This window comes from Arthrobacter sp. 05N428_2 (assembly GCF_056397065.1).
On record NZ_JBFTMR010000019.1, the window covers coordinates 1 to 48,485 of the forward strand.

Sequence of the window (48,485 nt, forward strand, 5' to 3'; positions counted from 1 at the left end):
TCCAGGTTCTTCGCTGCCATGATCGAACGGAGACCGGCAATGCGGCGTTCGAGCTCGGCGTCGGAGAACGTCAGCTGAACCTTCTGGCCGTTGTGGAGAACCTTCAGGCGTTCCAACTCGGAGACGTTTGAGGCAAGGGCGGTGGTGGAAATGGTCACGGTAGTGATGCCTTTCTGTCGTGCTTTCTAAAGGTGAAGAGGCTAGGGCGGCGGGCTATTCGTGGCGCAGTGGTTCCTTGCACGTTTCCCGGGAGAGCGCGACGGCGATCAGCGAGACGAAAGCCGCGGCAACGAGATACCAGGCCGGAGCCAGCTCATTTTTCGTGGCAGCGATCAGGAGCGTTGCCATAAAGGGGGCGGTGCCGCCGAAGAGGGCGTTGGAGAGGTTGAAGCTGACGGCGAACCCGCTGTAGCGGACCCGGGTGGGGAACATTTCCGCCAGGAAACTCGGCAGCGTGCCGTCATTGAGGGTGAGCATGGCACCGAGYAGGACCTGAATAAGGACGATCACCAGAAAGTTTCCCGTCCCTAGCAGGGCAAAGGCCGGAACTGTCAGCACAATGAAGCTCAGAGATGCGGCGATGAGCACCTTCTTGCGGCCGTAGCGGTCCGAGAGCATGCCTGTCAGGAAGATGAACCCGATGTAAGTCACCAGCGCGATGGTGGTGGCTAGGAACGATTCTGTTTTGCCGAGGCCAAGTTCTGAGGATAGGTACGTGGGCATATAGCTGAGAATCACGTAGAAGCCAACGGCATTGAGCAACACGGCTCCCACAGCCCTCAGCAGCAGCCGCCAGTGGTTGCGGAAGAGACCAAAGACGGGCGCCTTGATGGTCTCGTCCTCTGCAGCGAGTTCGCGGAACACCGGGGTGTCTTCCAACTTGGTGCGGATATAGCGTCCGATCAGACCCATGGGAGCCGCGAGCAGGAACGGCAGGCGCCACCCCCAGCCCTGCATGGCGTCGGCGCTGAGAAGAGTGGTTAGCAGTCCCGCGAGGAGTGAACCCAGCAGCAGACCCGCAGCCGTACTTGCCGGCACTACCGCGGCATAGAGACCACGCTTGTTGGCCGGGGCGTACTCCACCAGGAACGCGGAGGCGCCGGCGTACTCGCCGGAGGCGGAGAATCCCTGGGCAACGCGGATGATCAGCAGCAGGATGGGGGCCCAAATGCCGATCGTGTCGTAGCCCGGTATCAGCGCGATGCAGAACGTCGCTCCGGACATGATAAGGATGGAGAGGGACAGTGCCGTCCGGCGGCCAACCCGGTCGCCGATGTGTCCCCAAACAAAGCCGCCCAGGGGCCGCACCAGGAACGAGATGGCAAACAGGGCGAAGGTCAGCAGGAGCCCTGTTTGGGGATTCGATTCCGGGAAAAAGACCGCGGCGATAGTCACTGCCAGGTAGCCGTAGACGGCGTAGTCAAACCACTCGACGAAGTTGCCGATGAAACTCGCGGCGATCACCCGGCGCCTGGTCTCCTTGCTGACTGTGTGCCCGGGCCCGCCGGCGGGCCCCGGAGCCTGCTGCGAGGGGCCCGGCATGGTCGCCGCTTGATTTGGTTCGTTACTCATATGTCCACCAATGAAAATTTGGAGTTGCATCGAACGCAACGCTGTTGCACCAGAATACGAGTGAGCCAGACCACAGTCAATCAATTTTCACCTGTAGGAAGAAGTCTGTTTACATCTCTATCTGGATTAAGATCCATCTCCGCAACAGTCGCAGTCATCCAAACGTGTGCATCCGACGCAACGCAGTTGCATCAAGCAGTACTTTTCGGTGAATGTAAACAGATCGGCATGATGGGCGTTCTGAATAAGTCTCTGGGAGGCGTCGACGCTAACATGCACCTTCGGTCCAAGGGCGGTTCACCTCGTGGGGCGCAAGGCCTTCGACCCAGTGTCTAAGTACCTCGTCCTGAAAGTGTGGCGCTGGCCCTTTCACCGCAGGCCGATGGGCGCGTCCTGGTCATGCACCTTTTTGCTCCTTCGACGATGAGATGTCTGAAGAGAGGTGCCGCGTCATGATTCCTGTTGATCCCGGGCCTGAGCCGTGCGCCGGACTCCGGCGCTCCGTGCACGCCTTGCGCCGGTGCCCGGCCAGGACACGTGCAGATCGGCACCCGTTGAGGAATGCAGGTGCGCAACAGGCAGGAGGACTTCCCGCATCCGACGGGCTGCGGCACTTCTCTGGACGGTACATCAAGCCGCCAAAAAAGGACGGTGTGCACAATGTGCACACCCTGGGCTTCGGATCGGATCGTACTGGTGCCGGACTGGGCCGGATTGCGGAGCTTTTCGGGGGAATGGCGGATTTCCGGGGGCTGGAACCCGGTTCGAGTCCCACCTCGGGCACAAGTTCCCTGTTCAGGGGTTTTTTGGTGTTTCTTCGCGTGGACGGTGTCCACGCCCTTGCCTCTGATCTGATATTCCGAGTGTGTCGGGGTCCCGGAAGCGGTCTATTCGGTTGGCTGGGGGAGCGGCTGACTACGGTGGTAGCGCCCCGTGGTGTCGTTGCTGGGTATTCATCCTCGTTCGTCCTTTCGTGGAGTTTTCTCGTTCACTACTTCATGGTGGCTAGGGTCGCTGACAACGTGACTCCTTGGTTATTGTTTAGATTGATCTTGGGTTGCGGCTTGCAGGTCCTGGAGGGCGAGGCGCAGCGCCAGCTCGGCCTCGAGGTCGTTGCCGAGGGGAGCCGAACTCGAAGGTCGGGTTCCGGCATTGGGTCGTAGGCTCGGTGAAGGAACACGAAGCGCAACGTAGCAGTGCTGGAAGCCGGCATTGTGGGGGCCGCGATGGCCCGCAACCTTCTGCGGGCCGGACACGAGGTCCACGTGTGGAACCGGGACCAGGCCAAGACCGGCCCACTGGCCGACGCCGGAGCGCAGGTGGCCTTGTCCCCGGCCGAAGCCGTCGCTGGCGCCGACGTGATACTGACGATGCTCTACGATGCCGCCGCCGTGACCGAAGTAATCCGGCAAGCCGCCCCGGGAACCCGGCAGGGCGCAGCTTGGGTGCAGTCCACGACTGTCGGCGTGAACGATGTCGCGGCCCTGTGCAGGCGTTTCGGCGCACCGTTGGAGACTTCGAGAGGACGGGCGCTGAGCTGCTCGAACTGTTGGTGCAGTGCCATATCGACCCCTGAGGCCCGAACGTTGTTGACCAATGAGCTTATGCATTTTGCCCTTCAGGGACTTGGGGATGACCGCCCTCCAAGTCCCTTAGCGGATTGGGTGGTTCACCTGTCACGGTGATCTACCGTTCAGACGGGTCGACGCACTACCGTGCGGTGACCGGCATCCAGTCGCCGGGTCCAGCCGCGTGAGTCCAGATATTCCAGTAACGGAACCGCGACCCTTCGTGTTGTCCCGAGGGCCTGGCGTGCCTGGCTAGTGGTGAAGGGCTGCTCAAGGCGGGCCAGCTCGCGCATCGCAAAGGCCGGTGCCGTGGGCAGGAGTACCACTCCGTCGCGCAAGCGCAGCAGCCGCCCGGTGCGTTCGGCGGCAGCGAGCTCCCGGGCGCCCAGGCCCAGCGCGGCCAGCTCTTCGGCTTCTGGGGCTTGGAATGCGCGGGCGATCAGCCTGCGCTCCAGTTCATCCAACGCCGGCCCGACGGCGCCAAGGTCGCGTTGGATGCCTGGGAGCCGGACGTGGCCGCTCTCCTGCTCCAGACCTGCTTCGCGAACGACCGGGTCAAGAAGCCGCTCATCGGGCAGGTTCAGCAGATCCCGGGCCGCGCCCCGGGAAAGGCCCGGGGCGAGGGGATCGCGCTCATGCAGTGTCTGGAGGGCCGTGAGCAGCCGATGCTGCCATGCTTCGAAGGCGGGAGCGTGCACCCACCAGTCGCCGAGAACCCGGACGCCGGCGGGCGCCGCGTCGTGGGCAGACAGCAACCCGAGCCGGCGCAGGTATTCTTCCTGCACGGCCCCGCGGGCCGCAACTTCCGCCAGCACGTCTCCGGCGGCGTCCATGCCAGCGAGCCGCTCAGCCCAGTGGATGCCGTCACCGCGCCGCCGCAAGGCCGGCGGATCGGCGTCGAGCACTTGTGCGCCTCCCAGCACCGAGCGGGTCCCGGGGTCCCGCAGCACCAGACGGTCCCCGAGAACCAGCGGCAGGCGCCGGTCCAGGACAAGCCGGGCGTGGTCGGCACCGAAAGGACGCAGCCGGGCCGGCACGGCGGCAGTGCCGGCATGCACCATGAGCTGCTCCGGGACGTCCGTATAGGCTACGCCGGTAGTACGGTGGATGCCCAGGACGCCCGTGACGGGCCACGCGTCGGGGGTCAGCAGAGCGTCTCCGCGGCGGACGTCGGCGGCGGAAACATCGCGCAGGTTCAGTGCCACCCGGTTGACCGGCCCCAACGAGGAATACGACGTGTCGCGGCTTTGCAGTCCGCGGACCACCACTGACCGCGAACCATCGTGGCCGAGCAACTGCAGACGGTCCCCTTGGACGAGCGTTCCCGCTGCCAACGTTCCGGTCACCACGGTTCCGGCGCCCTTGATAGTAAACGAGCGGTCCACCCACAGGCGGACCCGGCCCGTGGTGGCGGGGTCGGGCACCCCGGCCAGAACGCCGTCGAGTGTGGCACGCAGTTCGGCCAGGCCGGTGCCCTCGACGGCAGACACAGCCACTGCGGGCGCATCCGCCAGGCCAGTCCCGGCCAGCTCCCTGCGGGTCCGGGCGAGGACTTCACCAATCTGCCCGGGCGCGCGATCGGTCCGGCTGATGACCACGACGCCGTACTCAATGCCCAGCGCAGCGACGGCGTCCCGGTGGTCGCTTGACTGCGCCTGCCAGCCTTCATCGGCAGCGACGACGAAGCAGACGACGGGAGCCGGTCCGATTCCGGCCAGCATGTTGCCGAGGAATCGTTCGTGGCCCGGTACGTCCACGAAGGCAACATCCCGCCCGGAAGGCAGCGTGGTCCAGGCATAGCCTAGGTCTATGGTCAGCCCGCGGCGCCGCTCTTCCTCCCAGCGGTCCGGCTCCATGCCGGTCAGCGCGCGCACCAGCGTGCTTTTGCCGCAATCGACGTGTCCGGCGGTGGCAACGACATGCACGGTTCAGCCCGCCCCGCCTGCATCCGACCCCGTGAACGTTGCCAGCGCCTGGCGCACCGCGTCGAGTATCCGGTCATCGTCCTCTTCGGGTACGCAGCGCAGATCGAGCAGGCAGGAACCGTCGTGGACGCGGGGGAGCACGGCCGGGTCGCCGGCACGCAAGAGCCCGGCAAGCGTTTCGGGGAGCCGGAGGGCCCACCCCTGCAGGGCGACGCCGGGTGCTCCGCCGCCGCCGACCCGGCCCTCGTGCGCGACGACCGGTACCCCGAGGGCCGCGGCGAGCCGGTCGGTTCGGTTCCGCAACCAGTCCGGGTCCGCGTGCAGGGCCCGGACGACCGGCGGTGCTTCGCCCGCGACCGTAGCTTCCAGCGCCGCGAGGGCAAGTTTGTCGGCCCGCACCGCTCGGGCAAGCGGGTGGCGTGCCAGCCGGGAGATGATCTCCGTCCGGCCGAGCAGTAAACCGGCCTGGGGTCCGCCCAGCAGTTTGTCGCCGCTGGCAATGACGACGTCGGCCCCGCTGGCCAGCGCGGTGGCTGCGTCCGGTTCTTCGGGAAGGTGCGGATCGGGCGCCAGCAGTCCGCTGCCGAGATCGGCCACGAGGGCAACTCCGTGCGCCGCGGCCAGCGGGCTTAGTTCGTCTAGTGGAACAGCGGAGGTGAATCCGTCCACCCGGAAGTTGCTCGGGTGGACCTTAAGTACGCAGCCGGTGGCCGGTCCGAGGGCGTCGGCGTAGTCCCGCAGGTGCGTCCGGTTGGTCGTGCCCACCTCGCGCAGCGTCGCACCCGTTGATTCGATCAGGTCCGGTAACCGGAAGCCGGCACCGATCTCAACCAGTTCGCCGCGGCTCACCACCACCTCCCGGCCGGCGGCGAGGGCCGTGGTGGCCAGCACTAGCGCCGCAGCCCCGTTGTTGACCACCAGCGCGTCCTCGGCAGCGGGACAGGCGGCGAGCAATGCAGCCCGGGCACCGGCGCCGCGGCGGGCGCGGCTGCCGGTTACCAGATCGAGCTCCACGTCGACGTAGCCGCTGGCTGCGACAAGTGCTTCAACCGCGGCCGCAGACAGCGGGGCGCGGCCGAGATTGGTGTGGACGACCACGCCGGTTGCGTTGAGCACCGGGCGCAGGGTGGTCGCCGTGCGTGCAGCGACGGCGGCCAGCAGGGCCGATTCCACCTGGCCGGGATCGAGGTCGCCGCGCCGCGCCTGCTCCTGGGTTTGCCGGACGAGTTCGCGGATGAGCCGTGCACTCAGGCGATTCCGGGCCGCGCGGACGGCCGGCAGCGCCAGCAGATCGTCGGTGCGCGGAATTAGCCGGCGGGGATCGACCTGGTCCACAGTCCCTCTTCCTTCCGCGGCAGTGCATGCCGGTGGTTGGCGGAGGCGGACGGGAATCGAACCCGCCAGGCCGAGATACTCAGCCTCACCGGTTTTGAAGACCGGGGGGCCCACCAGGACCCGGACGCCACCGGGATCAATGTAGCAGATCGCACACGGGGGTAACCTAGGGGAGTGAACGAGACCGAGACGTCTATTCCGCCACTTAACAACGACGGCGTCGGCCCAGTCCGGCTCACCGCCTATGCCCACGGTGGTGGCTGCGCCTGCAAGATTCCGCCCGGCGAGCTCGAAGAAGCGGTGCGCGGCCTCACCGGCCAGCCGGGCGCGGACGTGCTGGTTGGTCTTGACAGCGGCGACGACGCAGCAGCCGTCTTGGTGCGCGGCGATCTGGCGGTGCTGTCCACGGCCGACTTCTTCACTCCCGTGGTTGACGATGCCTTTGCCTGGGGCCGGATCGCTGCCGCGAATGCGCTTTCGGACATTTACGCGATGGGCGGCCGCCCGATCATGGCGATCAACCTCGTCGGCTGGCCCCGCGGCGTGCTGCCACTGGAGTTGATGACTGAAGTCCTACGCGGCGGCCTGAGCGTCGCCGCGGAGGCGGCGTGCCCGGTGATCGGCGGCCATTCGATTGACGATCCGGAGCCGAAGTATGGCATGGCGGTTACCGGCGTCGCCCATCCCGACCGGTTGCTGCGCAACGATGCCGCCCAGTCCGGGCTGCCGCTCACGCTCACCAAGCCGATCGGCGTCGGGCTGCTCAATAACCGGCACAAGCAGACCGGTGAAGTGTTCGCGGAAGCGGTAGCGACGATGACGCGCCTGAACCGCGACGCCGCCGAGTCAGCGGTGGCGGCCGGCGTGCGTGCGGCCACGGACGTGACGGGCTTCGGCCTGCTGGGGCACCTCTACAAAATGTGCCGCGCCTCCGGGGTGGGGGCAGTAATCGACCGGGAAGCGGTGCCAGTCGTCGACGGCGCCCTGGAGGCGCTGCGGGATGGCTTTGTCTCCGGCGGGACGCGTCGGAACCTCGATTGGGTGCGGCCGCACCTACGGGCCGCCGCCGGCGTCACCGAAGACGATTTGCTCCTGCTGGCCGATGCACAGACCTCCGGCGGCCTGCTCGTCGTCGGTGAGGTGCCCGGCTATCCGGTAATCGGACACACCGTCGTCGGCCAAGGCACCGAGATCCGCTGAACCCGATCCACTAAGCCACGGCAGAGCCGTCAGCCGGCAGTAGTGATCGAATCGCTGGTGATGCCGGCAGCGCGGCGGGCGGCGAGACGGTTCTTCTGCGGTTCGATCGTGTACCGCGGGTCCCGAGCCGAGGAAAGGCCGGCCTCGAACACGCCGAACCGGGTCAACGCCGAGGCGGCCAGCAGCGCCAGCCCCGAAGCCACGGCCACCGCCCGGTGGCGTCCGCCCAGCAGCGTCCCCAAACCACCGGCGGCCGCCAGCCGCTCGCTCCATTTCAGCATGACACCTGCCTTGCCCTGGTGCAGGGGCTCGGCCACCACCGGGTCCATCCGGTGCTCCATTACCCGCATGGCAACCACGTCACCCATCACGCCCAGCACAGCAAGTTTTCGGGCCGGACCCGCCTCCTGTACCGGAGTGGTGATCATCGCGAGCCCGGCAGAAGCGAGCGCCGCCGAACTCACGAAAACGAATGGCAATTCCTCGTGCGCGGCGTTCCAGGTGGGTGTGGCCGTGTCACCGAGCAGGACCGCCGTGTACGCGGCCAGCGGTCCGGCGAAAAGTGCTGCCTCGCAGCCCGCCGGTCCCTCGACCGCTTGCAGCACGTTCCGCAACGGACCCAGCGGCAACCGCGTCCCGGTGAGCCGATCGATTTCCGCTGCCGCCGAGACGGCCGTGCCGACGCTGAACGCGCTCAGAATCCACGAGCCCACACTCATCGGCGAGGTCAGCTTGATGGTCCGCAGCATGTTCAGGAAGCGCTCGGGCCTGCCGAGATCCTTCACCAGGGCAACAGCACCCAAGCTCACCGCCGTCAAGGCGCTCAGCCGCGCATTCCGGCGCAGCGTCGGTCGCCCCGTCAGCTGCCCGCCGAGACCCAGCAGCGCGGAACCGGCTGCGACACCGCCTAGAAACAGGTAGGCGGCCACATCTTCGGTCCAGGGTGCCGGCTTGACGACCGGACGGCCGTAGTACGAGGTGAATTCCGGCTCCGGAACCATAGGCATTTCGCGGGAACCGTCACCGCTGTCGCGGCGGCCGGTACCGCGCTTGCCGCCGGATCGACGACGGCGGGCAGGCTCCGGCGGCCGAAAGCTGTCGAACTCAGAGTGGGTCACGCGCGCCCTCCCAGGAAAGCCAGCGCCGCGGCGCCAACCATGCCGGCGACGGCCATACCGGCCCGCCGGTACATTTGCGGCAGATCGGCTGTGGGCACTCTCGGATCCGGAGGAAGTCCGTACACTTCCGGTTCGTCGAGCAGGAGGAAGACCGCTCCGGTTCCGCCGACGCCGTCGAGTTCGTTGGCACCATAGAGCCTGGCTTCCGTGAGTCCCTGCTGGTGCAGGGAGACCACCCGTTCCCGGGCCGTCTCCACCATGTCGTCGTGGTTGCCGAATTTGATCGATGTCGTCGGACAAGCTTTAGCGCAAGCGGGCGTCTCATCGTTGACCAGGCGGTCGTAGCACAGCGTGCACTTCTGGGCGACGCCGACATTGGGGACGGCCGGATCCTTGGCGTGCTGCTCCTCCCGCTGGGCGGCCACCGCCACCATGCCGTCGCTGCGGCGCTCGATCACGCCGAACGGACACCCTGCAACGCAGGTTCCGCAGCCGTTGCACACGTCTTCCTGGACCACCACAGTGCCGAACTCCGTGCGGAAAAGCGCTCCGGTCGGGCAGACATCCAGGCACCCGGCGTGCGTGCAGTGCTTGCAGACATCGGAGGACATCAACCAGCGGAAGTCTGCCGTGTCCGGCGGCGTCGTATCCACGCTCGCCAGGTCCGGCCCGGCGGACGCAGCCGTCGGCGGAGGGCCGATGCGGGGCATGCCGAGGTTGACCAGCGCGCGCCCGGACTCCCGCGCCTCGGTAATACGTTCCTGGCCCTGTTCAACGAAGGCGACATGCCGCCAGGTGCTGGCACCGAGCCCTCCGGTGTTGTCATAGGAGGATTCCAGCAGCTCCAGGTTCCCGTCCTGGGGGTTGTGGTTCCATTCCTTGCAGGCCACTTCGCACGCCTTACAGCCGATGCAGATGGAGGTGTCTGTGAAAAACCCCTTGCGCGGCTGCTGATTATCCCACCGGGCATCGGCGGCGGGGTCGGTCGGTCCGGATAGCTGGCCCATCTAATCCTCCAACGTCGAGTCGGTATCCGGAACGCTACCAGAGCGGACCGGTTGTGCAGGCGGAGCAGGCGGCGCATGGAGTGGCCCCGCCGGACCGGCAGTGAAGATGCCCATCATCCTGGACGGCCCTCGGTGCGGCCGTCCTTTCGGCGGCCCGTGTCATTGCTTTCCGCGCCCGGATCGGTAACGAGCCGGTTCCCGGTTTCGGTCGTCGCTCCGGCCCGGGCCTGGTACTCGGCAACCAGGGCAAGCAGCTCCGCCCCGCGCGGCCGGCGGCCCGGGCGGATGTCACAGGAAGCGGCCTTAGATTCCTGGATCTGGACGTTGGGGTCCAGCGTCACGCCCAACAGGTCGTTGGCCGCGTCACCGCTGACGACAGCATCCGTTCCGACGCCCCAATGGTAGGGCAACCCGATCTGATGGACGGTGTGGCCGCCAACGGCCAAGGGTTTCATCCGCTGGGTGACGAGCACCTTCGCCTCGATGGCGGAGCGGGCCGAAATGATCGTGGCCCACCCGTAGGGCTCGAGTCCGCGCTCAGCGGCCAGCTCGGGAGAGACCTCGCAGAACATTTCCGGTTGCAGCTCCGAGAGGTACGGCAACCAGCGGCTCATTCCGCCGGCAGTGTGGTGTTCGGTGAGCCGGTACGTGGTGAAGACGTAGGGGTAGACGTCCGCGCCACTGGTCCCCGCGCTTGGTGCGCTGAGGTTGTCCGCGCGGGGATACACCAGCCGGGCCGGATTTTGCTGCTGCGGATAAAGGCCATTGGCCACCGGCGATTCCTGCGGTTCGTAGTGGGTGGGAAGAGGACCGTCAACGACGCCCGACGGTGCGAACAACCAGCCCTTGCCGTCTGACTGCATGATAAAGGGGTCATCTCCGCTCAAGGCGGCCGGACCTCCGAGATCGGGGTCAGGTTGGCTGCCCGGAGCACGGTCAACCGGGAAGTCGGGCACGTCGTCTCCTACCCACCGTCCCTGTTCCTGGTCCCACCAGATGTATTTCTTCCGCTCGCTCCACGGTTTACCGGCAGGGTCTGCCGACGCCCGGTTGTAGAGAATCCGGCGGTTGGCCGGCCACGCCCAGCCCCATTCAGAGGCGGCAGGTCCTTGCTCCTGGCCCGGCTTCCGGTTGGCGGCATGGTTGATGCCGTCGGCGTAGACGCCGGTGTAGATCCAGCAGCCCGCGGACGTGGAACCGTCGGGGCGCAGCTCCGTATACGCGGAGAGCGGTTTGCCCGCGTCCGGGCCACTGAGGTGGCGGCCGTTAATCTCGGCCAGCACCGCCTCGCCGTCGGGCTCGCCGTGCTCGTCGGTGGGGTAATCCCAGGTGAGGTCGAGCAGCGGACGGTCGCGCTCGTCCTCCGACCCCGCCAGTTTCTCGCGGATCCGCTGGCCCAGCTCGAAGAAGAACTGCAATTCACTTTGGCACTCTCCCGGCGGTGCCACCGCCTGGTGCCGCCACTGCAGCAGCCGTTGGGTCTGCGTGAACGAGCCGGCCTTCTCCACGTGGGTTGCTGCAGGCAGAAAGAACACTTCGGTCTCGATGTCTTCGGTGCGCAGTTCCCCGGTTTCGATCTCCGGGCCGTCCTTCCACCAGGTCGCCGACTCGATGAGATTCAAGTCGCGCACCACCAGCCACTTCAAGTGCGACATGCCAAGGCGTTGCATGCGGCCGTTGGACGAGCCCACCGCGGGATTCTGTCCGAGCAGGAAGTAACCCTCCACCTTGTCCTCGAGCATGTCCATCACCGTCTGGTACGTGCCGTGCGCTCCGGTCAGCCTGGGAAGGTAATCGTAGGCCCAGTCGTTCTCCGCGGTCGCGGCCTCGCCCCACCAGGCCTTCAGCAGGCTAATGGTGTAGGAGTCGGCGTCCGCCCAGAAGCCCTTCTGCTTCTTCGACGCGACCGCATCCAGGTATTCACTGAAGGTGTCATGGCGCCCGGCGCTGGGCATTGGCAGGTACCCGGGCAGCAGGTTGAACAAGGTCGGAATATCCGTGGAACCTTGGATGCTTGCATGGCCGCGCAGGGCCATGATTCCGCTGCCCGGGCGGCCCACATTGCCGAGCAGAAGTTGCAGGATGGCGGCGGCCCGGATGAACTGCGCTCCGAGCGAGTGCTGGGTCCAGCCGACAGCGTAGGCAAAGCACGTTGTCCGTTCGCGCCCCGAGTTTTCCGTGATGGCGCGGGCCAGGTACTCAAAGTCCGCGACGTCGATGCCACACATGTCCTGGACCATCTCCGGGGTGTAACGGGCGTAGTGCCGCTTCAAGATCTGGAAAACGGTCCGGGGGTCCTGCAGGGTCTCGTCACGCTGCACTTGGGCGTGTTCCAGGGAGGGACCGCCGCTGCCGAACTGGTCTCCCGCGGCGCGAGCCGACGCGTGGGCGCCGTGTTCGGGGCCAGCACCAGCATCGTCAATGGTGCCTCCACCCTGTTCCGCGTAAGACCAGGACGCCGTGTCGTAGGCTCCCGTCTCCGGATCGTAGCCGGAGAACAATCCGCCCAGATCCTCGGCGTCGCGGAAGTCGGCATGAACCAGCGTGGCCGCGTTGGTGTACGCGCCCACATACTCCTTGAACCACAGGTCGTGGGTGATGACGTAGTTAATCAACGCGCCCAAGAGGACGACGTCAGAGCCGGCCCGGATGGAAATGTGCTTGTCCGCGACGGCCGAGGTGCGCGTGAATCTGGGGTCGATGTGGATGACCTTTGCTCCGCGGGCCTTGGCCTCTGCAACCCACTGATATCCCACAGGGTGGCACTCGGCCATATTGGAACCCTGAATGATGATGCAGTCGGCGTTGGCCATGTCCTGCAGTGATTGCGTTGCGCCACCGCGTCCAAACGAGGCTCCCAAACTGGGAACCGTGGAAGAGTGTCAAATACGTGCTTGGTTCTCGATCTGCACTGCTCCGGCAGCCGTGAAGAGTTTCTTGATCAGGTAGTTCTCTTCGTTGTCCAGGGTTGCCCCGCCTAGTGAGGCTATGCCCATCGTGCGGCGAAGCAGCCGGCCCTCTTCGTCTTCCTGCTGCCACGTCCTGCGGCGGCTTTCGATGAAGCGTTCCGCCACCATGTCGATGGCAGTTTCGAGATCCAGATGCTGCCACTGGGTGGAGCGTGGCGCACGGTAGAGCACTTCGGTCTGCCGGCCCGGCGAGTTGACCAGCTGCTCGCTGGCAGAGCCCTTGGGGCACAACCGGCCGCGGGAAATAGGCGAATCGGGATCGCCTTCGATCTGAACGACCTTTTCGTCCTTGACGTAGACCCGCTGTCCGCAGCCCACCGCACAATACGGGCACACGCTCTGTACGACGCGGTCCGCGGTGGCCGTCCGGGGGCTTATTGCCCTCGTCTGCGGGGATGTCACCGCCGGGCCGCGGCCCAGCAGGTCGCCCGTACTGAACTGCCGGACGACCGGCCACTGAAGAAAACTACGCCGTGCCATGGCAGGAGCCTACCCAATCCACGGCGCCAACGACAGAGGAGCGTGATATCTACCGCGCGGACAACAACGGCGAGCCTTGGCCAACGTACGCCCGAAGATTTTGCGGGCCTTTGTAAAACGTTTACCGGCTTCGTCTGGAAGCCGCGCCCCAACAGGTCCTTGGCGAGGTAGTAGGCAAAGGCCCGACTGTTGGCGAGGCCCCGCTCTGGAACTCCTCGGCCGGGATCAGCACTGTGGATAGGGAGCCCGCGGCCCGTGCGCCCAACGGCGTGCGTTAGAAACATCCGGGGCCCTCCGCTTCGCGGGGGCGCCACTGCGGCGTGATGATTCACCGGGTGAAGAACAGCCGCCGGTTTTTCGTCACTTTGTGCAGAGATGCAGGACGACTCTCATTGCCTACTTCGGGGAGGCTAGCATTTCGTGCACGGGCGGGGCCTCGGTTATGTTTTGGGGGATCGAGGGCCCTCCCGTCGCCGGGACCGGTCTGCGCCCCCTGCTGGACCCTTCCACAGAGGTTCCGTGCGACCAAATCCTGGCTCTCCTGTAGGGGCGGAGTCGACAGGCGGCCCGTACTGGGTTGTCTCGGGTTTACCGGGCGAGAGATCGCCGGATGACATCGAGGTGACCCGCCGTCGCGGCTGGTTGGCCCCTGAGGTCGCGCACCGTGAGCCCCGTTGCCGCCTTCAATGCCCTTGACAGGCTTTGGGTATTGGAAAAACCGCTGCGGGCGGCGAGTTCGTCCATCGGTCGCGACCGGTCTTCCTTGTCAAGGAGTAGCTCCAGAGTCCTCGCGGTACGCACGGCGCGGATGCGGGAGCCGAGTCCGAGCTCTTCCTGCTCAAAGTGGCTGAACAGTGTCCTGCGGGAGATGTGGAAGTGCTCTGTGATGGCTTGGACCGCCAGGTCCCGTGAGGTGTAGTTCCGGTCGATGTACTTCCTAATTTCCAAGAGCTGCGACCATTGGAGCGATTCGGGGGCGGGGGGTACTTCGAGCAACGATGAGATCAGCGAAGCAACGATGGACGTCAGCACACCGGCCGCCGAACCGGAGTGTTCTTCCATTCCGTCGTTTCGGCAGTTCAAGAGAACGGGCATAAGCAACGAACGCAATACGGGATGCTGAATGAGATTGGGCATGTCGGACAGGCGTTTGGCGTCTGCCATCGTCAGGTCCAGAGCGGCTCTGTCTAGGTTGAGCTGGACGACGTGCATGCCGTTGGGAGCGCGGAATTCTCCTTTGTGGGTGAGATCGAGGAAGCGAACACGTGGTGCGCTGATGGACGTAGGCTCTCCGGAGAAGTTGTACGTCGCAGAGGGGGCCTTGACGAAGTAAGCCAGACGGAGGTCGCCCGAGTCTGGGTTGGCATTCCAGAATCCTTTTGCGGGTTCGTTCCGGAGCTCTATCACGCTGAAGCCCGGCCCAGTAAAACTTGTGGCCCACGGGCGAAAAAGCGGGGAAGTCGGCCCGGTTTCCTCCAGCCGGACAGGAGTTTCCACGGCTTGTCCGTACCATGTCCGCCAATGCTCGAACTTCTCCCGCGGAGTCAGTTCCTTCGGGACCTCGTAGTGCTGCCGGGTTGCACGAGCCACAGATCGCGGGGGAGTGCTAAGCGACCTCGTCTTCGGGCCGGGGACGTTTTCATCCATTTTTCCCTACTCCGACGGCAACGACTGATTCTCGGCGTCTGCCATTCTAACCGCCACGCGCGCCGCAGCCATCTACTTCGTCATGTGATGGCGAAGAATTGCTTGACCCAGCTCCGCAAATAGCCCCTGACCGCTACCGCAGACGGCAATGAGGGCGCAGCCGCTTCGCTGCCGGTGACGCACCTCGCCCGCCGATTGGTTTACCGCACGAAGCGTTCCCGGTCATTGGTCCCTGAAGCAGTCCATCTTCACGCTCCGGGTGAGATGCGCGGCTCAGCCCGTATCGAAGGACGCCCCCGCACAGGCCGGGGGAGACCGTTGGGCGGGGGCGTCTTCGAGATAGTCTCCGAATTGGGGGGAATCGGAGACTGCTTAAATGGTCAGCCTGCTTATCTTTTAAGTCAAGCTGTGATGGCCAGGGCGAGGCCCGCGCCCACCCCGGTTACATGCCGCATTGGGTGAGTCGGTTACACGCCGCCCGGATACTCCTGCGGCCTACCGAAGCAGTTTTCCATGAGGACTCTGCCGGTCCGTCCTGTGGGGTGTGTTCGGATTTCAGGCAACTCTTTCCGGCGGTCCAGAGCCGGAGAGAATACTCACGGGACGACTTTACCGCCCGCTGCCTGTGCCCCGGGGCCGGTGATTGGTCCTGCGCGTGCTCATGGTGACGTGGCTCCTCGGGGGATCGGGAGAGCATAATGTCACCGGGGACGAAGCCCCATAGGGGTTTTCGTCGCTTCGGGCGTCACCGCTCGAAGCATGAGAGCTGCGCCGTGGCGTGAGGCGGCGAGGAAGCTGGGAAATGTCGACTTCAGCGGATGTTCAGGTGCGCCGGGTTTATGACGGGACCAGGGACGATGACGGCGTACGGGTTCTGGTAGACCACATCTGGCCGCGCGGGATGACCAAGGCCAAAGCGGCACTGGACGAGTGGTGCAAAGAAGTCTCCCCATCGACGGAGCTGCGCAAATGGTACGGCCACGACCCTGCAAAGTTCGACGAATTCGCAAAGCGATACAAGGCCGAGCTTAAAGATCCTGCCCGGGCGCAGGCGCTTGACCATCTGCGCGAACTCGCCAGGGGCCGGCGGCTAACGCTGCTGACGGCAACCAAAGCCGCCGACATCAGCGAGGCCCAAGTCCTGGCCGACCTGATCGGACTGTAGCCACCACACGTCCGGCGCACTCGAAAGGGGGGCGTCGGGAAGGACACGATCAGTGACCGGAAACGGGATCCTGCGACGGGCCGGAGCTTATTCCCGTCATGCGGTGGGCAACCGACGGCGTGAGGATCGTGGTGAGGACGAATCCTGGCCACACTCTTTTTTGGCCCTCACGGAAGCGCCTTACGCGGGCGGTCGCTGCGGCACCGCGTTTCTAAACTCGCCCTCTGCTCGCGTCAGGTTCCGGTATGTCATCGAGAAGGACGACTGCACAGCCAGCACTCTCGACCCCACCGGGCACGAGAAGGCCACCAGAAGATCATGGCGTAGCGCTGGGCCGGTTCACGGAGGCGGAACAGCAAGTGACTTGGCCAGGAACAGATCTGGGGCCGTGCCTGCCCAAGTCTCACTTGCCTCAGGCCGGCAAGACGAACCAAAATCCCAGCTAGTTACCGCCTGTCCGATCGGATGACCAGCGGCTACCGCTCGGGACGACCCAGCAGGTAGACGCCGAAGGCGTAGCTGCCCAGGGCAATGGCGAAGAGCGAGGCCATGATCATCGAGCTGAAGTCCTCACCGTAATTGAGGAAGCTGCCACCATTGAAGCCGGCTCCGAGTACGCAGACGAATCCCACCACCGTCGTCGTTACGGCCGCACGGTCGTGGCTGCCAATCGATAGGAGGAGGGCAGCCAGCGAGCCGAGGACGAGAAGCAGGCCCAGCCCGGCGTGCAAAGTGAGCCACAGGCCCCCGCCATCCGTGACGGCCCAACCCAGGCTCTGGAAGACCCCGCTGAAGTATTCCGGCGGCTTGGCGCCGGGATGCGACTCAGGGATCTTGACGAAGAGGTTGACGACCATGCCTAAGAGGTACTGGGCCAGAAGAGCAATGATGAGCCCGAATTCTGTTCGGTGCAGGAGATCTCGGCGGCGCGCCCCCGCGCGAGGTTCCACGTCGAGGTTCTGTCGCACCAGGTGATCTTCCGCCACAGTGACCTCCAGTTGCGGACGATGATGATAGCGAGCATACGATACCGCGGAGAGCCGGGTCTGTGCCTGCTGAAGCATCCCAGCCAGACACCTCTGGGGCGTCGGTAATGGAGCAGCTGCGCTCGTTAACTGGCGCTTTGCCGGCGCTCGTCCCACGCTCGAATCTGTACTCACGACTTCGCGGGTGCAACACTGCGTGGATGAACATCTTCGAGTGGTGGCCTCTGGTCGATGCGGAAACACGCGACTGGCTCGTTGAGCACAACGGCGAGCCGCTGCCGCAGAATGTCATCGCCGACATCATGGCGGTTACGGGCGGCACGACGGATTCTGAGTGGTGGGCTGGCGAATCAGCAGACGGTCCGCAGCTTTCCGACACAGCTGTGGATTGGATCGAGGCTGTCGCCAACGACGAGGAGTCGACAGCCGGCTAAAATTTGCCGCCGCGTCCCACTGAAGGTTTCGCAAACGGGTGGCTGCCGCCAGGGTCAATTGATCAGTAGCTGTTGCGCACTAGGAAGTTCGGGGCCTGCTGGGTCCAGCCGCCTCGTCCCTGACGGACTCAAGGCCCCTCTCTGCACCCGCCGGGACCACTAGCCAACCCTCAGTAGGATGCTTATCGCCTACTGGAAAGCTTATCGAGCAGACGAGCAGACGAGCAACGCAGCAGGAAGCCGGCGGGCGGCCGATAGCGAAGGGAGACGCCGCTAAGGACGGAAGCCACTCTTGCCCGCGGCGTCGTTCCACCATCGTCGGAGCGCGTCGCCTGAGTCGACGATCTGGCCTCTGAGAACCTCCGGGAGCTCAGGGGCATTGCTACGGTGCCCGCGACACCGCTGCGGGCGAAACCCGGCCGTCGGAACTGTGAATCTTGAAGTTGGAGGTGACTGGTGCGGCTTCGGCTTGCGGAGTTCAGGGCGGAGGCAGTTGAGGACCGATAGAGTTTCGGCCTCGGAACTAGGCTGTCGTCTACCGCGACGCCGGCGCCGCCGACCCGGGGGACGCCGGCACGAAATCCGTCCTCTGGTATCACTTCGATGCTCCGGCCGCCGGCGGTTCCGTTTCGGTGAAACTGCGTCTGCGCTCTGCATCGATACCGGGGGAACGTCGTCGGGCGGGAGTTTGGCGCAGTCGTGGCTACCCGGCGCGAGGAAGCGGACGAGTTCTAGGCAACGGTGCTGCCCTCCGGCACGGCCGCCGTCGACTCCCATATCCCGCGCATACACCGCGCCGCGCCTTAGCCGGGCTGTTGTGGGGCAAACAGCTGTACCGCTACGCGGTGGCGCAATGGCTCGAAGGAGACTCGGCCCAGCGGATCCGGGACGTATCCCGTCCGGATGGCTGGCGTATCATCACATCATGGGGACGATCAGCACGTACCTGGACGCGATCGAAGGTGTGGACCGGGCTGCTCTTGAACGAGTTTACGCGATTGCGCGCGACGTAGTTCCCGAAGCCGAAGAAGGCACGAGCTATGGCATGCCGGCGCTGATGTACCGGGGTAAAGGCCTCATCTCCACGGTGCAAGCCAGGAAGTTCCTGTCGCTCTATCCCTTCAGCGGGAAAGTCGTGGCCGCCAACCGCGACGTACTGGCGAGTTTCGAAGTGACCAGCGGAAGCGTCCACTATTCAGTAGAGCATCAGCTGCCGGACGTTGCCTTGCGGCGCATTGTTCGGGGCCGCAAGGCCGAAATAGACGCCAGTATCTCCAGGCATTAGGTACGGTTCCCGTACCGTCCTATCCTGGCCAAGCGGCGTCTCCCGCGGTGGAAAAGATGGGCGAGTCCGCATGGTTTGTCTTCCGCGACTTTGAGTAGGTGCCGGGAGCCAGTGCAATTTTGGTGATCTTCGAGTCCGGGTTGGATTTGGCGCTGTTGATGTGTCTTTGGGTCTTTTGTGGCGCCATCGTCCTTGTTGAAGGCTGGGGTCGCCGCGGCGGTGCGCAGGCACATTCCGGACTTTCTGCCGCCCATCGACGTGGGGCTCCTGGTGGTGGACGTATTGCCCGACCGCGTCCATGTGTGGGCGCCTGCGGAATGATCATTGACCAGCGTCCGTTTTCATTGATATACGACGAACCTCGAGGAGAAGATCATGTCGCCAAGTTCTACTCCGGCCACCGCGGCGCCGTTGATCGCCGTCGTCGGCGGGACGGGTCATCAGGGCGGCTCTGTCATTGACGCGTTGCTGGCGCAGGGCGCGCGGGTGCGTGCCCTCGTTCGTGATCCAGACAGGCCGGCCGCGCGTGCGCTGGCGGATCGGGGAGTCGAGTTGTCGGTCGGTGGCTTCACCGATCCGGCGGCGCTCGGCTCTCTGTTTGACGGGGTGGATGCCGCGTTCGCGATGACCACCCCGTTCCCGGGCGGCACCGCGCAGGAATCGGCGTCCGGGATCGCGATCGCCGACGCCGCGGCTCCCGCGGGTGTCCCACACCTCGTGTTCAGCTCCGTAGGCGGCGCCGAGCGCGCATCGGGCGTTCCACACTTCGAGAGCAAACGCCGCGTCGAAGAACACATCGAAACTCTGGGCATCCATCACACCTTCCTCCGCCCCGTCTTCTTCATGGATAACCTGTCCGGATTCATGACGAGCGTCGAGAACGGTCAGGTGGTCGTAAGGATGGCCCTTCCTGACGGCATCCCGCTGCAGATGGTCGCCGTTCGGGACATCGGTCGGGCCGCTGCGGCTATTCTGCTCGGCGGAACCGAAGTGGAGGGCAGCAGTGTGGAGATCGCCGGCGACACACTCACCGGCTCGCAGATCGCGGAGGCCATCGGCGAGCACGCGGGCCTTCACGCGCGCTACGAGGCCCTGCCGCTCGAGGCCATCGCCTCTTTCGGCGACATGGCCGAGATGTTCCGCTGGTTCGCCGAAACTCCCGCCTACCAGGCCGACTTCGAGGCGACCCGCGCACTAGTACCCGACGCCCTCGACCTTCGCGGCTGGCTGGCCTCCTCAAACTGGCACCCGGGCGCGTGACCAGCTTCCGATAGGGACGGCACCAATGAGGAAACACGTCGTTCGTCGCTGCGCCAGGCCCTTACTGGGGTTATGTGCCTTCTTCTACGACTCACTTCTTGGCCGCGGTGATGCTCGAGGACAAGGAATTTCCAGTGATGTTCGAAGGCTGGTTGCGCGTCCCAGTCGCTGACTGCGGAATTTATTGCCGGCCGGCCTCTAAACCCGATCCGTTCGGCTCGTCTATGGATAGGCGATATGGATGATGTGGGCGCTCAGAGTGTGAGGGCTACGCGGTCACGTTTGCGCTCTCCCAGGCGGTCGCGGCGCCGGCCTGGGCGAGAGCGATGGCGCTGGCCCGTCCGATACCGCGGGCTGCACCCGTGACCACGGCGATCTTCCTGAAGGGGAGAAAGCTCCTGCAGAATGCCCCGCCTGGCAAACAGTTTCGCCTCTCGCTACGGTCGTCGCGATCTCATCAACGGAGGGCATTGCCCCTTTCGCTGCATGCCTTACGCGTGGTACGACATCCATATGTCCCACCATGATGTGTTCACTGGATTCCCGATTGAAGTCAACAACGGGAAAACTCGCCGGTGGGGCGCGATATTGGTCAAGGCTGTGTTTGCGATCCTGGTGGTCGGCGCTGTCCTGTCGGCGATTCTCTGGGCCGCCATCAGTAGCGACATGGGCGCATTGATCCTGTCCGCCACGTTTGCCGCCTGCGCTGGCCTGATGGTCATCCGGCAGGCACTTCTGGCAGAACGGGGGTAGTCCATGCTTGATCAGGGCATCACCTACAACACGACCATGGCGATGGTCGCTGGCGCCATCATGCTCTTGATACTCGTCTTCCTGCGAGTGGTCCAGCAACCTGGTCGCAAAACGATCGACGGATGGGCTTGGATGTTTGCGGCCCTCGGGTTGTTTTTGGCCGTCACCGGCACTCACATGACCCTCACGTGGCCACTGAAACAGATTCCCGTTCCCGGCGTCCCTTGTTGCGCGGTGGACAACCTCACCTTCGGTGAACCCGCCATGTTCTATGGATTTCTGGTGTTTTTCGGGGCCATAGCGTTGATGCGTGCGGAGAGAAACGCCGTCGACCGCGGGGTCCAGCTTGAGCTCGTGGCCACCGTCCGGCCGTTCCTGTACGCGGGTGCCTTCGGCGGAATCGGGCTCATCATGATCGCCGTCGCCGGACTCGAATTCGGGATGTGGCATCCACCCGAGGTGGAACCGATTGCCGGGATGCTGGCGGGCTCCATTCTGGAAGCGCTCTACATGGCGTTCGCCTACATCATCACTGGCGTGGCCGCGATTACGGCCCCGTTCGCTCCTGAGCATCGCCTGGTGGCCAGGGTCTTCGCCGTGTCGTTGTTCATCGCAGGAATGATGTGGCTGTTCCTCAGCATCACCGTTTTCTACGGACACGTCGGTTTCTTCCCGCACTAAGCCTTGATGCACCGATCTGCCTGGGCGGATGAGCTGAAACCAGTTTGAGCGGATTGCGGGCCGAGGGCATGGTGTGGCGCCCGTCCTCCTGACTATCGGCACCTTCGACGCCGTCGCAGACTCTGATTCGGCCCCGGGTGCGTTGCTGTGCAAAGCTCGGACAATCAAAGCCTCTGGGACGGCACCGTTGGAATGCTTGCAGCACGCGTGGCCCGCTACGCGACCCTGAGAGCCCCCCGGCAGCGTTCCTGGCCGGGGCGGGGCGTAGACCGGCGCTGGCGCTGGGGCCAGGACCGGTGCGGATACCGGTGGAGGCGCAGGCTGGGGAGTTGGTGTCTGAAACGGAGGCGGGGGAGGCGGCACGCTGCCAACTTCGGCATCGGCGGCGCCAAATACCTGCTGATCTGTGATCACCACCCGTAGAACGCGTACCGGACCGAGAACCCCCGGGGCTGGGCCATCTTTGTCGAGGTCGAGGGCAAAGACTGCAGCTGCCCTTCGCAGGATCCGCTCGTCACCCGCATCTCGGATGACCTGACAAACGAACCGTTCGGCGCCGTCACTTCAAGAAGGGGATTCCGGAGGAGTTCGCGCCCGAGCCGGTAACCGTCCAACACCAGGGCTAGACCAAGTCACGGGGAAGGGGGCACATCTGAACTGCTTCCCTAAGGCTGGACTGAGAATTCATTTCTCACTTACGGGGAGCAGTTTCATGTTTTAGAGCAGTGGTTGTCTGTCGGTTAACCCCACACGGGTTTGTGAATCGAGTTATACAGTTGATGCATGGCTGCCAGCCGCAATCCGCTCGACGACCTTCGCGAAATCATCGGCCATCTGACCGATCAGCTCAAGCTGCCCGGGTCGGAGCGCGTTGATGATCTGGTCGGCGATCTCGTCGGCGCGAGGCCCGGGCCGGCCCGGCCGCTGTCCGAGGTGCAGGCCGAGCTCGAGGCGTTGGTCGGACTGGAGACTGTGAAAGAACAGGTGCGGGCCCTCGTCGCACTGCTCCAGGTTCAGGCTCGCCGTAAGGCGCACGGCCTGCCGGAGGTGGCCACATCGCAGCATCTTGTGTTCCTCGGTAACCCGGGCACGGGCAAGACCACTGTGGCGCGGCTCCTGGCCGAGATGTACCGCGCGGTCGGACTACTGCAGAAAGGCCATCTGGTCGAGGTCGACCGGTCGGGACTGGTGGGGCAGTACGTCGGCGCGACCGCCATCAAGACGGACCGGGTGATCCGGCGTGCGCTGGACGGTGTCCTGTTCATCGACGAGGCCTACGCGTTGGCCCCGGAGGACGGCCGGATGGACTTCGGCCCCGAGGCGATCGAGGTCCTGCTCAAGAGGATGGAGGACCACCGTCACCGCCTGGTCGTGATCGTGGCCGGGTACCCGCGGCTGATGGAGTCCTTCTTGCTCTCGAACCCTGGACTGCGCTCCCGGTTCGCCCGTGAGATCACGTTCCCCGACTACTCCGTCGACGCACTCCAGACGATCTTCCACCAGATGCTGGCCCAGTACGAGTACACGCTGGAGCCGGATGCGGACCAGGTGCTGCGCCGCATCCTTACCGGGCTCCACGCGGGCGAGGACTCCGGCAACGCACGGTTCGCCCGCACGCTGTTCGAGCAGGCGCTCAACCGCCAGGCGCTGCGGCTGTCGCTCGACGAGGAACAAAGTCTCGACGCGCTCGATCGTGAGGCTGTCATGACGCTCACCGCGGAGGACATCGTCGAGGCCGCGCTGGCCTTGGGCGAGGAGCCGGAGCCGGAACCTACGCCGGAACCAGAGCCGTCACGCTGGTGGCGCTGGCTGGCCTGACCGGATCGGCGGCCGCTGGCCGGCGGAAGCAACCCAAGCAGTCACCGCGGGAAGCGGCCCTGGCGCTGCCGCGCACATGGGAGCCATTCCTAAGAAGAAGCCATCGGCACCGATCCGGCCCGAGGAGCTCGCTGAGCCTCAACCAACCCAAGGAAATCGTCGAAAGGTCGGCCGCGTAACTCCGATTGGTACCGTGTCACTGGGGTGTAGTCCAAAGTCGTCGCCCCTCATCCTGACGCTCATGGGCAGGCCTAGCGCCGCGCAGCCTTTTAGGCGGCGTTCCCAGGCGAGGCGGCTGCGGAGCTGTCCAGTGCCTCCGCGAGGATCTGGACGATGTGGCGGGAGCCGCGGCCGGACAGGTCCGCCACCTGGGTCCGGCAGGAGAACCCGTCGGCCAGGATGGACCGGTCCGGGGCATCGGCGATCTTGCCCAGAATGCCCTGTTCGGCAATGGCGACCGAGACGTCGTAGTGGCCTTTCTCCATCCCGAAGTTTCCGGCAAGACCGCAGCATCCACTGGAGATTTCCACGTCGCAGCCCATGGAGTTGAGCAGTTCCAGATCCTTCCCGTACCCCATGCTGGCGCTTTGATGGCAGTGAGGTTGCGCGAGAATCCGCTCCTCGCTGGTGGGCGGTTGCCAGTTGATGGACGTCAGGAATTCCGACACGGTCTGGGTCCGGGCGGAGACCTGCGCGGCGCGTTCGTCGTCGGGCAGCAGTTCGAGCAGGTCCGAGCGGAGCACCGCCGTGCAGGACGGTTCGAGTCCGATAACGGTCCTGCCATCGGCTACATGCGGGTACAAGACGTCAAGGGTTTTCCGAAGGGCTGTCTTGGCCGCGGTCAGTTGTCCTGTTGAAATGAGTGTCAGTCCGCAGCATGCGCCGGGGCCGGCAACTTCGATGTCACATCCCGCGGCCTGCAGTACCTTAAGCGCGGCAATGGGAACACCGGGGCTCAGTGCGTCGGAGAACGAATCCACCCAGAGCAAGACGCGGTGGGGAGTGACCGCTGTGTGCCGTCCAGCGCCGCCGTTCGCCATCGGCACCCGCACTGTGTTCAGAACTGCGGGAAGAAACTTCACCATGGAGCGGAACGGCGCCTGGGGAAATTCCGGCAGGGACCGGCGGGGATCTGCGCCGGCCAGCCGCAGCATGGTCCGGCGGAGGAACCCGATGGAGGCAACCTTGTTGACCAGGGGGCCGAACGGTCCGATGATTCCCAGCCAGGTGGGCAGTCGACCGAGGGTGTAGTGGCTGAGCGGACGCACGTGGCCCTTGTAGGTCTGGTGCAGTGCCTCCGACTTGTACATCGCCATGTCGATGCCGGTGGGGCAGTCGCTGGCGCAGGCCTTGCAGCTCAGACACAGATCGAGGGCCTCATGGACCTCCGGGGACCTCCAGGACATGTCCACGATGCCGCCGTTGAGCATTTCCTGCAGGACGCGCGCCCGGCCCCTGGTCGAATCCTTCTCATCCCTGGTGGCTAGGTAGGAGGGGCACATGAACCCGCCCTCCTCGCGGAGATCGGCCCGGCACTTTCCCACGCCCACGCAGCGGTGCAGCGCGTTAGTGACGTTGCCGCCATCGTGGGCAAACGCGAAACCATCTGTGGCCAGCAGGTTGCCTGCCTGCGGGCGGCGCAGGTGGGCATCGAAGGGGTCAGGATTGATGATGACACCCGGGTTGAAGATGTCCTGGAGGTCGAAGAGTGCCTTAAAACCGGCCATCGCGGCCAGGGCCCGGGGCGAATACATGGTTTTCAGCAGTTCGCCGCGCGCCCGGCCATCGCCGTGTTCCCCCGAGAGTGAGCCGCCGTACTTGGCGACGAGGTCCGCCGCGGCCGTCAGGAAGCGGCGCATCACGCCGGCGTCGTTCTCCAGCGGGAAGTCGATCCTGACGTGGACGCAGCCGTCCCCGAAGTGGCCATAGGCCAGCCCTGAAACGTTTTCGCGCGCCATGAGACGTTCAAGATCGCGAAGGTAGTTGCCCAGATGTTCGGGCGGGACGGCCGAATCCTCCCAGCCTGGCCATGCCTGCTTCCCGGCAGCGGTTCTCCCGGCCAGACCGGCACCGTCGGCCCGAATCTGCCACAGCCGTTTGGCCTCCGGTCCGGCCGGAATGATCATTGAGTCGATCGCGCCCGCGTCCCGGACCATCCGCTCTGCGGCAGCCACCGCCTCGCTCGACGTCGCTCCGCCCACCTCGACCATGAGCCAGCCGTTCCCCGCCGGCATGTTGGGGACTGCGTGCTCGCCTTTGGCGTTGCGAATCACGTTGACCAGCTGCGCGTCAAGTCCTTCCAGGGCCAGCGGATGGTGTGGAAGAAGGCCGGGAACCGCGTCGGCCGCGGCCGGCATATCCGAATATCCCAACACGGCCAACGCCGGGGCAGCCGCCTGCGGAACCAGCCGCACCTCGGCCTCCAGGATGATGCCGCAGGTACCTTCCGTCCCGGTCAGGGCAGCCGCCAGGTTTCCGCCGTTCTCGGGTAGGAGGTGCTCGAGGCTATAGCCCGAGATTTGGCGGCCGAACCGGCCGAATTCCAGCCGAAGGACGTCCAGATTGGCGGTGATGAACTCATCGAGTCCGGGGATCTGGGCCGTGGTGTCCTTGCCCGAGCCCAGCTCCAGCACTTGGCCCGACCCGGTCAGCCAGCGCAGCCGGCGCACGTTATCCGCCGTCCGCCCGTACGAGAGTCCGTGGGGGCCGCACGCGTTGTTGCCGATCATGCCGCCGATGGTGCACCGGGTGGACGTGGACGGGTCCGGCCCGAACCGCAGCCCGTGGACGGCGGCAGCCCGCTGCAGGTCACTGAGAACGACGCCGGGCTGGACCACCGCGGTCCTGTTCTCCACATCGATGCTGATGATCTGGTTCATGAACCTGCTGAAGTCCAGCACCAGTCCGGGTCCCACCGCGTTGCCGGCGCACGATGTGCCGGCACCGCGGCCGGTGACAGCCAGTCCGTGCCTGCGGGCAATCCTGACCGCTTCGATAACGTCTTCCGCATTCTTGGGCATGACCACCACCTGGGGCACCACCCGGTAGTTGGAGGCGTCCGTCGAGTATTCCGCGCGCCGACGGTTGCTGCTGTCCACGACGCCCGCAACTGCTGCGGTGAGTTCTTCGACAATCTGGTCAATCTTCATGCGTGCTGCTCTTCCTTGTCCCTGCGGCCGTGCGTGGTGGGATGTTAGTACTGCAGGGGCTTGCCGCGCAGTTCCATGGCGCGGCGGACGCGGCTTTGTGCCAGCGAACGGGCGGCGTGGTGGGTGGTGGAATCCAGCTTCTGCGCCTCCGCCAGCACGATGGCCGTGTTTGCTCGAAGCTTATGGGAGACCGTGGTGAAGATTTGCTCGGTCTCGGGACGGAACGGCGAGTACCGGGACTCCATCGCAAAGGCGGCGCTGACTACGCCGCCGGCGTTGGCGACGAAGTCGGGCACTACCGTCACGGATGCCGCACGCAGCAAGTGCTGCGCAGCGGCGTTTGTGGGAAGGTTGGCGCCCTCCACCACGAGCTTGGCCGAGATGCCGCCCACGTTGCCCTCATGGATGACATCCTGCAGGGCAGCCGGGATCGCGATTTCGGCGTCGACAAACAATTCGGTGCCAGCCGGAATGGCCAGCTCCGGAAACTCTTTGACCAATCCGTCGCCGAGCCGAGCCCGCATCGCCAGCAGAGTGGGGATGTCCAGCCCTTCGGTCTGGTGAAGCGCGCCCTCGGCAGTGGAAATCGACACGATGCTGTAGCCGAGCTCGTGAAGCCGGGCAGCGGTGGCATGGCCAACAGCGCCGAAACCTTGGATGGCCACGCGCTGTCCCTGGAGTCCGATGGTTGCGGCCGCCTCGTCCGCGGCTTCAGCGACGCCGTACCCGGTGATGCCCAGCTGGTCGTAGGGTACGCCGCCGAGGTCGTACGGAGTCCCTACTGCTGCACCGCGGTCGCCCAATTCATCGATGATGAGGGCCGCATCGTTTTCCGTCAGTCCCATGTCCAGTCCAAAGACGTATTCGGACGGGACCTCATTGCTCAGGGCCCGGACGAAGGAGCGGAGGATTGCTTCCTTGTGGGGTGAGCTCGGATCGGCCCGGATGCCGGCTTTGGCTCCGCCGAAGAACAGGTCGACGCCGGCCCACTTCCAGGTCATGACCCGGGCCAGGCGGGCAATCTCCTCGACGGTGACGCCAGGCTGCATCCGGGTACCGCCCTTGCCCATGCCTCGGGCGGTGTTGTCGATGACCAGCACGCCCTTCATTCCTGTTTTTGCGTCGCTGACCGTGACGATCTTTTCCGGTCCCCATTCATCCATCATGTCGAACAGACTGGTCATCGCTGGATACTCCTTGTGTGCTGGCAGCTACGTGATGTGGCGGGGGCGGGCGGCGGAGACGGTGCCGGACCGGCTGGCACTGTCTCCGCCGGGGTTTCTAGAGGAACTTCACGCCCTGGGCGAGCGGCAGCTGCCCCGAGTAGTTGACGGTGTTGGTCGCCTGGCGCATGTAGGCCTTCCAGGAGTCGGAACCTGACTCGCGGCCGCCACCGGTTTCCTTTTCGCCGCCGAAGGCGCCGCCGATTTCGGCGCCTGAGGTGCCGATGTTGACGTTGGCGATGCCGCAGTCGGATCCGCCGGCCGACATGAAGCGTTCGGCCTCGGCCTGGTCGTTCGTGAACACGGCCGAGGACAAACCCTGGGGGACGTCGTTCTGGATGGCGATGGCGTCCTCGAAGTCCGTGTAGGTCATCACGTAGAGCAGCGGGGCAAACGTCTCGTCCTTGACGACGGCGGTCTGGGCCGGCATCCGCACGATAGCGGGCTCCACGTAGTAGGCGCCAGGCTCTTCCTCGGAGTTCACACGGCCGCCGCCGCAGAGAACGGTGCCGCCCTGATCCTGCGCGGCCTTGATGGCGTTCTGCATGCCATCGAAGCTGGACTTGTTGATCAGGGGCCCGATCAGGTTCTCCTCATCCATCGGGGTCCCGATCCGCAGCGTGGCGTAGGCGCTGACCAGCTTGTCCGTCAGTTCATCAACGATTGACTCGTGAACGATCAGGCGGCGCATGGACGTGCAGCGCTGGCCGGCGGTTCCAACGGCCGCGAACACAATGCCGCGCAGGGCCAGATCGAGATCGGCCGACGGCGCAACGATCGCTGCGTTGTTTCCGCCGAGTTCGAGCAGCGCGCGGCCAAAGCGGCCAGCCACACGGGGGGCGATTTCCTGGCCCATCCGGACAGAGCCGGTGGCGGAGAGCAGGGCAACGCGCGGATCATCGACGATGACCTGGCCGCCGGAACGATCAGCCAGGACCAGCTTGTGCAGGTCCTGGGGTGCCCCAACGTCCGCGACGGCGCGGCCCAGCAGGGCATCGGCGGCCAATGCGCTGAGCATGGTCATCCCCGAGGGCTTCCATACGACGGTGTCACCGCACACCAATGCCAGTGCCGTGTTCCAGGAGTAGACCGCAACCGGGAAGTTGAAGGCCGAGATGACCCCAACAACGCCCAGCGGGTGCCAAGTCTCCATGAGACGGTGTCCGGGTCGCTCCGAGGGCATAGTCCGGCCGTAGAGCTGGCGGGACAGGCCAACTGCAAAGTCGCAGATATCAATCATTTCCTGGACCTCGCCGCGAGCCTCGGACTGGATCTTGCCGGCCTCGGCCGTCACAATCCTGGCCAGGTCCTCCTTGTGTTCGGTCAGCAGTTCGCCCCAGCGCTTTACCAGGTTGCCGCGCAGCGGTGCAGGCACATCTCGCCACGTCTTGAACGCCTGGTGCGCCTGGCCGATCATCGTCTCGATGTCCGCCGGTGAGTTGGCCGGCAAGGTCATCAAGACTTCACCGGTGAGCGGGGAGGACGCCTTGTGCGGGCCGTTGAGGGCGTCAACATTGACGCCGCAGGCCTCCAGCGCGTCGCGGACGACCGCTGCCAGTTCGGATGTTTGGGTCAGAGTTTCAGTCATCGTGATCTCCTGTAGTTCTTTGTACTGGTGGGCTGATTAGTGTGTGAGATTGACGTTGAGGCGGCGGCCTAGGGCCGCGATCGATTCGTCCTGCTGCCGCTGGTAGAGATCGTTGGGGTCGTAAACCTCGGAACCGACAATCTGGGACATCCGGTGGATGTCGAAGCTGGTTCCGACCTGCTCTTCGTCCTTGGAACCCTCCTCGGTCAGGTTTGACTGGAAGATTCCGGCGGCCGAGCGGGGGAGGAAGTCCTCATAGACGATGGGTTCAGGGATGGCGATTCCGGCGTCGACAAGATCGGCCAGGGAAGCGGTGGCGGCCAGGGGTGCAGCGCCCAGCGCGCCTTCGTCGAGGCGGTAGGTGAAATAGGCGAGCCCCTGCAGGGCCAGCTCTTTTTCTGTGCGGGGCAGGTTCTCCGCCCACACCCCGGCGGCTACCTCGACGCGGGTCGTTCCGGCCGGGGCCGCGGCCAACCGCGCGTCCGAGTCGGCGACCATCCGGTCGTAGAGATCGCGGCCCGCCGGCGTCAAGGCAATTCCGCGGGCCTCGACTTCGCCGAAGCGCACCCGCAGTTCACCCTCGTTAGTGGATCCGTCGGCGTAGCGGAACACACGGTTTTCACCGAGCGCGCGGAAAGAGGTCTGGCGCAGCAGCAGATCCGGCCCATCCCAGCGCGGCGGTCCTTGGATCTCATCGATCATAGTGATGCCGCGCGCCTGCATCCTCTTGTACAAATCATCGATGTCCAGCACCCGGGGGGTGAGGTGGTTGATGTGCGTCGTGGACACGCCGCCGATGTCGGAGGCGACGGCGGAGACCGCCTCTAGTTTCTTGTACCACTCGTAGTCCACGGGGTCCCCGGAGAGTTCAAAGGCCGCGGTGGCCAGCTCCAGCAAGCTCTCGGCGTCGTCCGCGGTCAGGCCTCCACCGGCGGCGGCCTTGTCCGCCAGACTAAGCAGCTCCGCACCGAACAACTGCCGGGCGCCGATGAATTCGGCCAGCTCCGCGCGCAGTTCGCGGTCAAAAAACCGCGGATCCTCGGCGGCCAGCATGGAGGTGAAGACCCGGAACGGATTCTTGGCCAGTTCAGCGCCATCGATTGGGCGGAACGCTGTCGAGACCACGGGCACGGAGCTCGAAGAAGCGTCGCGAAGGTCATAGAAACCGACCGGATACATGCCGAAGGCTGCAAAGACGCGGGCAACCTGCGCCATTTCCTTCGGGGAGCCAACACGGATGGCGCCGTGGCGTTCAGCTGTCACCCGTGCAATGCTGCCGAGCCTCTCGGCTTCTGCGCCGTGCTTGGCTGCATACGCTTGGTTCACCTCGGTGGAAACCTCCACAAGCGTGTTGTAGGCGGGGACTTCCCTGCCGTACATCACGGAGAGCCGCTTCGCGAACTCGGCTCGAAGTTCCCAGGTTTCAAGGGCGGTCATGGTGTGGTTCCTTTCAAGATCATGGCTGTTGCGGAGGACGGGGCGCGGTGGCCTTCCGCGCTAGATGATGTGGACTTCCTGGATGAGCTGATCTGCTGTGCGGAACCGATCGGCGGAGAACGACGTGTGGTCCATGAAGGAATCGCGGTCCAGGTAGACGTCCCGGACCAGCTCGCCGACGGCGGGACCCTGCAGGAAGCCATGGCCGGAGAATCCCGTGGCGTAGTAGAAGCCCTCCACGGAACTGGACGCACCGATGAGTGCGTTGTGGTCCGGCGTGTTCTCATACAGTCCGGCCCAGCCGCACGCCAGTTCCGGTGCTTCCAGCGCCGGGGCGCACACCCGGGCAGCTGCGTTGAACTCCGGCAGCCATTCATGGGTGAAGTCCCGGGCGAAACCAGGCTCCTGGTTGGAGTTGGAAATCCCCAGGAGCATGCCGTTTCGATAGTTGTGGAAATACAGCGTGGTCGACAGGTCCAGCGTGAACGGCACGGTGGGCATCGGCGAGCTCATCTGGCGCGTCATGCCGATCTGTCGCCGCACCGGGACAACCGGCAGATTTACGTTGACCATTTCGCCAACGCGCTGGGACCACGCGCCCGCACAGCAGATGACGGCATCGGTGGTGATGGTGCCGCGGTTTGTGGTCACGGAACTGATGCTGCTGCCTGACGCGGCAACGTCCATGACTTCCGTGTGCTCAAGGATGCATACGCCCAGCGCGGCGGCCGCGTCGGCGTAGGCCCGGACCACTTTCGCCGGTTCAGCAAACCCGTCTTCCGGCGAGAACGACGCGCCGACGAGGGCTTCCGGGCGCAGGAACGGGTTGATTTCAACTGCCTCGGCGGGGGAAATCATCCGACTGTTGCTGCCGAGACTGTTTTGGATGAGGGTGCTCCGCTCACAGTCCAGGATTTCGGATTCGCTGCGGCACAGGAACAGGTAGCCGACTTTGCGCAGTCCGATGTCAGTGGAAAATCGCTGGCCAAATCCCTCGAATGCGCGCAGGCTGCGCTGGCCCAGGAGTATGTTCGCCGGATCCGAGAACGTCGCCCGCACACCGCCGAGCGGCTTGGACGATGATCCTTCGCCCAGATCGGAGCGATCAACGAGGACTATGTTGCGCACGCCGGCTTCGGCCAGGTGGAACGCGATGCTGGTTCCTATGATGCCGCCACCGATGATGACGACGGCTGCCTGCGAAGGCTGCCGGGTTCCGGCGGGAAGCTGGAGAGAGACCACATTTGACATTGATCGTCCTGTCTCAATTGCGGAAGCCGATCCACCACTCGGTGGATATCAACTATCGGTAACGGGTTATATATAACCATATTGGGACAGGATGTGATCTACGTCAAGCCTTTTCTCCACAACTTCCGTGGCGGCATGCGGCGCCATTCCGGATGTGCCAAAGCCGGTGCCGGGAGGCGTTGTGCAGAGGGGGTGTGGCGTCGCGTAGTACCGGGCTGCGGGCCCCCCGGTCAGGGCAGCGAGTAGCTGAGGTGTTCGACCATCAGGGACTCGGTGAGCATCCGGTCCCCGGCCAGCAGTGCGGTCAGAATGGGTCCGTGCTCGGCCGCGCTGGTGGCGAGCAGTCCGCGCTCGGCCAAATGGTAGGAGCCGCTGATCCGGCTTTGGTCCCGGAGGTTCTCAATGATCTTGGTCATTCGCGTGTTGCCCAGCAGTTCAACAATGGATAGATGGAACTGCTGGTCCCTTTCCAGGTAATCGACCATATTGTCAGGCCGGGCGGAGGCCAGGGCGGCATCGTTGAGCGCTGCCAGCCGACGGGCATCGGCGGGGGAGACGCCTTGTTCGGCGACGCGGCCCACAGCCGTTACCTCGATGAGCAAGCGGAGGTCGTATACCTCCCGCTGGTCCTTCGGGCTCATCTCCACGACGCGGAACCCGCGGTTCCGGACCACCTCGAGCAACCCTTGTTCGCTCAACGCCATCATGGCTTCGCGGACCGGACTGTTCGAGACACCGAGCTGGCTTGCCAGGGCGTTCGCTGAATAGATCTTGCCGGGCTCCATGTCTCCGGACATGAGGGCGCGCCGAACAATCGAGGTTGCCTCGTCTTTGAGGGTGAGTCGGCTTTCGCCCAACTCGGAAATCCCGGCAAAGGCTTCTCGGTGTTCCTGCATTTTGCTCCTAGGGCAGTGGACCTCTTGGCTAACAATAATTCACAACGGGTCGGCGATCGGGAGGCGGTCTCGACGATTGCAGACGTGTTTCAACATGGTTCGCCGTTCTTGATGCTTGACATCCCCTGCGAATCCATGGAGATTGGTAATCGACAATCGATAGTGTGTCATACATCACCATTTTTGCCGATGTGCATCGATTCGTTGGACGCCGAAAAACTCCAGTTCTGATCAAAGGGGATCATCATGAATACTCGTAAAATCCTGGTGGGCGGCACGTCCATTGCGCTGCTGGCGCTCTCGCTGTCCGCTTGCGGCGGCGCAGCCGAGAGCTCCGTTTCGAAAGGCTGCCAACCCGAATCAACGTTCAAGACGATTTCCGCCGGCTTCCTGACCGTTGCAGCGCCGGAGTTCCCCCCGTTTGCATCCAACAAGGACGGCAAGCTCACCGGTGTCGACGCCGATATCATCAAGGAGTTCGCGGCCAAGAACTGCCTCGACATCAAAGTTGAACCGACGTCGTATGCGGGAACTATCCCGGCCGTGCAGAGCGGACGCGCCGACGTGGCCATCGGCTGCTACTACCGCACCGCTGCCCGGGCCGAGATTGTGAGCCTGTCGGATCCGGTCTACACCGACGAGATGGGCATCGTTTCCGAGTCCGGCGTCAAGGACATCAAGGACCTCGAAAGTATGAAGGTGGGCACCGTCGACGGCTACCTGTGGGTCCCGGACATGAAAAAGGTCATGGGCGCAAACCTGACCATCTACCCCAGCGCCGTCGAGATGCAGGCTGATCTCAAGGCCGGACGCGTCCAGGCCGGTATCGACGGATTCGGTTCCGCCGTCCAGATGTACAAGGCCGACGCCAAGTACAAGGTTGTGGGCGCCACCGCGGACCCCCGCGTCGTTGCTTCCAAGGAACCTGCCCAAATCGGATTCCCTATGGGCAAAGACAACGCGGACATGACCAAGGCCATAAATACTTCCATCAAGTCCATGAAATCCAGTGGAAAGATCGCGGACGTCGTGAAGTCCTACGGCCTGCCCCAGTCGGCCGTCGAAACCGGCGAACCGCGTCTCGTGAAGTAGGACGCAGCCCGCAAGAACGTCCGGCTTTGTGACTGAAGGATCGATTCCATGGATTCAACAACCAGCCCTGCGGGGCGCCAACTGTCGGCGCCCGTCTTTCTCGACGGCGCCACCATAGCGTCGGCACTGACGGCGCGTGAGGCGGCGGCCGCCATGGAATCGGTTCTGGCGGCCGGGTTCGATCCCGAAACGAGTGCGCCGCGAACCCGGGTCGAAACGGACAGCGGCACCTTCATGCAGATGCCGGCTAGTAACGGCCAGTACGTCGGAACCAAGCTCCTGACGATCACGCCTGGCAATGCGACGTCGGCGTCCCCGGTAATTCAGGGACTCTATGCACTGTTCGGCGGCGCCGACCAGCGGCCCTTGGCCGTGCTCGACGGAGTGGCACTGACCGAACTGCGGACGTCGTCCGTATCCGCTTTGGGGGCGATGCTCCTGGCCCCGCCAGACCCGCAGCGCCTCGTTGTGTTCGGCACCGGGGTACAGGCCTGGGCCCACATTCTGGCATTTGCCGAGCTCTTTGAGCTGGAAGGCGTGGAGATCGTCGGCCGCAATCCGGAGGCGGCGAAGCGGCTCGTGAACAGGGCCGAGGGAATCGGCCTGGCTGCCGCCGTCGCCGTTCCGGCAGTGGTGCGGGAGGCGGATCTCGTCGTTTGCGCCACGGCGTCGCCGACCGCCCTTTTTGACGGAGCCCTGGTCAAGGGATCCGCCGTCGTGGTGGCCATCGGCTCGCATGACCGGGAGCACCGCGAGCTCGATGACGATCTCCTCGCCAGGGCCACCGTGTGCGTGGAGTCGCGCGACTCCGCCGGACGGGAGGCCGGCGATGTCATCCAGGCCATGAAATCGGGTGCCATCGCCGGGCCCGAACAACTGATCACCCTGGCCGACCTGGTTCTGAAACGGCGGAACGTGGCCGCGGACCGTCCGTCCGTTTTCAAGACCACCGGCATGCCCTGGGAGGACCTTGCCGTGGCCACCGCCCTCTACGAAGCCTGCACCGGCACGACTATGAGAAATGGAACAACTGATGATTGAGCCGAATATCCGCACGGCTACGCCCGTGGTCCAGGTGACGAATCTTGCCAAGGCTTACGGTTCGAACGTGGTGCTGCGTGACGTCTCCCTGTCCGTGCCGGAGGGATCCGTCACGGCCATGATCGGGCCCAGCGGCGCCGGGAAGAGCACTGTCCTGCGGTGCATGAATTTGCTGGAGCAGCCGGACAGCGGCGAAATTGAGATCGACGGGCATCGCATCAATGCCGGCAGGAAGCCCAATCCGAAGAATCTCGCAGCCCTTCGCCGCAGTGCCGGCATGGTCTTTCAGCACTTCAATCTCTTCCCGCACATGACGGTTCTACGGAACATCAGTCTTCCCCAGGAGCGGGTTCTGGGACGCAGCCGCGACGAGGCCAACGAGAAATCCATGGAGCTGCTCAAGCGCATGGGGCTGGCCGAGAAGGCCGACCAGTATCCGTCGAGGTGTTCCGGCGGCCAGCAGCAGCGCATCGCCATTGCCCGGGCACTGGCCCTTGGCCCCAGGGTGATGCTGTTTGACGAACCAACCTCTGCACTGGATCCCGAAGTCGGGGTTGAAGTCCTCGAAGTCATGAAGGAGCTCGCGTCCACCGGCATGACGATGGTCGTGGTGACCCACGAAATGGCATTTGCGGGCAACGTCGCGGACGAACTGGTGGTGATGGCGGACGGCGGAATCATCGAAAAGGGCGAGCCCGGGCAGATCCTGCAGGATCCGCAACACGACCGGACCCGCCGGTTCCTCCGCGCCGTGCTGGAGCGCTGAACCGTGGAAATGATCCGGGCCATCGCCATCGGACTGCCGCTCACAATCCTGGTGACGATCCTGGCCCTGATGATCGGGACGTTGTTGGCGCTGCCCATCGTTGCCGGGCTCCGGAGCCGGAACCGGATTCTTTGGCTGATGTCGCGCGGGCTGGTTGACCTGCTGCGGGGCGTCCCGCCTGTGGTGTGGCTGTTTATTCTGTACTACGGCGTGTCCATCGGCGCCATCCGCCTCACGGCGCTGCAGGCCGGCGTCCTGGGCCTTGGCGTGGTGGCGGCGGCCTATCTCGCGGAAATCTTCCGCGGCGCCATCTCGTCAATTCCGAAGGGCCAGTGGGAGGCCAGTTCGGCGCTGGGTTTTCACCGCGCCACGGTCTGGAGCCGAATCATCGGTCCGCAAACTGCGCGGGCCGTCGTCCCGGCCTACACGACTTTTGCCATTGGGCTGCTCAAGGATTCCTCCATCGCCTCATCCATTGGCGTGGCTGAAATCGTCTTCATGTCCAGCCAATATGCCCGGCAGTCCGGTGAGGGCATCATGGTGTTCTTTGTGGCTGCGGGTGTCTACATAATATTGAGCGTTCCGCTGGGACTGCTCTCCAGGCACCTTGACGTCAAGATGCGGAAGGCGGTGGCCCGATGAACAACCTGATCGATGTCGCGATCCAATATGGACCAACGCTCTTTGACGGACTCAAGGTCAGCCTCACCCTGACCCTCTTGAGCCTGGCCTTCGGCTTGCCCCTGGGCCTGGTGTTCGCCTTTGGCGTGACAGCCCGCAACAGGACCTTCCGCTATCTGTCGGTGTTATTCGTCGAAGTGGGCCGTGGCGCGCCGGCACTGGTGCTCCTACAGCTCATGTACTACGGTCTCCCGAATGCCGACATCACGCTCAGCTCCATGGCCTCGGCATGTTTGGCCCTGACCTGGACGACGGCGGCCTACAGTGCCGAGCTGATTCGTGGTGGCATCCAATCGGTGCCGCCGGGTGAAGTCGAAGGCTCCCATGCGCTGGGCATGAGCCATCGGGACTGCCTGCGGTTCGTGGTCATTCCGCAGGGGCTCCGCATCGCCCTTCCTTCGCTGATGGGCTTCGCAGTACTCCTGTTTCAGGCCACGTCTTTGGCGTATTCGGTAGCCGTGCCGGAACTCATGAGCCAGGCATACTCGATCGGCTCCTCCACCTTCCAGTATCTGCCCGTCTTCATCATCGCCGGCCTCATGTACGCGGCCATCTCAATCCCCGCAACGTGGCTGTCCGTCTACGCGGAACGCATGCTGAGCCGGCACCTGTAGCCGATGTCAGCGACAACTTAGATGAAAGCGACAACTCAGATGAAAACACCGCAATCAGCCGTAGTCGTCGGTGCCGGCATCGTTGGCTTGTCGACTGCCTGGCACTTGCAGCAGCAGGGAGTGTCGGTGACAGTCATCGACAGAGTCGGACCAGCCGCCGGAGCGAGCTGGGGCAACGCCGGCTGGGTAACCCCGGGCATGGTCATGCCCCTGGCTGAACCGGGAGCCTGGAGGTACGCCCTGCAGAGCCTGACCGATCCCGATGCCCCCCTGCACGTGCCGCTTCGGTTCGACCCGCAGCTTTGGAAGTTCCTCCTGCGTTTCGCCGCCAACATGAACGCCCGGAAGTGGCAGCGGACCATGTCAGCGCTCCAGCCCATCACGAGGATTGCGGAGGAGTCCTTCGCCGAGCTGAAAGCACATGGTGTTACCTCACCCGTCGTTGCAGCCCCTTACGTTGCAGGCTTTCGCAGCGCCAAGGCCGCCGCAGCGTTCCGGACCGAACTCGAACACCTCCACGGCATGGGCCAGCGCATCGGGGTCAGCACCCAGTCCGACGGGTCCCGTCCGACAGTGCTCTCCGATGCCGTGGTGCACAGCCTGGAAATAAGCGGACAGAGTTATCTTGATCCGGGTGACTTTGTCTGGGACCTCGCCCGGGCCTTCAAAGCGTGCGGAGGCCAGATCGAGGAAGGCACCGGTGTAAATTCCGTTGACTCCGGGCCTTCGTCGGCGGCCGTGAGGACTGACGACGGGACCCTCCTCACGGCCGACGTTGTCATTCTTGCCACCGGCGCCTGGCTGCCCAAGCTGGCCAGCAAGTGGGGCTTAAGACTCGGGGTCCAGGCGGGCCGAGGCTACTCGTTCACCGTCGACGGCGATTGCTTGCCCAAGGGGCCCCTATACTTTCCGGAACAACGGGTCGTCTGCACGCCCTACCAGGGGGCGCTTCGAATCGCGGGAACAATGGAGTTCCTCGCCCCAGACGAGCCCCTGGATCCTGTCAGGCTCGAATCCGTGGCAAGAGCCGTTCGTCCACTGCTGCAGGATATCGACTGGTCCTCACTGCGCGACGGGTGGGTCGGCTCCCGCCCTGTCACACCCGACGGGCTCCCCATCGTTGGCCGACTGGCCTCGGACAGAATTTACGCGGCAGGGGGACACGGTATGTGGGGGATGGTTTTGGGACCGGCAACGGGCAAGCTGCTCGCCGCACAGATCCTCACCGGTGAAAAACCGCAGGAAATTGCGGCGTTCAATCCGTTGCGCACTTAAGAGAGTCATCAGGGCTACATCTGGCATAAAGCAAGAACGAAAGGCACACTCATGCGAGTACTCGTCATCGGCGGCACTGGAACTGTGGGGAAAAACGTCGTGCGGGCATTGTCCACACACCACGACAAGGTCGGTCAAGGGCACCTGGAAATCATCAGCGCGTCACGCTCATCAGCTGAGCATCCAGTTGACTGCCGGGACGATGCCAGCGTCGCGGCACTCTTTGACAAGGTAGGGACAGTGGACGCGGTGGTCAGCACAATTGGCGGAGCCAAGTGGGCGTCGGCGGAGGATGCGACCCTGGAAACTTACACCGCGACGCTGACGGGTAAGCTGCTTTGCCAGATTCGCATCACCCTGGCGGCCCGCGGCCATGTACGGCCGGGCGGGTCCGTCACGTTGACAAGCGGGATCGTGGGAAATTTTGCCTTTCCCGGTGGCTCGCCCAGCGCAATCGCCAATATCGGTCTGGACGCCTTCGTCAAGAGTGCTGCCGTCGAGCTGCCACACATGCGGTTGAATACAGTCAGCGCCACGGTGCTGGAAGAATCCGCCGATGCGTATGCGGCGGTATTTCCCGGTTTCCCTGCCGTCCCCGGCGCGGTGGCGGCTGCGGCCTTTGTTCGCAGCGTCTACGGTTCCGAGACTGGACAGTCGATCCGAGCCTGGTCCTAGCCAAGAACGTGACTTGGGGGATGTGGGGCAACAACCCGGTGACAAGGGCTCACCCTGCGATAGTCAAGCGCGGTCGGGTGCATCCCTGCCCGGATCGGCTCGTGACGAAAAGCTGAGCGACCCCCCGTCTTGAGCGGTCCGCCCACGCGCCCGCCGTGAGCGAAGGCACGTCCCAGTTGCTGTTGCCGGAGAGAGCCTCTGCGTGTTGTTCGTTAGTTTCGTCCTGGGTGCTCACTGCGAATTATCCCAGCCAGCTGCATGACCGCGCTTCCGAACTTGTCCGGCCCGGAGCGGGCCGCCATGACGGCTGCCCAGCCTCGCCGGCAACGGGGCTGTGGCCTGCGGCTGGCGCAGTTGTAGACTTCTTTCCGATGGCCCGGGCTGCCTTCTGGATCTGGGCACGGAGCCGCCGTTCAGCCCAGCGCGGTGTCCTTGACCTTGTAGGCCTGGGTGTCCACGTGCACGTACGAAGACCGGGGCCGCTGTAGGGCCCGACATCGTTCAGTCGGCGACGGACACCGAAGCTATTGGGCAACTCACTGCTGTTACCCCGGTACCGCGTCGCTGGAGATGGACCGACTACCTCGGCGTAGCCCTCGGCTCTCAGGCTTACATCGGCCGTGGCCGCGCCTGCATGTTTCCTTGCTCGTGAAGCCGGCCTTCTCAGCAGTGTTATCAATTTTGCCGCGTACTCCCGTGGTGTCTCCTCCCCGGTTGTTGGCCAGCCGATCGATACGGCGGCCTTGGCCGCATCCTCAGCATGTGTACTATCCGGATTTCAATTCCGCCTTCTAAACCCAGAAATCGTCAAATTTCCCGGTGTCCTCGAAATACTCCCGCCCCTCCGTGATCTTTCCGTCACGGACCACAAACGTGATGACGGTGCCCACGTCCAGGGTCTTGTCGCCGCTTGTTGCCTGGGTTTGCTGAATCGCGACAGTGTAGTTTTCCCCTCCAACAATGTCCTTGAGGTTGGCTTGGAAACGACCTTGAGTGCGGGCTCCCAACTCGCCGAAGAACGCCAAAATGGCGTCGCGACCCTTCTTCGTCCCGGACAGCACGCCGCCTCCGGCTGCGTGCCAGACCGCGTCCTCAGCGAACATCTCGCTCAGGCTCGCCATATCCCCAGTGTTGAAGGCCTCATACCCGCGTCGGACCAACTCAACGTTTTCTGTGGTTCCCATGGTCGGACATCCTCTCCGTCATCCTTGTTGGGTCGTGCTGGGACGTCTTAACGGTATTCCTGGGCCGGGGGCCTGTCGACGGTCTAACAGTTGCCTCGGAGCGGTCCCTTGAGTTTAGGATGGGCCGGGCCCGGCGCATGTCCTTTGGCCATGGCCGCCGACGCGCGAGGGCTTGCACTAACTGGCCGCGAGCGCTCGGAATCGGCAACGCCGTCGGCAATTTGGATGCACTGCAGTGAAGTTCGCGGGTACCCACGGTCTGTTCAACTAAGGAGCGGACGTGGCGTCGCCTCCCGGGCAGTACACGGACCGGCCGATGGCGCAAATAACCCTTAACGGCTACCGCGAACTCTTCACCCTAGAACCTGATAACGATCCGACAGTACAGCCAACCGCATTCAAGGCAATACCGCCTTCCATGAACGCGGATGCATCCGATGGTCAGTCCTACCGCCTCGGGATGGCCAGGTTGCACGAGCACCAGAGTCTGCCCCGTATGGTCCTCGTTGGTCCCAAAGTCTTCAGTACTACCGACCCACGTAATGGGCCCTCGCTGCCAGCCCGTTGGCGCTGTCAGACCCAGTTCTTCGACAACATGGCTGACATCTTCGCCCGGCTTGAGTCGGCGAACAGTCAACGCACGGATGAAGTCATGCAGGAAATTTTGGAGCCCAATCACGTCCAGCAGAGAATCGGTAAGACGGTCACCCGTATCCATCGAAACCTCCCTCAAGTACGCCCAAGTCTACGATCGATTTGGGAGATTTTCATTTGGTTTCGCGGCCGGAGATGCGCGTAGCCGGGGTCAGGACGATGTGACGCGACCACATTTGGATTAGCCGCAGCCAAGACGAAGCATGAGGATATCGTTGGCTCCTTGACAGCGCGCTTGATCAGGCGAACCATGTCGGGTAATTGGCCTGCAGTCGGGAGACTTCCGCCACCGGCGGACTGTCGCAGACGCTGGCGAGCCTTGGACTTGCGCCTCCGGTTTGGGCCATTTGGGGAGGGCTTGAATCATGACAAATTTCACGCGGGTGGGCGACAGCGGCGCATTGGCTGGTGCCGCCACTGATATTGCGATTGAGCAGCTCGGGTTTTATTCGCTGACGGCGGTAAGAACGGGGTCGGGCATTCTGAAACTGATCAATTGGAGCACTGGCGGCCCGGGCGCTGTTGCTCGGAACTCGGACAGCGACGATCAGGCAGGCGAGGTAAGCGCGATTGCCGTCGCAAGAAATCGGAACCTTACCGTCACCGCAGTCCGCGACGGCAGCGGAGATCTGCTTCTCATTTCTTGGAATGACGGGATCGGTTCGGGCCCCATCTCTCGTCTCAAAGACACTCATGGCAAAGCTGGGGCAGCCAGCATTGTCACCATCGTGCCGGGGCCGCCGAAGACAGCAGCGGACCTGGTGACGGCGGTTCGGGCGGGCAATGGCTCTCTGAAACTCATCAGCTGGGCTCTCGACAACGCCACGGGAACGATCACCCGTCTGGGCGACAGCGATGACCAGGCGGGCGCAGTAAGCCTCATCGCGGTCTCCGTGCCGTCGCCGAATGTTGTGCTCACCGCCGTTCAGGCCGGTAACGGCAAGCTCAAACTCATCAGCTGGGGCTTTTCCGAAGACGGCAAGAATATTTCCCGGCTGGGCGACAGCGATGACCAAGCCGGTGAGGTGAGTGAAATCGCCATGGCGGGCCTGGTCACGGCGGTCCGGGCTGGCAATGGCTCGCTGAAGCTCATCAGCTGGTCGCTGTCACCGGACGGCACACAGATCCAGCGGCTTCACGACACCGAGAACCATGCCGGCGCCGCGACCTGCATCTGCATCTCGCGTTTAGGCGACGCGCGATACGTGACGGCGGTGCGCGCCGGCAATGGTTCCTTGAAACTGATCAGCTGGGATGTCGATCCGAACAGCGGAATTATCCAAAGAACTGGGGACARCGGTGACAAGGCGGGTGCTGTCAGCGAAGTCGCTTTGGCCGTGCCCAGCGGAAACAACATCACGACTGCGGTGCGTGCTGGCAACGGGACGTTGAAGCTCATTACGTGGCGAATGGAGGATTAGAGACCGTATGAAGCGCGCGGGTGGGCAGACATAGGACTGGAACGAGGGTGCAAGGAGGTTCGGGGGTCATCCATCTGCGTCACGCAGGCGCACGCTGAGGATCGGCTTACGGCAGCCGTTACTTGCTGGTTCGACGTATCGTCTCGGTACAGTTGCCCATGTTGGACGCCCCTCTCGAGTCCCTGTCCCGAGACTTGCATGAGTACGGCGAAGGCGAGACTGCCCAGTGGATATCGCCGTCGTGCGGCGAAGGATCCTCGGATGGCCCGCTGGACCCGGAAGGTTCTTGATTCCGACATTTGACCGAGTGGTCCTCGTTGGTGGAGTTGCCAACTCAACGGCACCGGGCCTGATCGCTTCCTATCCTGGCGCTGCAGGAGGTAGCGCTGTTCGCATTCTGCGTCGTTCCACAGGAAGCTCCGCTTCGGCTCATTAGGGCGTTGCGCTGGCCGGCTCCTTTTTGACTGTGGCCAGCAGGAGGACCCCGGCGACGGCGGTTGCCCCGGCGAGAAGGAAGGCGATGAATGCTGGCGCCGGGGCTGTGTCGGCCTCGCCGAGGACGGTGATGCCTAGGGTGACGGCGACGAGCGGATCGATGACTGTCAGGCCTGCGACGACGAGTTCGGATGTTCCTCGGGTGTGGGCGTTCTGGACCAGGAAGGTCCCGGACAGGGCCGCAATGACCAGCCCTGCCAGGCAGGTCAGGGACAGCCACTCGAAGTCGCCCTGGAAGAGCCGGGCGATGACGGTTTTGGCCAGAGCCGCGACGAATCCGAAGAGGATCCCGGCGCCGACGGTGAACACGACGGCCCCCCACCGGTGGCGCCAGAGACCGAAACCGGTACCCAGCGCGGCGAGGACAACGACTAGCAGTAGCAGGATGGTGATGAGGTGCCGGTCGCTGATTTCAACGTCTTGCGCGGAGACGGCCGCAACCGCGACGAATACCCCGACGCCGGTGATGCACAAGGCTACGGATGTGAGTGCGCGGCGGCCGGGGGAGCTGCGGGTCATCCTGGCAGTGGCCAGGGTCGTTACCACCAGGGCGACGGCGCCGATGGGTTGCACAACGATCAGGGGTGAGAACCTCAAGCTCGTGAGCTGCAGGAGTATCGCTGCTCCCAGCATGGCCGTCCCGGCCAGCCAGACGGGTTTGCGCAGGAGGGCCTGCAACCGGCCCCCGCCCATGCTCCCGGCGGCACGCCCCTGTGCGGGTCCCTGATCGTCAACGGCTTTGTGCTGGAAGAGGGTGCCGAGGGCCAGCAGCACCGCTCCGGCGACGGCGATCGGGATGCCGAGCCAGTGATAGGACGACAATGCCGGTACGGCGACAGTCTGGATCATGGTCCGACCCTACAGGTGCCGCCGTTTAGCGCTGCGGTCCACAAGTGTCCGAGATGTTGCCTTGCTGGGAGTTCTTTCAAGTTCATCTGCATCTCAGAGTCGGGGGTGGTGTGCTCAGTATCCGGCGACCGCATGTGGGACGTAAGGACTTTCCAGGTCGGCCTTTTCGTCGGGGGTGAGCGTTAGTTCCAGCGAGGCGAGGGCATCCTGGAGGTGGGCGCGTTTGCTTGCCCCGACTATCGGCGCACTGACCAAGTCGTTGGAGTGGACCCAGGCTAAGGCGACCTGCGCGCGGGGCACGCCGCGGCGTTCTGCGATGACGCGCACCGCTTCGGAGACCGCCCTGTCGCTTTTCTCGGTGGTGTAAAGCGTCTTGCCGAACTCGTCCTTCTCTGAGCGGTTGGTTTTCTCGTCCCAGTCCCGTGTGAGCTTCCCGCGAGCTAGCGGACTCCAAGGCAGTATCCCGATTTTCTGGTCCGCGCAGAGGGGGAACATTTCGCGTTCCTCCTCCCGGTAGATCAAGTTGTGGTGATCTTGCATGCTGACGAAACGGGTCCATCCGTTTGATCGCTGCAGGTGAAGCGCTTTGCTGAACTGCCAAGCGGCCATCGAGGATGCGCCGATGTAGCGGACCTTGCCCGCTTTGACGACCTCGTGAAGGGCTTCCAGAGTCTCCTCGATCGGCGTAGCGGGGTCCCACCGGTGAATCTGGTAGAGGTCCACGTAGTCCGTTGCCAGCCGGGTCAGGCTGGCATCAAGCTCCGCGAAAATAGCCTTGCGTGAAAGGCCCCGCCCGTTCGGACCGTGCCGCATCGCGCCGTGCACCTTCGTGGCGATGACGGTTTCGTCCCGGCGGGTGAACTCGGCCAGGGCCCGGCCCAGGATTTCCTCGCTTGAGCCGTTGGAGTACACGTTGGCAGTGTCAAAAAAATTGATGCCTGCCTCCACGGCCTGGCGGATCAGCGGCCGGCTCTGGTCCTCCGGTAGCGTCCAGGGATGCGGACCCCGGTCCGGGTCCCCGTACGTCATGCATCCCAGGGCCAGCGGCGAGATATCCATGCCGGTGTTTCCGAGTTTGATGTATTCCATGTCCGTCCTCCGTGAAACAGTCCAGCGCTACACTGCGGCTCTTGGCCCAACATTATGTGAAAGACGGCACGTGTGGGCGCACGCAGTGTTTAAAGGCCGCCCCACCCCGTTCTGGGGCGGGCCGGCGCCGTCGTCGTAAATCCCTTGTCTTCGTGGGTTTGTTGTATCTGCGGACAAGGTCCGAGGTTCGCTGCGGTTCGCTGCGGTGATGCGGTTGTTCGCTGATCGAATCATGGATGCTTGAAAGGAGCTAAATCTTGATGGAAAGTCTAGAGACGGAGAACTCAGACCGGCGTACAGGGGAGTCGGCTGACTATGTCAACCTTTTTTGGCCCCAGCATGACGGTTATATCTGGCCCCCCTGAGGAACTTTGGTTGCCCAGTCCCGCGGGTGACCTGCAATCATGGATCCTTCATGTACCACTGCATAGACTGAGGCGCCGTCCTGTACTTTTCCCCCACGACGCGCCGGCGTAGCGTGAGGGCATGGTGGAGCAGACGCGGTGCCATCCGCTCGGACTGGTTCCTTTGATCCTGCTGCTGGCCGGATGCACCGGCGGCGGCACTCCGGCGCCGGACGCTGCGAGCGACTCCCCGTCTTCGTCGTCCACGGCCCCAACCTCCGTCACGGCACTTCCTCCGCCTGCCGGGCATTACGAGGCGGGATGCCTGCAGGGCCAGACCGACGCTGCGGGGTTCAGCCCGTCCGGGGAAAGGCTCTTCAACGTCGATCCGCTGTTCATCAGGGACAACTTCTCCCAGACCGGCGATGGCACGCCTCAGCTCATGAACGGCGTTCAATGGATGAAGGATCCGTACTGGCTGCGTGCCGGGCAGACGGTCACCGTCACCGTGGCGTCGGAGCAGCAGACGACCGTGGGACTCGTGGCCGAGTACGGGGCGACGGAGGGCAACACGTCCGTGACCTTCACGGCGTGCCCGGAGGAGAAGACCCCGTACACCTGGTGGCCGGGCGGCTTCCTGGTCCACGGAACGGAGACCAGGTGCATCAGGCTGAGCGTGGAGGTGGCGGGGGCCGAGGGGGTCAGAAGGCCTGTCATCCCCGTCGGTTCCGCCCCGTGCCCCACGTCCTGGTGAGGGTCTGAAGGATTCCGTCAGACTGTCGCGCCCTGACCCAAGTCAGCGGGGTGGGGTCAGCTCCATGCCACGGAACGATGTTTATCTCGCATAGACCAGAAATCCGTGGTCGTATCTCACGGCGCGCCAAACTTCATCTGCTCCGCCGACCAAGAGAGCGGAGACACCGGCAACCAGCCTAGGTCCCGCGATTAGCTAGCGGCTTGTTGGTTGAGGGTGTGGGCAAGCCGGTAGGAGTCGGTGCCGGTTTCGATGATGGTTCCGTTGAAGGTCAGCCGGTCCACGATGGCGGCGCAGAGACGTGGGTCGGTGAAGGTATGGGTCCAACCGGAGAAGGATTCGTTGGACGCGATAGCGATGGAGTTCTTCTCCTCACGGTCGGTGAGGAGCTGGAAGAGGAGTTCGGCGCCTCGACGGTCCAGTTCCATGTAGCCAAGCTCGTCGATGCAGAGCAGGTCCACCCGCCCGTAGCGGGCTATGGTCTTGGCCAGCACCTTCTCATCTGCGGCTTCGATGAGTTCGTTCACGAGTCGGGTGGCGAGGGTGTACTTGACCCTGTAGCCCTTCTCGGCGGCGGCAGTGCCGAGTCCGATGAGCAGGTGGGATTTGCCGGTTCCGGAGTCCCCAATCAGGCAGAGGGGTTGTCCTTTGCGGATCCATTCTCCGGTGGCCAGGGTGTGGATGGTGGCGGAATTGATGTTCGGGTTCGCGTCGAAGTCAAAGTCCCCGAGCCACTTGTCCCGGGGAAAGTTCGCGGCTTTCACGCGCCGGATCGAGGAGCGCCGGTCCCTGTCGTCGCACTCGGCCAGCAGCAGTTCGGCCAGGAAGCCTTGGTAGGAGAGTTGTTCCTTCCCCGCGACGGCGAGGGCTTCATCGAGGACTGCCCGGATGGTGGGCAGTCGCAGTCGGCGGCAGGCCTGGTCCACGGCGGCAACCGCTGCCTGTTCGGTCAGGCCTCGCCGCCGGCGCAGGGCCGGGGTGATGGTGGTCGCCGGTGCGGTGGGGCTCATGAGATGTTCTCCTTTGACGCGGTTCCTGCGGGGTATTCCGAACGTTTGGCCAGCAGCTCGTCATAGGCATTGACCGAGGGAAGGGGACGGATGTCAGGCGGGAGCCCGGCAATGACGGCGGCGGGGTCCATGAGTCGGCGCTGGGTGAGACTGACAACCCGTTGCACTTTCTCTTCAACATGAGCACCGGGATGACGGTCGGAGATGGCCCCACCCAGGGAAGAGGTCGTGGCGTGTCTGCGGGCTTCGACCGCGACGACGTCGGCGCTGACCGCGCCCACTCCCAGCGCCGCGCTGATCCCTGCATGAATGTCTGTGGCATTCATGGACCGGTGGAGGAGCAGGACGTCGATCAGTTCCCGGGTCCCGTCGGCGTCGCCGTTGACCTGGCGGGACGCGGCCCAGAAGGCTTCGTGGGCGGACGTGAACGCCCCGGACTCGCGCGCTCTGGCCAAAGCGGTGGAGCCGGGGAGGGCTCCGGGTTTGGTTTTGAGGACTTCGAGATAGTGATCCAGCTGGACCGATTGACCGGACCGGGCGGCGACCCGCTGATGCCTGGCGACCACGGTGCGGCCATCGAACACCACGACCTCGCACGCGCGCAGCGAGACCCGGCCCCTCCGGCCGATGAAGGCGAGGATCAAATTCCTCAGCCGGCAACGGGGCCAGGAATGGCTGTTCGATCTCGAAGTCCTGGCCTATGGTGCGGATCCTGTCATTGATCCGCCGGGCCTCGTCCTGGGCTTCCCAAGCCCGTATCCGGTCGTTGCGCTCGTCCAGGGAGCCAGCGACCGGCATCGGTGAAAGCCGGTTGCGGCGGAACCAGCCCACCTCACCCTCGACGCCGCCCTTTTCATGGGCCCCTGCGATGCCAGGCTGGCAATAGAAGGGATCGAAGCCGTAGAACGAACGGAACAGCACCCACCAGTCGTTCTCTTGGCGGTGCCGGCCCTGCCCGAACACCACAGCGGTGACCGCGCTGGTGAGATTGTCGTAGCGGATGTGTTTGGTGGGGATGCCTCCCAGAACTTTGAAGGCCTCGATGTGCCCTTCGAGGACGGCTTCCTGGGCCTGGGTCGGGTAGATCCGGTGGATTGCTCTGCCCGAATGCGATAGCCGGAAGATGAACATGTGGCACTTCGTTTTCGCCCCGTTCAGCACGACATGGACCTCGCCGAAGTTCACCTCGGCCTCCGCGCCCGGAGCATGTTCCTGGGGACGAACACCTCGACGCCGCGGCCGGCCTCGACATCAATCTGGGCTCGACGGACCCTAACGTAATCACGAACTGTCGAATACGACAGCTCCTGCGCACCGTGCTCTTCGACGAGTCGGGCCAAAATGCGGCGGGCGGTATGGCGCTGCTTCCGTGGCGCCGTCGTATCCTCGACCAGCATCGTGTCGATCGCACCCTTGAACGGATCGAGCCTCCAGGACACACCCTGTCTCTGTTTGCGCTCCGGAGGGGCGGCCGAATCCAGAGCCTGCCTCACCGTTCGTCGATGAACTCCGTACCGGACCGACAACGCACGAACCGACAGGCCCTCAACCCGGGCCTCCCTTCGGATCCGCGCGAACAACTCCACTCTCGACTCCATCCAGACCAGCCTTCCGCCTTATCCATCCACTGATGGATCCAACGTTGAGGGACTATCTCACTAACGGTGTATCCGGCGGTTTCCTTTAGTAGTTTTCAGCTGCCGGGAATCGGTCGCTGAAGGTGATGGCGAAGGCGTTCAAAGCGGGCTTCCAACGCACGGCCCATCGGGTCCTGCCGGCACCGGTCGGATCGAG

36 protein-coding genes, 1 tRNA gene and 2 pseudogenes are annotated in these 48,485 nt (G+C 64.2%); 18 read left to right on the forward strand and 21 right to left on the reverse strand.

The features are described from left to right. Positions 1 to 158 (reverse strand): annotated as a pseudogene (locus AC1DGI_RS16125) (creatininase); the annotation flags it as partial. Between the two features lie 55 nt (positions 159 to 213). Continuing rightward, entirely contained in the window at positions 214 to 1,572 is a 1,359-nt protein-coding gene (locus AC1DGI_RS16130) for an MFS transporter (RefSeq protein WP_476899553.1), read from the reverse strand. 1,226 nt (positions 1,573 to 2,798) lie between these two features. Here AC1DGI_RS16130 and AC1DGI_RS16135 point away from each other — a divergent pair. Further along, entirely contained in the window at positions 2,799 to 3,257 is a 459-nt protein-coding gene (locus AC1DGI_RS16135; RefSeq protein ID WP_476899580.1) for an NAD(P)-binding domain-containing protein, read from the forward strand. An 8-nt stretch (positions 3,258 to 3,265) separates the two neighbouring features. On the opposite strand, the gene selB is transcribed toward AC1DGI_RS16135, so the two are convergent. The 3 genes from selB to AC1DGI_RS16150 all read right to left on the reverse strand — a co-directional run bounded on the left by selB (position 3,266) and on the right by AC1DGI_RS16150 (position 6,532). After that, complete coding sequence (gene selB / locus AC1DGI_RS16140) at positions 3,266 to 5,065, reverse strand: selenocysteine-specific translation elongation factor (protein WP_476899554.1); 1,800 nt, start codon at positions 5,063 to 5,065, stop codon at positions 3,266 to 3,268. Positions 5,066 to 5,068: 3 nt separating this feature from the next. Beyond that, positions 5,069 to 6,400: an L-seryl-tRNA(Sec) selenium transferase gene (gene selA, locus AC1DGI_RS16145; RefSeq protein WP_476899555.1), complete on the reverse strand. Its 1,332-nt coding sequence runs from the start codon at positions 6,398 to 6,400 to the stop codon at positions 5,069 to 5,071. 37 nt (positions 6,401 to 6,437) lie between these two features. Beyond that, positions 6,438 to 6,532: transfer RNA gene (locus tag AC1DGI_RS16150), tRNA-Sec, on the reverse strand. Between the two features lie 42 nt (positions 6,533 to 6,574). Here AC1DGI_RS16150 and selD point away from each other — a divergent pair. Then, positions 6,575 to 7,600, forward strand: a complete 1,026-nt coding sequence (gene selD / locus AC1DGI_RS16155; protein WP_476899556.1) for a selenide, water dikinase SelD — start codon at positions 6,575 to 6,577, stop codon at positions 7,598 to 7,600. A gap of 29 nt (positions 7,601 to 7,629) precedes the next feature. Here selD and nrfD read toward each other — a convergent pair whose 3' ends face one another. From nrfD to AC1DGI_RS16175, 4 genes are all read right to left on the reverse strand, one after another. After that, positions 7,630 to 8,718 (reverse strand): NrfD/PsrC family molybdoenzyme membrane anchor subunit, encoded by a 1,089-nt coding sequence (gene nrfD / locus AC1DGI_RS16160; RefSeq protein ID WP_476899557.1) that lies wholly within the window; start codon positions 8,716 to 8,718, stop codon positions 7,630 to 7,632. Then, complete coding sequence (locus AC1DGI_RS16165; RefSeq protein ID WP_476899558.1) at positions 8,715 to 9,725, reverse strand: 4Fe-4S dicluster domain-containing protein; 1,011 nt, start codon at positions 9,723 to 9,725, stop codon at positions 8,715 to 8,717. Before AC1DGI_RS16165 ends, nrfD begins: the two co-directional genes overlap by 4 nt. 113 nt (positions 9,726 to 9,838) lie before the next feature. Then, positions 9,839 to 13,174, reverse strand: a complete 3,336-nt coding sequence (gene fdh, locus AC1DGI_RS16170; RefSeq protein WP_476899559.1) for a formate dehydrogenase — start codon at positions 13,172 to 13,174, stop codon at positions 9,839 to 9,841. 588 nt (positions 13,175 to 13,762) lie between these two features. Then, positions 13,763 to 14,671 (reverse strand): helix-turn-helix domain-containing protein, encoded by a 909-nt coding sequence (locus AC1DGI_RS16175; protein ID WP_441403465.1) that lies wholly within the window; start codon positions 14,669 to 14,671, stop codon positions 13,763 to 13,765. A 952-nt stretch (positions 14,672 to 15,623) separates the two neighbouring features. On the opposite strand from AC1DGI_RS16175, the gene AC1DGI_RS16180 reads away from it, so the two are divergent. Next, a complete protein-coding gene (locus tag AC1DGI_RS16180) occupies positions 15,624 to 15,986 on the forward strand; it encodes a DUF488 domain-containing protein (protein WP_441403441.1) in 363 nt (120 codons plus the stop codon). A gap of 476 nt (positions 15,987 to 16,462) precedes the next feature. Here the strand turns inward: AC1DGI_RS16180 and AC1DGI_RS16185 are convergent, their stop codons facing one another. Continuing rightward, positions 16,463 to 16,954, reverse strand: coding sequence for a hypothetical protein (locus AC1DGI_RS16185; RefSeq protein WP_476899560.1), 492 nt, complete (start codon positions 16,952 to 16,954; stop codon positions 16,463 to 16,465). A 218-nt stretch (positions 16,955 to 17,172) separates the two neighbouring features. Here AC1DGI_RS16185 and AC1DGI_RS16190 point away from each other — a divergent pair, with 218 nt between their 5' ends. From AC1DGI_RS16190 to AC1DGI_RS16215, 6 genes are all read left to right on the forward strand, one after another. Continuing rightward, positions 17,173 to 17,406 carry a hypothetical protein gene (locus tag AC1DGI_RS16190; RefSeq protein WP_441402278.1) on the forward strand — a complete coding sequence of 78 codons (234 nt, stop codon included), beginning with the start codon at positions 17,173 to 17,175 and terminating at the stop codon, positions 17,404 to 17,406. Positions 17,407 to 18,331: 925 nt separating this feature from the next. Further along, positions 18,332 to 18,691 (forward strand): iron chaperone, encoded by a 360-nt coding sequence (locus tag AC1DGI_RS16195; protein ID WP_441402277.1) that lies wholly within the window; start codon positions 18,332 to 18,334, stop codon positions 18,689 to 18,691. A gap of 375 nt (positions 18,692 to 19,066) precedes the next feature. Beyond that, complete coding sequence (locus AC1DGI_RS16200; RefSeq protein ID WP_476899561.1) at positions 19,067 to 19,951, forward strand: NmrA/HSCARG family protein; 885 nt, start codon at positions 19,067 to 19,069, stop codon at positions 19,949 to 19,951. Positions 19,952 to 20,356: 405 nt separating this feature from the next. Beyond that, complete coding sequence (locus AC1DGI_RS16205; protein WP_476899562.1) at positions 20,357 to 20,704, forward strand: hypothetical protein; 348 nt, start codon at positions 20,357 to 20,359, stop codon at positions 20,702 to 20,704. Positions 20,705 to 20,707: 3 nt separating this feature from the next. Next, a complete protein-coding gene (locus tag AC1DGI_RS16210; protein WP_476899563.1) occupies positions 20,708 to 21,385 on the forward strand; it encodes a DUF981 family protein in 678 nt (225 codons plus the stop codon). Between the two features lie 783 nt (positions 21,386 to 22,168). Then, a complete protein-coding gene (locus AC1DGI_RS16215; RefSeq protein ID WP_476899564.1) occupies positions 22,169 to 23,203 on the forward strand; it encodes an AAA family ATPase in 1,035 nt (344 codons plus the stop codon). 269 nt (positions 23,204 to 23,472) lie between these two features. Here AC1DGI_RS16215 and AC1DGI_RS16220 read toward each other — a convergent pair whose 3' ends face one another. From AC1DGI_RS16220 to AC1DGI_RS16245, 6 genes are all read right to left on the reverse strand, one after another. After that, a complete protein-coding gene (locus AC1DGI_RS16220) occupies positions 23,473 to 26,352 on the reverse strand; it encodes an FAD-binding and (Fe-S)-binding domain-containing protein (RefSeq protein WP_476899565.1) in 2,880 nt (959 codons plus the stop codon). 44 nt (positions 26,353 to 26,396) lie between these two features. Continuing rightward, positions 26,397 to 27,536, reverse strand: coding sequence for a Glu/Leu/Phe/Val family dehydrogenase (locus tag AC1DGI_RS16225; RefSeq protein WP_476899566.1), 1,140 nt, complete (start codon positions 27,534 to 27,536; stop codon positions 26,397 to 26,399). Between the two features lie 97 nt (positions 27,537 to 27,633). Then, entirely contained in the window at positions 27,634 to 29,163 is a 1,530-nt protein-coding gene (gene amaB / locus AC1DGI_RS16230) for an L-piperidine-6-carboxylate dehydrogenase (RefSeq protein WP_476899567.1), read from the reverse strand. A gap of 36 nt (positions 29,164 to 29,199) precedes the next feature. After that, positions 29,200 to 30,600: a 2-oxoadipate dioxygenase/decarboxylase gene (gene hglS, locus AC1DGI_RS16235; RefSeq protein WP_476899568.1), complete on the reverse strand. Its 1,401-nt coding sequence runs from the start codon at positions 30,598 to 30,600 to the stop codon at positions 29,200 to 29,202. 60 nt (positions 30,601 to 30,660) lie between these two features. Continuing rightward, on the reverse strand, positions 30,661 to 31,851 hold the full coding sequence (locus AC1DGI_RS16240; RefSeq protein WP_476899569.1) for an NAD(P)/FAD-dependent oxidoreductase: 1,191 nt from the start codon (positions 31,849 to 31,851) through the stop codon (positions 30,661 to 30,663). Positions 31,852 to 32,081: 230 nt separating this feature from the next. After that, positions 32,082 to 32,747: a GntR family transcriptional regulator gene (locus AC1DGI_RS16245; protein ID WP_441400698.1), complete on the reverse strand. Its 666-nt coding sequence runs from the start codon at positions 32,745 to 32,747 to the stop codon at positions 32,082 to 32,084. 246 nt (positions 32,748 to 32,993) lie between these two features. Between AC1DGI_RS16245 and AC1DGI_RS16250 the strand changes: the two genes are divergently transcribed. The 7 genes from AC1DGI_RS16250 to AC1DGI_RS16280 are packed head-to-tail and all read left to right on the forward strand — an operon-like array spanning position 32,994 to position 38,891. Next, positions 32,994 to 33,839, forward strand: a complete 846-nt coding sequence (locus AC1DGI_RS16250; protein ID WP_476899570.1) for a substrate-binding periplasmic protein — start codon at positions 32,994 to 32,996, stop codon at positions 33,837 to 33,839. Positions 33,840 to 33,887: 48 nt separating this feature from the next. Further along, positions 33,888 to 34,880: an ornithine cyclodeaminase family protein gene (locus AC1DGI_RS16255; RefSeq protein ID WP_476899571.1), complete on the forward strand. Its 993-nt coding sequence runs from the start codon at positions 33,888 to 33,890 to the stop codon at positions 34,878 to 34,880. Then, positions 34,873 to 35,646, forward strand: a complete 774-nt coding sequence (locus AC1DGI_RS16260) for an amino acid ABC transporter ATP-binding protein (RefSeq protein ID WP_441400704.1) — start codon at positions 34,873 to 34,875, stop codon at positions 35,644 to 35,646. The genes AC1DGI_RS16255 and AC1DGI_RS16260 overlap by 8 nt, the downstream gene beginning before the upstream one ends. Positions 35,647 to 35,655: 9 nt before the next feature. Further along, a complete protein-coding gene (locus AC1DGI_RS16265; RefSeq protein WP_441400713.1) occupies positions 35,656 to 36,288 on the forward strand; it encodes an amino acid ABC transporter permease in 633 nt (210 codons plus the stop codon). Continuing rightward, on the forward strand, positions 36,285 to 36,941 hold the full coding sequence (locus AC1DGI_RS16270; protein ID WP_476899572.1) for an amino acid ABC transporter permease: 657 nt from the start codon (positions 36,285 to 36,287) through the stop codon (positions 36,939 to 36,941). Before AC1DGI_RS16265 ends, AC1DGI_RS16270 begins: the two co-directional genes overlap by 4 nt. Before the next feature lie 39 nt (positions 36,942 to 36,980). Then, on the forward strand, positions 36,981 to 38,216 hold the full coding sequence (locus AC1DGI_RS16275) for an NAD(P)/FAD-dependent oxidoreductase (RefSeq protein ID WP_476899573.1): 1,236 nt from the start codon (positions 36,981 to 36,983) through the stop codon (positions 38,214 to 38,216). A gap of 51 nt (positions 38,217 to 38,267) precedes the next feature. Further along, positions 38,268 to 38,891, forward strand: coding sequence for a short chain dehydrogenase (locus AC1DGI_RS16280; protein WP_476899574.1), 624 nt, complete (start codon positions 38,268 to 38,270; stop codon positions 38,889 to 38,891). A gap of 791 nt (positions 38,892 to 39,682) precedes the next feature. Here the strand turns inward: AC1DGI_RS16280 and AC1DGI_RS16285 are convergent. Further along, positions 39,683 to 40,075, reverse strand: coding sequence for a nuclear transport factor 2 family protein (locus tag AC1DGI_RS16285; protein WP_441400711.1), 393 nt, complete (start codon positions 40,073 to 40,075; stop codon positions 39,683 to 39,685). 1,019 nt (positions 40,076 to 41,094) lie between these two features. Here AC1DGI_RS16285 and AC1DGI_RS16290 point away from each other — a divergent pair. Continuing rightward, on the forward strand, positions 41,095 to 42,150 hold the full coding sequence (locus AC1DGI_RS16290) for a hypothetical protein (RefSeq protein ID WP_476899575.1): 1,056 nt from the start codon (positions 41,095 to 41,097) through the stop codon (positions 42,148 to 42,150). A gap of 432 nt (positions 42,151 to 42,582) precedes the next feature. Here AC1DGI_RS16290 and AC1DGI_RS16295 read toward each other — a convergent pair whose 3' ends face one another. Together AC1DGI_RS16295 and AC1DGI_RS16300 are read right to left on the reverse strand one after the other, a co-directional pair. Beyond that, entirely contained in the window at positions 42,583 to 43,494 is a 912-nt protein-coding gene (locus tag AC1DGI_RS16295; RefSeq protein WP_476899576.1) for a DMT family transporter, read from the reverse strand. A 114-nt stretch (positions 43,495 to 43,608) separates the two neighbouring features. Beyond that, positions 43,609 to 44,583 carry an aldo/keto reductase gene (locus tag AC1DGI_RS16300; RefSeq protein ID WP_476899577.1) on the reverse strand — a complete coding sequence of 325 codons (975 nt, stop codon included), beginning with the start codon at positions 44,581 to 44,583 and terminating at the stop codon, positions 43,609 to 43,611. A 486-nt stretch (positions 44,584 to 45,069) separates the two neighbouring features. Between AC1DGI_RS16300 and AC1DGI_RS16305 the strand changes: the two genes are divergently transcribed. Next, the gene (locus AC1DGI_RS16305) at positions 45,070 to 45,681 is read left to right on the forward strand and encodes a hypothetical protein (protein WP_476899578.1); all 612 of its coding nucleotides are present in this window, start codon (positions 45,070 to 45,072) and stop codon (positions 45,679 to 45,681) included. Between the two features lie 191 nt (positions 45,682 to 45,872). On the opposite strand, the gene istB is transcribed toward AC1DGI_RS16305, so the two are convergent. Both istB and istA read right to left on the reverse strand, forming a co-directional pair. Beyond that, positions 45,873 to 46,691 (reverse strand): IS21-like element helper ATPase IstB, encoded by an 819-nt coding sequence (gene istB, locus AC1DGI_RS16310; protein WP_476899579.1) that lies wholly within the window; start codon positions 46,689 to 46,691, stop codon positions 45,873 to 45,875. Further along, positions 46,688 to 48,289, reverse strand: a pseudogene (gene istA, locus AC1DGI_RS16315) (IS21 family transposase). The gene istB and the pseudogene istA overlap by 4 nt, the downstream one beginning before the upstream one ends. Between the last annotated feature and the right edge of the window lie 196 nt (positions 48,290 to 48,485).

Excerpts from the sequence above, each read along its gene's own strand:
- AC1DGI_RS16135 (WP_476899580.1), top strand. The coding sequence starts at position 2,799 with ATGGCCCGCAACCTTCTGCGGGCCGGACACGAGGTCCACGTGTGGAAC.
- AC1DGI_RS16165 (WP_476899558.1), bottom strand. The coding sequence starts at position 9,725 with ATGGGCCAGCTATCCGGACCGACCGACCCCGCCGCCGATGCCCGGTGG.
- AC1DGI_RS16180 (WP_441403441.1), top strand. The coding sequence starts at position 15,624 with ATGTCGACTTCAGCGGATGTTCAGGTGCGCCGGGTTTATGACGGGACC.
- AC1DGI_RS16190 (WP_441402278.1), top strand. The coding sequence starts at position 17,173 with ATGAACATCTTCGAGTGGTGGCCTCTGGTCGATGCGGAAACACGCGAC.
- AC1DGI_RS16195 (WP_441402277.1), top strand. The coding sequence starts at position 18,332 with ATGGGGACGATCAGCACGTACCTGGACGCGATCGAAGGTGTGGACCGG.
- AC1DGI_RS16200 (WP_476899561.1), top strand. The coding sequence starts at position 19,067 with ATGTCGCCAAGTTCTACTCCGGCCACCGCGGCGCCGTTGATCGCCGTC.
- AC1DGI_RS16205 (WP_476899562.1), top strand. The coding sequence starts at position 20,357 with ATGCCCCGCCTGGCAAACAGTTTCGCCTCTCGCTACGGTCGTCGCGAT.
- AC1DGI_RS16210 (WP_476899563.1), top strand. The coding sequence starts at position 20,708 with ATGCTTGATCAGGGCATCACCTACAACACGACCATGGCGATGGTCGCT.
- AC1DGI_RS16215 (WP_476899564.1), top strand. The coding sequence starts at position 22,169 with ATGGCTGCCAGCCGCAATCCGCTCGACGACCTTCGCGAAATCATCGGC.
- AC1DGI_RS16220 (WP_476899565.1), bottom strand. The coding sequence starts at position 26,352 with ATGAAGATTGACCAGATTGTCGAAGAACTCACCGCAGCAGTTGCGGGC.
- AC1DGI_RS16225 (WP_476899566.1), bottom strand. The coding sequence starts at position 27,536 with ATGACCAGTCTGTTCGACATGATGGATGAATGGGGACCGGAAAAGATC.
- amaB (WP_476899567.1), bottom strand. The coding sequence starts at position 29,163 with ATGACTGAAACTCTGACCCAAACATCCGAACTGGCAGCGGTCGTCCGC.
- hglS (WP_476899568.1), bottom strand. The coding sequence starts at position 30,600 with ATGACCGCCCTTGAAACCTGGGAACTTCGAGCCGAGTTCGCGAAGCGG.
- AC1DGI_RS16240 (WP_476899569.1), bottom strand. The coding sequence starts at position 31,851 with ATGTCAAATGTGGTCTCTCTCCAGCTTCCCGCCGGAACCCGGCAGCCT.
- AC1DGI_RS16245 (WP_441400698.1), bottom strand. The coding sequence starts at position 32,747 with ATGCAGGAACACCGAGAAGCCTTTGCCGGGATTTCCGAGTTGGGCGAA.
- AC1DGI_RS16250 (WP_476899570.1), top strand. The coding sequence starts at position 32,994 with ATGAATACTCGTAAAATCCTGGTGGGCGGCACGTCCATTGCGCTGCTG.
- AC1DGI_RS16255 (WP_476899571.1), top strand. The coding sequence starts at position 33,888 with ATGGATTCAACAACCAGCCCTGCGGGGCGCCAACTGTCGGCGCCCGTC.
- AC1DGI_RS16260 (WP_441400704.1), top strand. The coding sequence starts at position 34,873 with ATGATTGAGCCGAATATCCGCACGGCTACGCCCGTGGTCCAGGTGACG.
- AC1DGI_RS16265 (WP_441400713.1), top strand. The coding sequence starts at position 35,656 with ATGATCCGGGCCATCGCCATCGGACTGCCGCTCACAATCCTGGTGACG.
- AC1DGI_RS16270 (WP_476899572.1), top strand. The coding sequence starts at position 36,285 with ATGAACAACCTGATCGATGTCGCGATCCAATATGGACCAACGCTCTTT.
- AC1DGI_RS16275 (WP_476899573.1), top strand. The coding sequence starts at position 36,981 with ATGAAAACACCGCAATCAGCCGTAGTCGTCGGTGCCGGCATCGTTGGC.
- AC1DGI_RS16280 (WP_476899574.1), top strand. The coding sequence starts at position 38,268 with ATGCGAGTACTCGTCATCGGCGGCACTGGAACTGTGGGGAAAAACGTC.
- AC1DGI_RS16285 (WP_441400711.1), bottom strand. The coding sequence starts at position 40,075 with ATGGGAACCACAGAAAACGTTGAGTTGGTCCGACGCGGGTATGAGGCC.
- AC1DGI_RS16295 (WP_476899576.1), bottom strand. The coding sequence starts at position 43,494 with ATGATCCAGACTGTCGCCGTACCGGCATTGTCGTCCTATCACTGGCTC.
- AC1DGI_RS16300 (WP_476899577.1), bottom strand. The coding sequence starts at position 44,583 with ATGGAATACATCAAACTCGGAAACACCGGCATGGATATCTCGCCGCTG.
- AC1DGI_RS16305 (WP_476899578.1), top strand. The coding sequence starts at position 45,070 with ATGGTGGAGCAGACGCGGTGCCATCCGCTCGGACTGGTTCCTTTGATC.
- istB (WP_476899579.1), bottom strand. The coding sequence starts at position 46,691 with ATGAGCCCCACCGCACCGGCGACCACCATCACCCCGGCCCTGCGCCGG.